Source organism: Pseudomonas sp. Irchel 3H3 (assembly GCF_900187635.1).
In the GTDB taxonomy this organism is placed as follows: Bacteria; Pseudomonadota; Gammaproteobacteria; order Pseudomonadales; family Pseudomonadaceae; genus Aquipseudomonas.
Map to the genome: position 1 here is coordinate 1 of NZ_FYEC01000027.1, position 57,671 is coordinate 57,671.

Here is a 57,671-nt window from a genome sequence, read left to right on the forward strand (position 1 = left end):
GATCCTGGGCGCCCCGTTAACCACGCTGGCCGAACGCAGGCTTGAAGCCGTGGGTAACCCGGCAGGACGCCGGGTTAGCCGCCCCGCGCCATGGATGGCGCGTGGCGGCGGCCCACGGATTCAAGCCTGCGTGAGGGAACACCGAGCCCAAGCGAGGTGCCAAGTGGTGGGGTAAGAGCGTTTTGCTTACTTTTGCGCTGTTCAAAAGTGAGCCGCTGTAAGAGCGGAGCCATAGGTGGCCGTTACCGAAGAAATGGATATGTACTCGGTCTAATCCAACACCCCAGAGGCCGCCACGGTAGCAAACTCCCTCGCCACAGACCGCTACAAAGTTGTGTAGATACCTATGCCCATCGCGGGCAAACCCGCTGCCACCAGTGTTCCCACTCCCCTGTAGGAGCAAGGCTTGCCCGCGATGGCCGCATTCCTGGCACCACAGAACACGGCATGAACATTGACCCGCCCCGACGCGATGCGTAGCCTTGCGCCTTCGAGGTTCTTTGGCGCGTGCGCCGAAGCTAAGAAGGGAACGCGGTTGATGCCGCGGCTGCCCCCGCAACTGTGAACGGTGCTGTTTCTGCCAGGCCACTGCACGCTTGATCTCAAGCGGCGGGAAGGCGCAGGAACCGCCAGTCGAAAGACCGGCCCACCGTCAGCCAGGAGACCTGCCTCGATCCAGATTCTCACTACAACCGGGCGGGGTGATCCGGTGGCGAACGCTTTCCGCACGCCTGCGCGTTGTGGCTTCTCGTCCCGTATGCCCGCCACCTTGCCAAAGGGCATCCGATGAAAACACTGGCCAAACTCCCCGTCACCATCGTCACCGGCTTCCTCGGCTCGGGTAAAACCACCTTGCTGCGGCACATGCTCGACAACGCCCAGGGTCGTCGCATTGCGGTGATCGTCAACGAGTTCGGCGAGCTGGGCATCGACGGCGACATCCTCAAGCAGTGCACCATCGGTTGCACCGAAGAAGAAGCTACAGGCCGGGTGTATGAGCTGGCCAACGGCTGCCTGTGCTGCACCGTCCAGGAAGAGTTTTTCCCGGTGATGCGCGAACTGGTGGCCCGTCGCGGCGACCTCGACCACATCCTCATCGAAACCTCCGGCCTGGCCTTGCCCAAGCCGCTGGTCCAGGCCTTCCAGTGGCCGGAAATCCGCAGCGCCTGCACAGTCGACGCGGTGATCACCGTGGTCGACAGCCCGGCCGTGGCCGCTGGCACCTTCGCCGCCTTCCCGGACCAGGTCGACGCCCAGCGCAAACTCGACCCGAACCTGGACCACGAGTCGCCGCTGCACGAACTGTTCGCTGACCAACTGGCCAGTGCCGACCTGGTAATCCTCAACAAGGCCGACCTGATCAGCCCTGAAGACCTGGCCCGGGTACGCCTGGAAGTTGCCGAGGAGCTGCCGCCAGCGGTCAAGATCATCGAAGCCAGCAGCGGGCGCTTGCCGCTCGACGTGCTGATTGGCCTGGGTGCCGGTTCCGAAGAACACATCGACAGCCGCCACAGCCATCACGATCACCATCACGACGGTGATGATCACGATGACCACGATCACGACGCCTTTGACTCGATCTCCATCGAACTGCCGCAAGCCGACGAAAGCCTGCTGCTCGATGCCTTGACCCAACTGGTGGTCCAGCACGGCATCCTGCGGGTCAAGGGTTTCGCCGCGATCCCGAACAAGCCGATGCGCTTGCTGATCCAGGGCGTGGGCACGCGCTTCGACAAGCATTTCGACCGGCAGTGGGGCGCGGACGAAGCACGTACCACACGCCTGGTGCTGATCGGCCAGGCGCTGGATGCGTCCTTGCTCGAAGCGCAACTGCGCGCCGCGCTCAGCGTCTGACCCATGCACCTGCTCAGGACCCAGCCCGGCGGTTTTGTTGCCGACGACAACATTGCCGACCTCGGGCAAACCCCCGCCGACCTGGTGATCCTGTGCAGCGGCGACTCCAGCCTGGCACTGTTGGCCGAAGTGGCCCAGCAACTGCCGGATGACTACCCGAGTCTGCGCCTGGCCAACCCGATGCAGGTGCAGAACCATGCGTCGGTCGACCTCTACGTCGACCAGGTGCTGCGCCATGCCAAGGTCATCCTGATTTCGCTGCACGGTGGCATCGGCTATTGGCGCTACGGCGTCGAGCGTCTGGTGGAACTGTCCAAGCGCGGGGTGCAACTGATCCTGGTGCCGGGCGATGACCGTCCCGATCCGGAGCTCAGCGACCTGAGTACGGTGCCGGTGCAGGACTGCGAGCGGCTGTGGCACTTCCTGCGCCAGGGCGGTAAAAGCAATGCCCTGGACCTGTACCGCTGCCTGGCCAGTCGCTGGCTCGGGCGCGACTACCCGTGGGCCGAACCGCAAGCCCTGCCGCGTACCGCGATCTATCACCCGCGGCACAGCCAGCCCGACCTGGCCTCATGGCAAGCCGACTGGCAGGCCGGGCAGCCGGTGGCGGCAGTGCTGTTCTACCGTTCCCATTTGCAGGCGGCCAACACCGCCTTCATCGATATTTTCTGCCAGCGCTTGCAGGCGGCGGGGCTCAACCCGTTGCCGATTGCCCTGGCCAGCCTGAAAGAGCCCGGTTGCCTGGCGGTGGTCGAGGACTGGCTGGATCAAGTCCAGGCCTCGGTGATTCTCAATACCACCGGGTTTGCCCAATCCAGCCCGGAAGCGCCGCACCTGCGGCCGTTTCGCCGCAACATCCCGGTGATCCAGGCGATCTGCGCCCAGGACAACGAGCCGGGCTGGCGCGCCAGCGAACAGGGCCTGGGGCCGCGGGACCTGGCGATGCACATTGCCTTGCCGGAACTGGACGGGCGCATCATCAGCCGTCCCATCAGCTTCAAGGACCTGGCCTGGCGCAGCGAGCGCAGCCAGTGCGACGTGGTCTGCTACCGGGCGCAACCGGAGCGCATGGATTTTGTCGCCGAACTGGCGCGCCGCTGGAGCGAACTGGCGCGGGTGGAGAATGGGCAAAAACGCGTGGCGTTGATTCTCGCCAACTACCCGACCCGTGACGGCCGCATCGGCAATGGCGTTGGCCTGGACACCCCGGCCGCGGCCTTGAACATCCTGCGGGCGCTGCAGGCCGAAGGTTATCCGCTGCCTGGCGAGCTGCCGGACAGCGGCACCGAGCTGATCCGCCAACTGCTCGGCGGGGTCAGTAACGACCTGGACAGCATCGACCAGCGTCCCTGCCAGCAAAGCCTGGCTCTGGATGACTATCACGCGCTGTTCGACGCCTTGCCCGCCGCCAATCGCGCGGCGGTGCTGGCGCGTTGGGGCGCGCCGCAGGACGACCCGATGTTCCGCGGCGGGCGGATGATGATCGCCGGGCTGCGCTTTGGCCTGACCTTCGTCGGCATCCAGCCGGCACGGGGTTATCAGGTCGACCCGAGCGCGGTCTATCACGACCCGGACCTGGTGCCGCCCCACGGTTACCTGGCGTTCTATTTCTGGCTGCGCCAGGTCTACGGCGCCCATGCACTGGTTCACGTGGGCAAGCACGGCAACCTTGAATGGCTACCGGGCAAGGGCGTCGGCCTGTCTGAGAGTTGCTGGCCGGATGCGCTGCTGGGGCCGCTGCCGAACATCTATCCGTTTATCGTCAATGACCCGGGAGAGGGCGCCCAGGCCAAGCGCCGGACCCAGGCGGTGATCATCGATCACCTGATGCCACCGCTGACCCGCGCCGAAACCTATGGACCGCTGCGCAACCTCGAGTTGCTGGCGGACGAGTACTACGAAGCCCAGTTGCTCGACCCACGGCGCGCCCGTGAGCTGCAACGGGAGATTCTCGAACTGGTGCGCGAAACCCACATCGATCGGGAATTGCAACTGGACGGCAAACTCGACAGCCAGGCCGACGCGGCGATCTGGCTGCCGCGCCTGGACACCTACCTGTGCGACCTCAAGGAATCGCAGATTCGCGATGGCCTGCATGTGTTCGGCGAATCGCCCAGCGGGCGCCTGCGTATCGACACCTTGCTGGCCCTGTTGCGCATTCCCCGGGGCGACGGGCGGGGCGCGCAGTCGAGCTTGCTGCGGGCCTTGGCCAAGGCGTTCGGCCTGGGCTTTGATCCGCTGGACTGTGAGTTGTCGGCACCGTGGAGCGGCCCCAAGCCGGACGAGTTGCAGGGTCTCGGCGAGGACGCCTGGCGCACCGCCGGCGATACCCGCGAGCGCCTTGAGCTGTTTGCCGCGCAGTTGATCGAGCAGGCAGTCACCCCGCTTGCGCCGCAGCCGTTCCCCCGTGGGAGCGAGCCTGCTCGCGAAGCGATTGGCTCCACGGGCTTGCTCCCTCAGGACCCATGCTGGGCTGAAGTCAACGCGATCATCGGCCACCTGCGCGAAGTCGTTGCACCGCGCCTGGATGCCTGTGGCCCGGCGGAAATGCGCGGTTTGCTCGATGCCCTGGCCGGGCGGTTTGTCCCGGCCGGCCCGAGTGGCGCGCCAAGTCGCGGTCGTCTCGACGTGCTGCCCACCGGCCGTAACTTCTACTCGGTGGACGTGCGCAACCTGCCGACCACCACCGCCTGGCGCATCGGTTTCCAGTCGGCCAATCTGATCCTCGAACGCCACCTGCAGGACCACGGCGATCACTTGCGTCAGCTCGGCCTGTCGGTATGGGGCACGGCCACCATGCGCACCGGCGGCGATGACATCGCCCAGGCCATGGCATTGATGGGCGTGCGTCCGGTCTGGGCCACGGGCAGCCAGCGGGTCGACGATTTCGAAATCCTGCCGCTGAGCCTGCTGGACCGCCCGCGAGTAGACGTGACCCTGCGTGTTTCGGGGTTCTTTCGCGATGCCTTCGCCAACCTGATCCGCCTGTTCGATGCCGCGGTGCAAGCCGTGGCTGCACTGGATGAACCGGATGACATGAACCCGCTGGCGGCCAAGGTCCGTGAGGAGCGTCAAGCCTTGCAGCAGGCGGGGCTCGATAGCGACGCGGCTGCGCGCCAGGCCGGTTGGCGGATCTTCGGTGCCAAGCCGGGCGCCTATGGGGCGGGCGTGCAGGGCGCCATCGATGGCCGCCTGTGGCAAAGCCGCGAAGACCTGGCCGAGGTCTACCTGAACTGGGGTGGCTATGCCTACGGCGGCGCCGACGAGGGTACTGCCGCGCGCAGCCAGTTCGCCCAGCGCCTGAGCCAGGTCCAGGCGGTGTTGCAGAACCAGGACAACCGCGAGCACGACTTGCTCGATTCCAACGACTATTACCAGTTCCAGGGCGGCATGCTGGCCGCCGTGGAAACCCTCAGCGGTGCAGCGGCGGCGAGTTATCACGGCGATCACAGCCAGCCGGACCTGCCGAAGATCCGCACGCTGAAGGAAGAGCTGAACCGGGTCATCCGTTCCCGTGCCGCCAACCCGAAGTGGATCGAAGGGGTCAAGCGCCATGGCTACAAAGGTGCTTTCGAACTGGCGGCGACCGTGGACAACCTGTTTGCCTTCGACGCCACCACGCAGTTGATCGACGATCACCAGTACGCTTTGCTGGCCGACGCCTACCTGCTGGACCCCTCGACCCGCGAGTTCGTGCGCCAGCATAATCCCCATGCACTGCGCGACATGACCGAGCGCCTGCTCGAAGCGCAACAGCGCGGGCTATGGCAAGCGCCTGGTGAGTACCGTGAGGCGCTGGAGCATTTGCTGCTGGATATTGAAGAAGATTCTTGAACCCATGTGCGATCGTTTCGCTGGCAAGCCAGCTCCCACAGGATCTACGCGGACTTGGGGGAGCTGGCTTGCCAGTGAAAGCGCTGTGACAGACAACCGTTGTAGTCGAGACCTGAGATGACCGACACCCCCCATTTCCCGCTGTCCGCCGTGGTCGGCGCCGACGCCCTGAAGCTGGCGCTGTGCCTGAGCGCCATCGACCCGAAAATCGGCGGCGTGCTGATCGAAGGGCCGCGCGGCATGGCCAAGTCGACCCTGGCCCGTGGCCTGGCCGACCTGCTGGCCAGCGGGCAGTTCGTCACCTTGCCCCTGGGCGCAACCGAAGAACGCCTGGTCGGCACCCTGGACCTGGATGCGGCATTGAGCGAGGGTCGCGCGCAGTTTTCCCCTGGGGTCCTGGCCAAGGCCGACGGCGGGGTGCTGTACGTCGATGAAGTCAATCTGCTGCCCGACCACCTGGTGGACCTGCTGCTCGACGTGGCAGCCAGCGGCACCAACCTGATCGAGCGCGACGGCATTTCCCACCGTCATCCGGCGCGGTTTGTGCTGATCGGCACCATGAACCCGGAAGAGGGCGAGCTACGTCCGCAACTGCTCGACCGATTTGGCCTGAATGTCGCACTCAGTGGCCACACTGCGCCGCTGGAGCGCGGGCAGATCATCCGCCGCCGCCTGGATTTCGACAGCGATCCGCAGGCGTTCTGTGCGCAGTGGGAGGCAGCCCAGTTGGCCCTGCGTGAACGTTGTCAGCAAGCGCGCCGGCTGCTGAGTGAGATCGCCCTCGACGATCAGGCGCTGGCACAGATTACCGAACGCTGTTTCGCCGCCGGGGTCGATGGCTTGCGTGCTGACCTGGTGTGGCTGCGTGCTGCCCGCGCCCATGCCGCGTGGCGCGGGGCAACGGCGATCGAGGACGGCGATATCGAGGCAGTCGCTGAGTTTGCCTTGCGCCATCGCCGTCGCCAGGCCCCGCCGCCCGCTTCAGACCCACAACCAGCGCCCCCGGCGTCTGCCCCGCAATCACCTAGCGTCGATTCAGGCCAGGGCCAGTGGGGCGAAATGCCGGCCCAGGCGCTGCCCGCCGGTGCGCGCCGAGAAGTGCCGAGCTGGCCAAAAAAGCCCTAGGCATTCGCCCGCGCTGTGATGCGGGGGCGGATGCCAGGCCCCGGGCGGGGCGCTTGCACAATGGCCGGCAGGGGCCACGGCGGACCGCTGGCAGCGGGTCGGTGGATTGGCCGGGGACGCTGCTCAAGGGCCGGCCGCGCAGCCGCGACGCGCTGTTGTTCCATTTGCGCAGCCGTGCGCCTCACGAACTGTGGCTGGTGATTGTCGATGCTTCGGCCTCGACCCGCCGGCATCAGGCGCTGGGGGATGCCAAGGGGCTGTTGGCGCAGGTGTTCGACGACGCCTACCGGCAACGTGCGCGCCTGGCCTTGCTTACCGTCAGCGGCCTGGCACCGAGTTGGCAGGTCCAGGGTTTAAAGGCTTCCGGCAGTCTGCGCGATTGGCTTGAGGGGTTGGGGGCCGGGGGAGGTACGCCGTTGTTGGCGGCCCTTGGCGAGGCGGGGCAGTGGTTGGTTCGGCGGCAAAAGCGCTTTCCGGCGGAAGTTCAGCGTGTGTTGTTGGTGACTGATGGTCGTCTCAAGGCTTGGCCGAACCTGGTGGCGTTTGGTTGTCCGAGTGTGTTGGTGGATATTGAGCGTGGTCCGATTCGCCTGGGTCGGGCTCGGGATCTGGCTCGGGAGTTGGGGGCTGAGTATCGGCATATTGATGATCTTGGGGTGGGCTGAAGGGGCAGGCGGATCAAGACCAAGAGCAAAAGCACGACGACCTGGCAGTCGGCCTACCGACCGACCTGCTTTTTCCTGGTGTAAGAATTTCCCCCGTGGGAGCGGGCTTGCCCGCGATGACGATCTCCGCCGGCTCCCACAGGTTTCTTGACTGGCATCGTGAACACGCTCGTGATTTCACGCCGCAAAGGTATAACGATCCTTGCCGCTGTGTTTGGCCAGGTACAGTGCTTCGTCGGCTTTTCTCAGTGCCTGGTTCAACGAGTCGCTGTCGGCCACTCGGGTCAGGCCGATGCTGACGGTCACCGGGTATTCGCTCGGGTCTTCGCGCACTTCCCGGCACAGGCGTGCGGCGAGGTGCTCGACGTCGTCGTGGCTGACCTCGGACAGGTAGACCGCAAATTCCTCGCCCCCCAGGCGCGCATATTCGTAATCGGCCATGACCGCCTTGATAGCGGCTGCGATGCGCTTGAGCACCAGATCGCCAATGTCGTGGCCGTAGGTATCGTTGACCTTCTTGAAATTGTCGATATCGATCATCGCCAGGTAATGGGCACGCTTGCGCGGGCGCGCTTGCAGCTGCTTGGTGGCGGTAGTCATGAACGAGCGGCGATTGGGGATTTCGGTCAGCGTGTCGAGGTAGGCCTGGTCCAGCAGCAGCTTCGTCATGATGTAGGCATAGAGCCTGGCCTGGCGCAGTTTGATAAAACTGTAGAGGGTCAGCGCGCTGAGGAACACCGAGTAGCAGGCCGCCATCGCACCCTTGAGGCCCAGCAGTTCTATATCGGTGCCGTAGAAGGGGTTGAGCACCAGCCAGATGATTATCAGTGAACAGTAGAACGAGCCGCGGCTCAGTGGCAGTACCGAAGCGCTGTAGAGGATGCTGGAGGCGCCCAGCATCAGCCAGGCTGGCTGCAAGCTCACGGGCAAACCGTGGGTGACCATGCGCACGCCCAGGGTCATGACCAGCACGAACAATACATTGAGTCGGTGAAAGTGCCGGGCCTTGTGGGTGAACCCCAGAATGATCGCGATGATCGAGAGTGCCCCCAGGAACACTGGCGAGAGGTAGGTAAAACGCTGCCCACCCAGGAAGCTGACGATCAGGTCGAAGACCAGCCAGATCACGATGCTGGCGATGTAGATCAACAGGCAGAAACGCCGTTGCCGCTCGAAGTGATACTGCGCAAATTCCCGTTGCAAGGCTGCCGGGGCAGCTTTTTTCAGCACTTCATCTTCAATGGTCTTGAACATCACTTGCCTTGTTTTCCCTGGAATACCCGGACGCACACGGATGTCGGCTGAAGCTTGAATAAAAGCAGGCCAACGCGGTGTTGTCCAATAGCCCACCGGGTTGGTGGTGCCGCGTTGATCGCACCGGGTGAACAAATACGTTGGGATTTTTCCGGCGGGCTGTGGCACACTTTTGGCCATTTGTTCCGCTATTACATATTAAATTCCGCTATAGCGGAAAAGTAAATTGTTTCTCAAGCAGGAGATCCACCATGAGCATCACTCGTTATGGCACCGGCAGTACCGCCGGAGGCGGTCAGCCGCGTCCTTTCGCCCGCGCCGTTGAAGCCGACGGCTGGCTGCATGTGTCCGGACAGGTGCCGGCGGTGGATGGTGAAATCATTGTTGGCGGGATTGTCGAGCAGACTCACCAGACGCTGCGCAACCTGGTGGCGATCCTCGAAGAAGCCGGGTATGGCCTCGAGGACGTGGTGCGCACTGGTGTCTGGCTGGCGGACCCGCGGGATTTCTGGAGCTTCAACAAGGTCTTCTCCGAGTACTTCAGCCCGGAACACGCGCCGGCCCGGGCCTGTGTGCAAGCGAACATGATGGTCGACTGCAAGGTCGAGATCGATTGCGTCGCGTACAAGAAAAAAGCCTGAAGCCCGGGGAGGCCGCAACCATGAGTGACGACACTATCAAGCGTCGGGCCCGCGGGTTGGACCGGGCGTTCGATATCCTCGACTTCCTCAAGGAAATCGGCGAGCCGCTGCGTCCCAACGATATCGCCAACGGCATCGGCAGCCCGAAGTCCACGGTCTATGAGCTGGTGGCGGCCCTGCTGGAACGGCGGATCCTGCAGCCGGTGGGCAAGGACGGGCATGTGTACCTGGGCCGCCAGCTGTACTTCCTGGGGCAGGCGCACTTGCGTCATTTCGACCTCACCCGCGAGGCCAGGCAGGCCCTGCAGGAGATTGTCAGCCAGACCGGCGAAACCGCGCAGATGTGCCTGCTCAACGGGCGCAAATACACGGTGGCGCTGATGCAGGAAGGCCAGCGGCATTTTCGTATTTCCTCGGATATCGGCGAGAACGCGCCGATCCCCTGGACCGCGTCCGGGCGCCTGCTGCTGGCGCACCTGAGCGACCAGCAGATTGTCGAGCTGATTGCCGCCGAGGACTTCATCCTGCCTGACGGCCAGCCACTGCCGTTGGCGCTTTTCCTGGCGCAGATTCGCCAGGCCGGGGTCGATGGGTTCTTCTCCTTCGACAGCGTGGCCGACACCTTCACCCACTGTTTTGCCGCCCCGGTAAAAGACCCGGATGGGGTGGCCATTGCCACCTTGTGCATCGTCGCCCCAAGGGCCGACGCCATTAACAACTACGACGCCTACCGTCGGGTGCTGATCGACAGCGCCAACCGCATGGCCCGGCGCCTCAACGAATAACCCTGGCCGCTGCCGGCCGTGCAAGGAGTGAAAGCATGTCTTCTACGTTGAATATCGCTGCCGTGGAAAAAGGCGCTGCGCCGGTGGGTGCGCACCTGGTGCGCGACGTCAGCTTGCCGGCGCTGGTGCTGCACCGCGCAGCGCTTGAGCACAACATCACCTGGATGCAGCAGTTCGTTGCTGCCAGCGGTGCGCAGCTGGCGCCCCACGGCAAGACCAGCATGACCCCGGCCCTGTTCCGTCGCCAACTGGCGGCCGGTGCCTGGGGCATTACCCTGGCCACCGCCGTGCAGACCCGAGCCGCCTACGCCCACGGCGTGCGTCGGGTGTTGATGGCCAACCAGTTGGTCGGCGCACCGAACATGGCGCTGATTGCCGAGCTATTGGCCGACCCGGACTTTGATTTCCACTGCATGGTCGACCACCCGGACAACGTCGCCGACCTCGGCGGTTTTTTTGCCGCACGTGGCCAGCGCTTGAACGTAATGATCGAGTACGGCGTGGTCGGCGGCCGTTGTGGTTGCCGCAGCGAAGCCGAAGTGCTGGCGCTGGCGGCGGCAATCGAGGCCCATCCGGGCCTGGCCTTGACCGGCATTGAAGGTTACGAAGGGGTGATCCACGGTGAGCAGGCGGTCAGTGGCATTCGTCAGTTCGCCGCCTCCCTGGTGCGCCTGGCCGTGCAGTTGCAAGGCAGCGGGGCGTTCGCCATCGAGCGACCGATCGTCACGGCATCGGGGTCGGCCTGGTACGACCTGATCGCCGAATCCTTCGCGGCGCAGAACGCGGCGGGGCGTTTCCTCAGTGTGTTGCGCCCAGGCAGTTATGTGGCCCACGACCATGGCATCTACAAAGAGGCGCAATGCTGCGTGCTGGATCGCCGTAGCGACCTGCACGAAGGTCTGCGCCCGGCACTGGAAGTCTGGGCCCACGTGCAGTCGTTGCCGGAACCGGGCTTCGCGGTGATTGCCCTGGGCAAGCGCGACGTGGCCTATGACGCCGGCTTGCCGGTGCCGTTGCGCCGCTACCCAGCCGGTGTGATACCGGCGTTGGGTGATGACGTGGCGGCGTGCAAGGTTACGGCGGTGATGGACCAGCACGCCTTCATGACGGTGGCCCCGGGCATTGAATTGCGGGTCGGCGACATCATTTCGTTCGGCACTTCGCACCCGTGCCTGACGTTCGATAAATGGCGCACTGGGTTGTTGGTGGATGAGCAGTTGCGGGTGATTGAAAGCATGCAAACCTGTTTCTAGACCCGCAAACGAGTTGCTGCCTTCGCGGGCAAGCCCACACCAAAAGCTCAGGATTCCCCAGGATAATGAAAACCTTCAGCGGCCCCAATCCACCACGCATCGCCCTGATCGGCGAGTGCATGATCGAGTTGCAACAGCGCGCCGACGGCAGCCTGCAGCAGAGCTTCGGCGGTGACACCTTGAACACCGCGGTCTACCTGTCGCGCGAACTGGGCGAGCGGGCCCGGGTCGATTACGTCACGGCGCTGGGCGATGACAGCTTCAGCGACGCCATGTGCCAGAGTTGGGTGGACGAGGGCATTGGCCTGGGCATGGTCCAGCGCCTGCCGGGGCGCTTGCCGGGTTTGTATTGCATCCAGACCGACGCGGCGGGGGAGCGCCGATTCCTCTATTGGCGCAATGAAGCGGCGGTGCGCGACTGCTTCACCACCGCGGCAGCGACGCCGATCCTGGCCGCGTTGCCCGACTACGATGTGCTGTATTTCAGTGGCATCACCCTGGCCGTGCTGGGTGAGGAGGGGCGCAAGAAGCTCATCGAAACCCTGGTCGAGGCGCGTCAGCGCGCAGCGCAGATCGTCTTCGACAACAACTACCGTCCACGCCTGTGGAGCAGTGTCGAACAGGCGCGGACGGCGTATCGCGAGGTGCTGCCCTATGTCGACCTGGCGCTGCTGACCCTGGACGACGAGCAGGCGCTGTTCCACTTTTCCGGGGCTGAGGCGGTGTTTGCCGCGTACCAGCAGATCGGTACGCCGCAGGTGGTGCTCAAGCGGGGCGCCGAGTCGTGCCTGATTCGCTGTAACGGCGAGCATTTCGAAGTGGCAGCGCAACGCGTCGACCAGGTGCTGGACACCACGGCCGCCGGTGATTCATTCAGTGCGGCGTACCTGGCCAGCCGGCTGGGTGGCGGCACTCCGGCGCAGGCGGCAGAGGCCGGTCACCGCTTGGCCAGTCGAGTGATCCAGGTCCCGGGGGCGTTGATTCCCAGGGTCTGAAGCCGGGCTCAGTCGCGGTAGAACACCTGCACCAGGTGATAGCCGAACTTGCTCTTGATCGGCCCGTGGACCACGCGCAATGGCTTCTTGAAAATCACCGCATCGATGGCGCCGACCATTTGCCCGGGCCGTACTTCGCCGAGGTCGCCGCCGCGCTTGCCGGACGGGCAGGTAGAGTATTTCTTGGCCAGCACATCGAACGCCTCGCCCTTGGCGATGCGTTGCTTGAGCTGTTCGGCCTCATCGGCGGTTTTCACCAGAATATGGCGGGCTTGAGCTTTCATTCGGACAGTTACCCTGGAACGGTGGTGGCGGCGGGGCGCGATTATGCCTGATATCCGCCTGCGGGGCGGATCATCTGGCGAATCTTGCCGGCCAGTTGCTCGATGGTAAACGGCTTGGCCAGCAGGTCCATGCCCTCGTCGAGGAAGCCCTGGCGTTCGGCGGCCTGTTGCGCATAACCGGTCATGAACAGCACTTTCAGCTCGGGGCGATGCTGGCGGGCAATCTCCGCCAGTTGCCGGCCATTCATCCCGGGCAGGCCGACGTCGGTCACCAGCAGATCGATGCGCAACTCCGATTCCAGCAAGGGCAACGCGCTGTGGGCATCTTCGGCGGCCTGGGTGTTGTAGCCCAGTTCCGTGAGCACGTTGAGCACCAGCAGACGCACCGCCGGATCGTCCTCCACCAGCACCACCGACTCACCGGCGACCGCGAAGGCGCCGCCCAGGTTCGGCGTGGGCACCGCCGCCAGCGCCGGGCTGTGCAGGCGCGGCAGGTACAAGCGCACGCAGGTGCCCTCGCCGGGTTCGCTGCTTAGGGTGGCGTGGCCGCCGGATTGCTGGGCAAAACCGTAGATCATCGACAAGCCCAGGCCGGTGCCCTGGCCAATGGGCTTGGTGGTGAAAAAGGGGTCGAAGGCCTTGGCCAGGACGCGTGGACTCATGCCGGAGCCATTGTCGCGCACGCCGAGCATTACGTAGTCGCCCGCCTTGACCGGTTCCAGGGTGCTGATGTCGCTGCCGTCGAGGTAGCTATTGGCGGTTTCAATCAGTAATTCACCGCCGTCGGGCATGGCATCGCGGGCGTTGATCACCAGGTTGAGCAGGGCATTTTCCAACTGCCCGGCGTCGGTATTGACCGGCCACACGCCGGGGGCCAGATCGAACTTCAATTCGATCTGTTCACCCTTGGTCCGGCGGATCAACTCTTCGAGCGAGCGCACCAGGCTGTTGGGGTCCAGCGGTTGGCGATCCAGCGATTGCCGGCGGGAGAAGGCCAGCAGGCGGTGGGTCAGGGCGGCGGCACGATTGGCCGAGGCCACGGCCGCCTCGGCGAAGCGCCCGATGTCCTCGGTACGGCCATCGTCGATGTAGCGCTGGATCAGGTCCAGGCTGCCGATGATGCCGGTCAGCATGTTGTTGAAGTCATGGGCAATGCCACCGGTGAGCTGTCCCACCGCTTCCATTTTCTGCGCATGGCGCAAGGCATCCTCGGCCCGTTCACGCTCGAACATTTCGTTCTGCAGGCGCTGGTTGACCTCGGCCAGCGCCTGGGTGCGCGCGGCTACCCGTTCCTCGAGGGTTTCATTGAGGTTGCGCAGGGCTTCCTCGGTCTGTTTGCGCTCGGTTTCGTCGATCACGAAAATGTAGAAACCATTCACCGAGCCATCCGGGCCGAAGCGCGGCAGGTACTTCATCAGCGCGTACCGCGGGCGACCGTCGCGGTGCGGGGAGTAGGCCTCGAAGCTGCAGGCCTTGCCGGCCAGCGTCGCCTGGATATGCTCCAGCCGCGTGGCATACATGTCCGCGCCGAGAATCTCGAGGATGGATTTGCCGTACAACTCCTGCGGGGTCATGCCGTACCAGTCGAGGTAGGCGCTGTTGTTCAGGCGAAAGCGTTGCTCGTGGTCGACATAGCCGATCAGCACCGGCATCGCGTTGATGATCAGTTGCAGTTCGGTCTGGCTTTGGCGCAGCGCCTGTTCGGTGTGCTTGCGCTCGGTCAGGTCGAGGGCGGCGCCGAGAAAGCGGATCGGCCGGCCGTGGTGATCCTTGTAGCAGCGCCCCCGGGCAAACACCCAGCGCACCTCGCCATTGGCCTGCAGCAGACGGTATTCCTCGGCGTATTCGCCGGCGTGGCTGATGCAGTGCTTGATGCTGCGCGTGACCATGGCCCGGTCTTCCGGGTGTACGCCGTGCAGGTACTCGCTGATGGGCAACTGGCTGGCGCGGCTCGGGTCGACGCCGTGCAACTGGGCGAAATGGGCATCGGCGAGAAACCGGTCGCTGCCGATATCCCAGTCCCAGGTGCCGACCGACTCGGTGGCGGCCAGGGCCAGTTGCAGGCGCTGCTCGCTGTCTTGCTGGGCCTTGAGGCTGGCGTCCGAGCGTTGCTTGAGCTCCAGGGCGATGCGCCGGCGTTCGTTGGTTTCGATGGCGGTGACCAGGATCCCGGCCACCAGCCCATGTTCGTCGCGTATCGGGCTGTAGGTCAGGTCCAGCCAGAATTCCTGTTCCTGGCCCTCGCGTTGCAGGCTGAACCGTTGCTCGCTGTAGGAGCGCACCTGGCCCTGCAGCACCGCGTGGTAGATCGGGGTGGTGAAATCTTCGAGCTCCGGCCACGTCAGGTGCGTCGGCTGGCCGAACGCCTCGGGGTGTTTGTTACCGGCCAGCAGGGCGAAGCCGTCGTTGTAGATCTGCGCCAGTTGCGGGCCCCAGAGCAGGAGCATGGGCATCGGCGAGTGAATCACGATGTCCACCGCGGTGCGCAGGCTCTGTGGCCACTGGCTGGCAGCCCCCAGCGGGCTTTGTGTCCAGTCGAGGCGGGCAATCAGGGCCTGGGCGTCGCCGCCGTTGGGGGAGTGATTCATCGCGAATTCCTGCGTCCTGTCATCGGGCATGTCGAGGATGTAGACGCCTGGCGGCCGGAAAAGTCTCGCCGCTGCCCGATTTCATTGCGACCAGCGCTACTCCTGCAATTCCGGGCGTTGGCGAAATTGCTCCAGGGCCTCTGGATTGGCCAGGGCGTCGGTGTTTTTCACCGGCCGGCCGTGCACCACATTGCGCACCGCCAGCTCGACCACCTTACCGCTGATGGTGCGCGGGATGTCGCTGACCGCGAGGATTTTTGCCGGCACATGACGCGGTGTGGTGTTGGCGCGGATCACCTGGCGAATCTGCTGCTCCAGGGCCTCGTCCAGTACCACTCCGTCGGCCAGGCGCACGAACAGCACCACGCGCACGTCGTCCTGCCACTGTTGGCCGATGGCGACGCAATCCTGCACCTGCGGGACCTTTTCCACCTGGCGGTAGATTTCCGCGGTACCGATGCGCACGCCGCCGGGGTTAAGCACGGCGTCGGAGCGGCCATGGATCATCCAGCTGCCATGGGGCAGTTCTTCGGCGTAGTCGCCCTGGGCCCAGACGCCGGGGAATTGGCTGAAGTAGGAGTCGTGGAGTTTTTCCTGCTGTGGGTCATTCCACAGGCCAATGGGCATGGCCGGAAAGTGCCGGGTGCAGACCAGTTCGCCTTTCTCGCCAATCACCCGCTGGCCGGCGTCGTTCCACACTTCGATGGCCATGCCCAGGCCCTTGCCCTGCATTTCGCTGCGGCGCACCGGCAGCCACGGGTTGCCGGCAACAAAGCAGGAGATGATGTCGGTGCCGCCGGACATCGAGGCCAGGCACAGGTCAGGCTTGATCTGCCGGTAAACGTAGTCGTAGCTGTGGGGCGACAGCGCCGAGCCGGTCGAGAGCAGGGTCTTGAGGCTGCTCAGGTCGTGGCTCAAGCGCGGCTGCAGGCCGTGGCTTTCCAGGGTGGCCAGGTATTTGGGGCTGGTGCCGAAGACGGTGATGCGCTCGTGCTCGATCAGGTCGAGCAAGCGTTGCGGTCCAGGGTGGAAGGGCGAGCCGTCGTACAACACGATGCTGCTGCCCACGGCGAGTGCCGAGACCAGCCAGTTCCACATCATCCAGCCGCAGGTGGTGTAGTAGAACAACCGGTCGGCGGCCCCGAGGTCGACATGCAGGCCGTGTTCCTTGACGTGTTGCAGGAGCACGCCCCCGGTGCTGTGGATGATGCATTTGGGCACGCCGGTGGTGCCACTGGAATAGAGGATGTACAGCGGATGGGCGAAGGGCACGGCGACAAATTCAGGCTCGCCGCCGGGCCGATAAAAGTCCTGCCACAGGCTGACGCTGGCCTGGCTCAGATAGTCCTCGGTACGCGCCTGGGGACGGGCGTACGGCACGATGATCAGGTGTTCCAGGGACGGCAGGCGCTGGAGTATTTCGTTGAGCTTGGGGGTTTGGTCGATGGTCTTGCCAGAATAGTGATAACCGGCACAGGTAATCAGCACCTTGGGTTCGATCTGGCCGAACCGGTCGATCACCCCCTGGGTGCCGAAGTCCGGCGAAGAACAGGACCAGACCGCCCCCAGGCTGGTGGTGGCAAGCATGCCGACCAGGGTTTGCCAGGTGTTGGGCATGCACGCCGCGACCCGGTCGCCAAGGCCGACGCCGGCCGCTTGCAGGCTCTTCTGCAGGCCGGCCACGTGGCTGGCCAGCTCGGCAAAACTCAGCTGTTCGCGCTGGCCATCTTCGCCGATGGCGATCACCGCCACCGCGTCGTCGCGCCGGCGCAACAGGTGTTCGGCAAAATTCAGGGTGGCCCCGGGAAACCACTCGGCGCTGGGCATCTGCCGGCCTTCACGCAACACCGTTTCAGGGAGCTGGTGGAAGGTGATGCCGAAGTAGTCGACGATGGCCTGCCAGAAGTCTTCGCGCTGGTCGATGCTCCACTGGTGCAGGGCCGGGTAGTCGGCGATTGCCAGGGTGTGGCGCTGGTTGCACAGACGTCGGAAGGCTTCCATGCGGGTCTGGGCGATGCGTTCGGGGCTGGGTTGCCAGAGGATTTCGGACATGACTTGCCTCTTGTTTTTAGGGGGGCAGGTGGCGCTGTGCGTGGGTTACTGCGCCAGCCACCCGCCATCGATATTCCACGCCGCGCCACGCACCTGGCTGCCGGCGTCGCTGCAGAGGAACAGCACCAGTTCGCCCAGTTGCGGCGGGGTGACAAATTCCAGCGACGGTTGTTTCTCGGCCAGCAGGTCATGCTGCGCTTGCTGCGGCTCGACACCGGCGGCGGCGCGGTCATCGATCTGCTTCTGCACCAGCGGTGTCAGCACCCAGCCGGGGCAAATGGCGTTGCAGGTGATGTTGCTGGTGGCGGTTTCCAGGCCGACCACCTTGGTCAGGCCGATCACCCCATGCTTGGCGGCGACGTACGCGGCCTTGCCCACTGACCCGACCTGGCCATGCACCGAGGCGATATTGATGATCCGTCCCCAGCCCTTGGCGCGCATGCCCGGCAGGCTCAGGCGGGTGCTGTGGAACACCGAGGACAGGTTGATCGCGATGATCGAGTCCCAGCGTTCCACGGGGAAGTCCTCCACGGCGGACACGTGCTGGATCCCGGCGTTGTTGACCAGGATGTCGATGCCACCGAACTCGCGCTCGGCGTAGGCGAGCATCTCGGCGATTTGCGCCGGATCGCTGACGTCGGCCGGGTGATGGCCGACCTTGCCGCCGAATTGCCCGACGTCGGCGATGACCTGGGAGGCGTCGCCAAAACCATTGAGGACCAGGTTGGCGCCGGCCTTGGCCAGGCTCAGCGCGATGCCCAGGCCGATGCCGCTGGTGGAGCCGGTGACCAGTGCGGTCTTGCCCGATAGAGATGTCATGAATGCCTCACACAATGCCGGTGGCGTAGAAGGTAGCGATAACGACGAAGACCGCCAGGGTCTTGATCAGCGTAATACAGAAAATGTCTTTGTAGGCTTCGCGGTGGGTCAGGCCCGTGACCGCCAGCAGGGTAATCACCGCGCCGTTGTGGGGCAGGGTGTCCATGCCGCCACTGGCCATGGCCGCCACCCGGTGCAGCACTTCCAGGGGGATGTTGGCGGCATGGGCGGCGGCGATGAAGTCGTTGGCCATGGCGGCCAGCGCGATGCTCATGCCGCCCGAGGCGGAACCGGTGATGCCGGCCAGCAGGGTCACGGTAATTGCTTCATTGACCAGCGGGTTGGGGATGCTTTTGAGCCAGTCGGCCAGCACCAGGAAGCCCGGCAGGGAGGCGATGACCGCACCGAAGCCGTATTCCGAGGCGGTGTTCATGGCCGCCAGCAGGGCGCCGCTGACCGCACTCTTGCTGCCTTCGGCGAGCTTGCTGCGAATCGCCTGGAAGCCGAACACCAGCACCATCAGGATGCCTACCAGCAAGGCTGCCTGCACGGCCCAGATGGCGGTGAGCTTGGCGATTTCGGTGGTCACCGGCGCGGTCATGCCGGGCAGGCTGAGGCTGTGGGTCTTGCCGTACCACTGGGGAATCCAGTGGGTGAACAGCAGGTTCATGATGCCCACCGCCAGCAGCGGCGACAGGGCCAGCCAGGGGTTGGGCAGCTTGATATCCTCGGCGGTTTCCGGTTCGTTGCGCAGCACGCTGCCATAACCTTCACCGCTGCGCTGGGCCTTGTTGCGCTGGCGCTGGAGAAACAGCATGCCGGCGCAGAACACGAAAATCGTGCCAATTACTCCCAGCCACGGCGCAGCCCAGGCGGTGGTGTTGAAGAAGGTACTGGGGATGATGTTCTGGATTTGCGGGGTGCCCGGCAGGGCATCCATGGTGAACGAGAAAGCGCCGAGGGCGATGGTGGCCGGGATCAGCCGCTTGGGAATGTTGCTCTGCTTGAACATCTCGGCCGCGAAGGGGTACACCGCGAACACCACGACGAACAGCGAGACGCCGCCGTAGGTGAGCAAGGCGCAGACCAGCACGATCACCAGCATCGCCTGGCGGGTGCCCAACAGGCGGATGGCGGCGGCCACGATCGAGCGCGAGAAGCCCGACAGCTCGATCAGCTTGCCGAACACTGCACCGAGCAGGAAGACCGGGAAATACAGTTTGATGAAGCCGACCATTTTCTCCATGAACACCCCGGTAAAGGCGGGCGCAACGGCGGAGGGGTCGGTCAGCAGGACGGCGCCAAGGGCGGCAATCGGGGCAAAGAGGATAACGCTATAGCCACGGTAGGCTGCGAGCATCAGCAGCGCGAGGGCTGCCAAGGCAATGATCACACTCATGGTGTGTCTCCTTCGATTGTTATTTTTTTAGGGGGTAAAGCAGGTGTGGAAGGGGCTATAGCGGGTTTTGTGCCAGGTCTTTAAGTTGTTGATTTATAAGGTTTATTTTCTTTGTTGGTAATATTTTTTAATAATTTGTCTCAGTATTGAGATATTTGTCGACGGGGATAACGTCATCGCGGGCAAGCCTCGCTCCTACAGGGGAGGGTAAACGCCTGTAGGGGCAGGGCTTACTCGTGATAGCGCAGTACTTGTCTCTCTATAAAGACTAAAGTCTCAATAGGGAGACTCGACAATCCCCAGCGCCACCATCTTCTTGTACAAGGTCGACCGCCCCAGCCCCAGCCGAACCGCAGCTTGCGGCACCTTGCCCGCGCATTGGGCCAGGGTGTTCTGGATCAACTGCCGGTCGAAACGTTCGCGGGCGGCGCTGAAGGTTTCGTTCAGTTGGGGCTCGATCAGCACGGCTGCCGCGCGTTGCACGGGCACCAGGCTGCCGATTGCCGCGCGAATTTCGCTGGCGTCGAGGATCAGGTCGTCGCTGAGCAGTGCCGCCCGCTCCAGCACGTTGCGCAGTTCGCGGATGTTGCCCGGCCAGGCGTGTTGGCCCAGCAATTCCAGGGCCGGTTGGTCGAGTTCGTGCTGGCTGCGCAGTTCTTCGAGAATCGCTTCGCTCAAGGCGGGCAGGTCGTCGAGGCGCTCGCGCAGGGGCGGCACCTGGATCGGCAGGACGTTGAGGCGGTAATACAGGTCGGCGCGAAACTCGCCGCGTTTGATCGCCGCTTCAAGGTCGGTGGAGGTCGCGGCGATCACTCGCACGTCACTCTGGATCATTTCATTGGAGCCCACCGGCTCGAATTCCTTCTCCTGCAGCACCCGCAGCAATTTGCTTTGCAGGGGCAGGGGCATGTCGCCGATCTCATCGAGAAACAGCGTGCCGCCCTGGGCGATTTGCAGCTTGCCGGCGCGTCCCTTGCGATCGGCGCCGGTGAAGGCGCCGGGGGCCGTGCCGAAAAACTCGGCTTCCAGCAACGCTTCGGGAATCGCCGCGCTGTTGATGCTGACAAAAGCTTTATGTGCCCGGGGCGAGGCGCTGTGAATTGCCTGGGCCAGCAGTTCCTTGCCGGTACCGGTTTCCCCCAGCAGCAACACCGGCGAGTCGGTGCTGGCGCTGCGTCGGGCACGGCGCTTGACCTCCAGGCTGGCGGCGCTGGTGCCGATGAAATGGGCAAAGGTGTACTTGGCCTGGCGGGCCCGCAGCAAGGAGCGGGTGGAGGCCAATTCTTCCTGCATGCTCAGGTAGCGCTTGAGCATCGGCGACAGGCTGCGCAGCTCATCGAACAGGGCAAAGCCGATGGCACCGATCACGGTCCCGGCATCGTCGTGGATCGGCAGGCGCATCACCACCAGTGGTTCCTTGGAGGTGTCCTGCATGTCCAGCAGGATCGGCCGGCCGCTGCGCACCACCTCACGCAGCAAACTGCCGGGGATCACGCTTTCGCAGGCCTTGCCGATGGCCACGGCGGCGGATTCCAGGCCAAAGCGCCGGGCATAGCGCTCGTTCATCCAGACGATGTTGGCGTCGCGGTCGACTATCACCGTGCCTTCGCTGGATTGCTCGATGATCTCGAACAGTGAGCGGATCGCCAGCGAGCGTACGCGTTGGTAGTCCTTGAGGTTTTCGCCGGTGTTCATCGGTTCATTTCCCAGAGGTGTGTGGGGTGTGGTGGCCTCATCGCGAGCAAGCTCGCTCCTACATTTTTCAACCACAGATCCAATGTGGGAGCGAGCTTGCTCGCGATGGGGGCAACACGGGCCGGCGGCAGACGCGCAATCATGACCACCCCGGATGCGCTGCAGCCAACAGCTCCTTGGTATAGGGATGCTGCGGCGCATCGAACACATCATGACTGGCGCCGCGTTCAACCACCTTGCCGTCCTTGATCACGATCATGTCGTGGGCCAGGGCGCGGACCACCGACAGGTCGTGGCTGATGAACAGGTAGGTCAGGCCATGTTTTTCCTGGAGTTGGCGGAGCAGGGCGACCACCTGTTTTTGCACGGTGCGGTCCAGCGCCGAGGTCGGTTCGTCGAGCAGGATCAGCGCCGGCTTGAGCACCAGGGCGCGAGCGATGGCGATGCGTTGGCGCTGGCCACCGGAAAACTCATGGGGGTAACGATGGCGGCTCTGTGGGTCCAGGCCGACTTCCTTGAGCACCTGGATCACCTGGGCTTCACACTCTTGGGCGGTGCATTGGCTGTGGACCTCCAGGCCTTCGCTGATGATCTGCGCCACCGACATCCGCGGGCTGAGGCTGCCGAAGGGGTCCTGGAACACCACCTGCATCTGTTTGCGCCAGGGCCGCAGTTGCTTCTGGTTGAGGCCGTCCAGTGCCTCGCCCTGGAAGCGGATGCTGCCCTCGGAGTCGAGCAGGCGCAGGATCGCCTGGCCGAGAGTCGACTTGCCTGAGCCGGATTCGCCGACGATGCCCAGGGTCTTGCCCCGTTGAATGCTCAGGCTGATACCGTCCACGGCATGCAGCCAGGTTTTGCGCTGGAACAGCCCGCCGCCGAGGGGGAAACGCACGTTCAGGTCGGCAACTTCCAGCACCGCCTCGCGTTCATCCCGGGGCAGCGCTTCACCTTCCGGCTCGGCGTTGAGCAGCACGCAACTGTAAGGGTGCTGGGGTGCGGTGAACAGGGTTTCACAGGCGGCCTGTTCGACGATCTCGCCGCCGCGCATCACGCAGACACGCTGGGCGATGCTGCGCACCAGGTTGAGGTCATGGCTGATCAGCAGCAGCGACATGCCCAGGCGTTGCTGCAGCGACTTGAGCAACAGCAGGATCTTGCGCTGCACCGTCACGTCCAGCGCGGTGGTGGGCTCGTCGGCGATCAGCAATTCCGGTTCGCAGGCCAGCGCCATGGCGATCATCACCCGTTGCCGCTGGCCGCCGGAGAGCTGGTGCGGGTAGGCCTTGAGGCGTTCCTTGGGTTTGGCGATGCCCACCAGGTCGAGTAATTCGAGGATCCGCCGTTGCGCCGCCTTGCCGCCCAGGCCCTTGTGCACCAGCAGGGTTTCGCCGATCTGCTTCTCGATGCTGTGCAGGGGATTGAGGGAGGTCATCGGCTCCTGGAAGATCATCGCGATCCGATTGCCGCGCAGGCTGCGCAAGGTGCCGGCCTCGGCGCCGAGCAATTGTTGGCCACGGTAGCGAATGCTGCCCGAGGACTGGGTGCCACACTCTGGCAGCAGTTGCAGGATCGAGTGGGCGGTCACTGACTTGCCCGAACCGGATTCACCGACCAGCGCCAGGCACTCGCCGGCACGGATGTCCAGGCACAGGTCGCGCACTGCCACCTGGCCGTTGAAGGCCACGTTGAGGTCACGGATTTCGATCAGGTTGTCACTCATGGCAATAGTCCGTTTCAGCATCGTGGATCAAGATCGTGGATCAAGATCGTGGATCAAGATCGTGGATCAAGATCGTGGATCAAACGCGTCGCGCAAGGCTTCGCCGATAAATACCAGCAGAGACAGAATCAGTGCCAGGGTGAAAAACGCCGTCAGCCCGAGCCACGGCGCTTGCAGGTTCTGTTTGCCCTGGCCGATCAGTTCACCCAGCGATGCACTGCCGGCCGGCATGCCAAAACCGAGGAAGTCCAGGGCGGTCAGGGTCGAGATGGCTCCGGTAAGAATGAACGGCAGGTAACTCAGGGTCGCGTTCATGGCGTTGGGCAGGATGTGCCGCACGATCACCTTGCGGTCGTTCAGGCCCAGGGCACGGGCGGCCTTGACGTACTCCAGGTTGCGCCCGCGCAGGAACTCGGCGCGCACCACGTCCACCAGGGCCAGCCAGGAAAACAGCGCCATGATCCCCAGCAGCCACCAGAAATTCGGTTCGACGAAACCAGATAGGATGATCAGCAGGTACAGCACCGGCAGCCCCGACCAGACTTCCAGCAAGCGCTGCCCCAGCAGGTCGACCCAGCCACCGTAGTAACCCTGCAGCGCCCCGGCGGCGATGCCGATCAGCGCGCTGATGACGGTCAGCGCCAGGGCGAACAGGATCGACACCCGGGCGCCGAAGATCACCCGCGCCAGCACATCCCGCGCCTGGTCATCGGTGCCCAGCCAGTTGACCTTGGATGGCGGGCTCGGAGCGGGCTGGTTGAGGTCGTAGTTGGGCGTGTCGTCGCTGAACGGGATCGGCGGGAACAGCATCCAGCCGCCGCCCTGGTGGATCAGTTTCTGCACATAATCGCTGCGGTAGTCGGCCTGGAACGGCAGTTGACCGCCGAACTCCTGCTCGGTGTAGCGCTTGAATGCCGGGAAGTACAGGCTGTCCTGGTAGCTGAGGACCAGCGGTTTGTCGTTGGCGATCAGCTCGCCGCCCAGGGTCAGCAGGAACAGGCCGATGAACAGCCACAGCGACCACCAGCCACGACGGTTTTTCTTGAAACGCTCGAAGCGTCGGCGCGCCAGGGGCGACAGATTGAGCATCAGGCGTTCCTCGCGGCAAAATCGATGCGCGGGTCGACCAGGGTGTAGCACAGGTCTCCGAGCAGTTTTATCAGCAGGCCGAACAGGGTGAAGATGAACAACGAGCCGAACACCACCGGGTAGTCCCGGGATACCGCAGCTTCATAGCTCATGCGCCCCAGGCCATCGAGGGAGAAGATCACCTCGATCAGCAGCGAGCCGGCGAAGAACACACTGATGAACGCCTGGGGAATCCCCGACACCACCAGCAGCATGGCGTTGCGGAACACGTGGCCGTACAGCACCCGGCGCTCGCTCAGGCCCTTGGCGCGGGCGGTGACCACGTACTGGCGGGTGATTTCGTTGAGGAAGGAGTTTTTGGTGAGGATGGTCAGGGTCGCGAAACCGCCGACCACCAGCGCCGTCACAGGCAGCACCAGGTGCCAGAAGTAGTCGGCGATTTTACCCAGGGTCGACAACTGCTCGAAGTTTTCCGAGACCAGTCCCCGCACCGGGAACCAGTTGAGCGAGGTGCCGCCGGCAAAAATCACGATCAGGAACATGGCAAACAGAAAGGCCGGCATGGCGTAGCCGATGATGATCGCGGTGCTGCTCCAGATGTCGAACTGGCTGCCGTGATGCACGGCCTTGCGGATGCCCAGCGGAATCGACACCAGGTAGGTGATCAGGGTCGCCCAGAGCCCGAGGGAAATGGTCACCGGCATTTTTTCCAGGATCAGTTCGGTGACCGTGGCCCCGCGAAAGAAGCTCTTGCCGAAGTCCAGTTGGGCGTAGCTCTTGAGCATCAGCCACAGGCGCTCATGGGCCGGCTTGTCGAAACCGTACTGTTTCTCGATGTCCTTGATCAGTTGTGGATCGAGGCCGCGACTGGCCCGCGAGCCATGGCTCAGGGCATCGCCAGACGCCCCGAGGCTGCCACCCCCGCCAATCCCCTGCAGATGCGCGATGGCCTGTTCCACCGGGCCGCCGGGCGCGGCCTGGACGATGACGAAATTGACTAGCAGGATGATCACCAGGGTCGGGATGATCAGCAGCAAGCGGCGCAATACATAGGCCAGCATCAGCGCGGTCCTCCGGGCTGGCCACGCTTGATGCGTTCGGCGGCCATTTGTTCATTGGTCAGCGGCGTGGTGCTCACTTGCCACCAACTCTCGATGGCTTCGTCATTGCTGGCCGGTACCGCCGGCATGCCAAAGCGGTTCCACCACACCGTGGAGCTGCCCGGCGGGTAGTAGTTGGGAATCCAGTAGTAGTTCCATTGCAGCACCCGGTCCAGGGCGTGGGCATGGCGCAGCATGTCGGCCTGGGTGGTGGCCTTGACCAGGCCGTCGAGCAGGCGGTCGACGGCGGGGTTCTGCAAGGCCATGTAGTTGTTGGCGCCGGGGTCGTTGGCCGCGGCCGAGCCGAAATAGTTGAACAGCTCACCACCCGGCGAGGTGCTGACTGGGTAGCCGGTGACGATCATGTCGTAGTCGCGGCTCATCAGGCGATTGACGTACTGCGAGGAGTCGATCAGGCGGATATTGAGGTGAATGCCGATCTGCGCCAGAGTGCGTTTGTAGGGCAACAACAGGCGATCCATGCCGTTCTGGCTGATCAGGAAGGTGAACGCCAACGGCTCGCCCTGGGCATTCACCAGCCGATCGCCGTCGGGTTTCCAGCCGGCCTGTTCCAGCAAGTCCAGGGCTTGCAGTTGCTTGTCGCGAATCAGCCCGCTGCCATCGGTTTTCGGCGCTTCGAAGACCTGCGTGAAGACCTCGTCGGGAATCTGTCCGCGCAGTGGTTCGAGAATCGCCAGTTCGTCGGCATCCGGCAGTTGGCGTGCGGCCAACTCGGTGTTGGAGAAGAAGCTCTGCTGGCGGATGTACAGGTCCCGCATCATCTGCCGGTTGCTCCACTCGAAATCCCAGAGCATGGCCAGGGCCTGGCGCACGCGGCGGTCCTTGAACATCGGGTTCTGCAGGTTGAACACAAAACCCTGGGACGTTTGTGGAGCCTGCTTGGCCAGGTGGGCTTTCTGCAGGCGGCCGTCGTTCAGGGCCGGACTGTCGTAGCCGATGGAATAACCGGTGGCGGAGAACTCGCGGTTATAGTCGTAGGCGCCGCCGCGCAAGACCTGGCGCGCCACGTCGGTGTCGCCAAAGTACTCGATGCTGAAGCGGTCGAAATTGTACAGGCCGCGGCTGACGGGCAGGTCCTTGGCCCACCAGTCGGGGTTGCGCTCGAAGGTGATGCTGCGCCCGGAGTCGATCTTGCTGACTCGGTACGGGCCGCTGCCCAGGGGCGCTTCGTAGCCGCCACCATTGGCGAAGTCGCGGCTTTTCCACCAGTGTTCGGGGAACACCGGCAAGGTCGCGATATCCAGTGCCAGGGTGCGATTCTGGTTGTTCTTGAAGTCGAAGCGAATGGTCCGTGGCGACTCGACCTCGACGCCTTTGACGTCGGCAAACTGCGTGCGATAGCGCAGGCTGCCCTGGGTCATCAGCAGGTCGAAGGTGTAGCGCACGTCCTCAGCGGTGATGGCGCGGCCGTCGGCAAAGCGGGCTTTGGGGTTGAGGTAGAAGCGCAGCCACATACCGTCCTCGGCGCGTTCCATTTTTTCCGCAACCAGTCCGTAGACAGTGTAGGGCTCGTCCAGCGAGCGTTGGGCCAGGGGCGAATACACCATGCCATCGAGCTGGCTGACGCCGATGCCTTTGTCGATGTAGGGCGAGACGTGGTCAAAGCGCCCGATCTCAATGGCCGAACGGCGCATGCTGCCGCCCTTGGGGGCTTGTGGATTGGCATAGGCAAAATGGCTGAAACCGGCAGGGTACTTGGCCGGTTCGCCGTAGACGGTGAGGGCGTGCTGGGGAGCTGCGTTCACGGTGGTCGCGCTCAGCAGCAAGGCCAGGACCGTGGAGATCAATGAGGAGAAAGCCAGTCGCATTGTCAGCCTTAAGAGCCGGGTGATCGATGGTTCGATTTGTACGCTAGCGGCGCAGGCCTGGCCAGCCAAAAACGTTCGGCACAAACACAACGGCCCACCAGAAGGCGGGCCGTTGTTCAAGCAGTCGGCTGTGGATCAGTCCTGGCGGCTGGTCACTTCCAGCAGGTGGTAACCGAACTGGGTCTTGACTGGGCCTTGTACGGTGTTGACCGGGGCGCTGAAGACCACGGTGTCGAATTCCTTGACCATCTGGCCTGGACCGAACGAACCCAGGTCGCCGCCTTGACGGCTGGACGGGCAGGTGGAGTTGGCTTTGGCAACTTCGGCGAAATCAGCGCCGCCTTCGATCTGGGCTTTCAGTTCGTTGCACTTGGCTTCGCTGGCAACCAGGATGTGACGGGCAGTGGCTTTGGCCATGGGAAGAATCTCCATTCAATGTTCAATAAAGTGCTGAGCCTACCGGATTCAGAGGGCTATTTCTCGTCAATCTGCTGCCTGATCCTGAGCCAAGGGGCCGCCGGTCGAAAATATTGCACCACCCATGATTCAGACGCCGGCCTGCTTCAGGCGCTCGGCGTGCTCCAGGTACAGGGCCACGGGATTGATGCCCAGGCGCACCAGGCCAGTGGTCTGGTTGATGCTGTCCATGTGATCCAGCGGGTAGTCTGAGCGCAGGACCGTGCCCAGGTGCGAGCTGAAGCGCCCGACCATGCCGTCGTTCTGCTCGGCCTCGCGGATGAAAAAGCGCGAAAAGTTGCGGCAGAACAGGTGCAGCGGATCGAGGGCGTTAGGGCCCTCATCCCGCAGGCGCCCCTGCACAGTGCCACTCCAGGAGTAATAGCGAACGCCGTTGACCTGCTCTTCGCCGTTGCCGCCCCAGGTGTCGGGCAAGCCTTGTGGGTATTTGCCATTGAAGGCGGTGACGCCCTCGGTGGTCAGGGCGTTGAGGGCGGCGATGGCGTTCTGCGGGATTTTCGGACTGCCGCTGATAAATCTGAGGAACTCGACAAACAGCGTCGAGACCGCCGCCGCGACCTGCTCGGGCAGATGCCCGGGGGTCAGCGCCTGGCGCAGGCGGTCGGCCAGTTCCGAGCCATGGTTCGGCCCGCTGACCGAAGTAATCGAGGCCACATGCCCGGGTGCCAGCGCCGCCGCATAACGCGCCGCGAGGGCGCCTTGGCTATGGCCGATCAGGTTGACCTTGGCGGCACCGGTTCCGGCCCGCACCAGCTCGATCTGTGTCAGTAATTGCTGGCCGCGCAGTTCGTTGCTGTGGGTGGCGGAGAGATAGGGGATGAACACGTGGGCGCCGGCGTTGCGCAAGGCCTGTTTGACGCCGTGGAAGAGATCGAGATTGCCGATACTGTCGAACCCGAAGAGGCCGTGAACCAGCATGATCGGGTAATGGGTGCTTGCATTCCGTTGCATAAGCGTGCCTGTATTCCGTGGGGTCGGGAATTGTTTCGCGTTCTCACTCTAATCCAGGCCACACCGGGGCGATGTGCGAAAAAGCCGCTGTCGGTTGTTGAAGGCGGAATAGAAGTGGCAGGAGGAGTCGGTGGTGAACCTTGCCGTTGCGCGCCAAATCGGCGCAACGGCGTATTCAGTCAAGAGCCTGTGGGCTTCAGGTATTGCGCAGCTTGCGGCTGGCCTCGCGCAGGAGCTGCTCAGTCGCCTCCCAACCCAGGCAACCGTCCGTCACCGACACCCCGTAGCGCAGGGACGGCCCCAGCGCCTGGCACCCTTCGAACAGGTGGCTCTCTAGCATCATGCCGATCAGTGCGCGATTGCCGTTCAGGCGTTGCTCCAGCACGTCGTTGAACACCGCTGGCTGGCGCAGGGGATCCTTGCCGCTGTTGGCATGGCTGCAATCGACCATGATCCGCGACGCGATGTTCAGCCGCTGCAGGTCGTCCTCGATCCGGGCCACGTGGTGCTGGTCGTAGTTGGGGCCGCGATGGCCGCCGCGCAACACCAGGTGGGTGTCCGGGTTGCCCTGGGTCTGGATGATCGCCGGATGGCCCTGGCTGTCGACGCCGAAGTGGCGGTGCGGGTGGGCGGCCGAGCGCATGGCATCGGTGGCGACGCCCACGCCGCCGTCGGTGCCGTTCTTGAAGCCGACCGGCATGCCCAGGCCGCTGGCCATTTCCCGGTGGATCTGCGATTCGGTGGTACGTGCACCGATAGCCACCCAACTGAGCAGGTCATCGAAGTAGCTGGCGGCCATCGGTTGCAGCAACTCGGTGGCAACCGGCAGGCCGAGGCGCAGCATCTCGCGCATCAATTCCCGGGACAGGTTCAGGCCGCCGACCATGTCGTCACTGCCGTCCAGGTGCGGGTCGTAGGCCAGGCCTTTCCAGCCCACCGTGGTACGCGGTTTTTCGACATAGGCACGCATCACCAGGAGCATCTCGGCGCTGACTTCGTGGGCGAGTCGGGCGAGTTTGCCGGCGTATTCGAGGGCCGATTGCGGATCGTGGATCGAGCAGGGGCCGACGACGACCAGCAGGCGCGAGTCTTCACCTTCAAGGATGGCGCGGATGGCTTGGCGATGGGTGGCGACCTGTTGGCTCAGGGCGAGGCTCAGGGGCAGTTGTTGCTTGAGCTGCAATGAGCTGGGCAGACGCTGGGTCAGTGCTTCGTTGGCAGGGTTGTGGGTGGACAGCGGCAGAGCGGATACGCGGGAGTTCATATTCAGGCTTCCTGGGCTGGCGGCGGGTTCGTGCCCGCGCGCTCGGCCCTACTGGGGTGTTCGACAATTGGCCGTGTTGGCTGGGTGTGTGCGCTTGCCACCTGTGGGTGACCGATCGGAGGCGGCAGGCTGTCCCGAGCGGAGGCTGGTAAATCGCCAGGCGGTAAAACTGTCGTGACGGTAATAAGTGGTGTAGTTCATGGGGTAATTCCTTGAAGTCAGTGATGTTGCTAAAAAGTTAGGGCCTTGAAAAAACAAAACCCCCGGTCGGGGAGCCGACCGGGGGTTGAGAATTCTCTGGCAGGCGACCCCTTGAGTAGTGGCCGCCGTGTAGGTATCAGGCGCGCCAGTGGCTAAACCAATACCCAAAATAAAAGTTTGCTGGAGCACCGGTGGCATTCGCCCGCGCAGCCGCAGCCGAGCGCAGGGCGCTAGGGGTGCAAAGCTGGGAAGGGGTATGCGACATGCAGGTACGTCTCCGTTGAATGCCCCGAGCTTACTAGAGGCCGGGACGCAGTTTCAATCAGAAAATGCTATCGGGGTGAAGGTTGCTCGCTATGGCTTAAGTCGTGACGCGCTTTATGCCAGACTCGGCGATTGCCTCCGAACCCTCATCAAGGAAAGCTGGGATGACCACACTGACTGTTGCAGCGGCTCAATCGATCTCGATTGCCGGCGATGTCCACGCCAATATTGCCCATCACCAGCGTTTCATCATGGCCGCGGCGAAGCAGGGAGTGCAGGTGCTGGTGTTTCCCGAGCTTTCCCTGAGCGGTTATGAGCGTGGCCTGGCGGCGCAATTGGCGATCGTCCCGGATGCGGCGTTGTTGCAACCCTTGCGGGACCTGGCGCGAGAAGTAGGCGTGACGGCTGTCGTCGGTATGCCGATTCGCCTGTCTGACGATTCCCCGGTGTTGATCGGCGCGCTGGTGCTGGCGGCCGACGGCTCGTTGGCCGTGTACAGCAAGCAGCACCTGCACCCCGGCGAAGAAGTGGCGTTCGCACCGGGGGCGGGCGGCGCACCCTTGATCGTGGGTGATGACACCATTGCGCTGGCGGTCTGTGCCGACTTTTCCCACGCCAGCCATGCGGCAGCGGCCGCTGAAGTAGGGGCGAACATCTATGGTGCCGGGGTGTTGATCACCGAAGGCGGATACGCCGCCGACAGCGCCTTGCTGCAAGGTTATGCGCGCGAACACGGGATGCTGGTCCTGATGGCCAACCATGGTGGCGCGACCGGCGGCTGGGAGTCGGCGGGGCGCAGTGCTATCTGGGCAGCGGACGGCAGGTTGCTCGCCGCCGTTCCCGGGACGGGCGATGCGCTGGTGATCGCCCGTCGCCAGGCGGCGTTATGGCGCGGTGAAGTGGTGCCGGTGCAGCATGCCTGAGCCCGGATTGGCGCTGCGTCTGGCCACCACCGAGGATTTGCCGTTCGCCCGGGCACTGGCCCGGCGCGGCATGCTCAGTTATTACGTGCGCCATGACCTGTTGTGGCTCGACGAGGCGTTCGACGTGGCCTGGGCCGGGCGGCAGAACTGGTTGATTTGCCAGGACGCGGCGGTGCTCGGCTTTACCAGCCTGAGTCGCGACGCTAATGCCCTGTACATTCGTGAGTTGCACGTGGTCGAGGCCGCGCGGGGGCGGGGCATCGGCAGTTGGGCGATCGATCAGGTTTTTGCCCTGGCCTGCCAGGAGCGGCGTCCGGCCCTGCGTCTGACGGTGTTCACCGACAACCCGGCGCAAGCCCTTTACCTGCGCATGGGATTGCAGATTGTCGGGCAGGATGATTGCTTCTTGCGAATGCAACGCCAGTGTCCGCGTTGAAAGGTCTGTAAGGCGCGTAGTACAAGCGCTGCAAGATCTATTGAAACCATTTTAAATCTTGGGTTCTGCTAGGTCTGCCGGATGCTTTTTGCTAAGGTGGCGGGCAACCAACAAGACCATATCGCGGGGTGTCTGCTTGATTAGGGTGCTAGTAGTCGATGACCATGATCTCGTTCGTACAGGTATTACACGAATGCTGGCTGACATCGATGGCCTGCAAGTAGTCGGCCAGGCCGAGTCGGGAGAGGAATCCCTGCTCAAGGCGCGCGAACTGAAACCCGATGTGGTGCTGATGGACGTCAAGATGCCCGGCATCGGCGGCCTGGAAGCTACGCGCAAGTTGTTGCGCAGCCATCCGGACATCAAGGTCGTGGCGGTCACCGTGTGCGAGGAAGACCCGTTCCCGACGCGGCTACTGCAAGCGGGCGCGGCAGGCTACCTGACCAAGGGCGCCGGCCTCAACGAAATGGTCCAGGCGATTCGCCTGGTGTTTGCCGGCCAGCGCTACATCAGCCCGCAAATTGCCCAGCAATTGGCAATCAAGTCATTCCAGCCGAGCAACGATTCGCCGTTCGATGCCCTTTCGGAACGCGAGATCCAGATCGCCCTGATGATTGTCGGCTGCCAGAAGGTGCAGATCATCTCCGACAAGCTCTGCCTGTCACCCAAGACCGTGAACACCTATCGCTATCGGATTTTCGAGAAGCTTTCGATCAGCAGTGACGTCGAGTTGACCCTGTTGGCGGTGCGTCACGGCATGGTCGATGCCAGCCTCTGAAATGACTCAAGCCTTTGATCCAAGCGCCTTTCTCGCCACCTGCAGTGGGCGCCCCGGGGTGTATCGCATGTTTGACAGCGATGCGCGCCTGCTCTACGTGGGCAAAGCCAAGAACCTGAAAAAACGCCTGGCGAGCTACTTTCGCAAGACCGGCCTGGCGCCCAAGACGGCGGCGCTGGTGGGCCGTATCGCACAGGTCGAGACCACCATCACCGCCAACGAGACCGAAGCGCTGCTGCTGGAGCAGACGCTGATCAAGGAATGGCGGCCGCCTTACAACATCCTGTTACGCGACGATAAGTCCTACCCCTATGTGTTTCTTTCCGACGGCCAGTTTCCACGCCTGAGCATTCATCGCGGGGCAAAAAAGGCCAAGGGCAAGTATTTCGGTCCTTATCCCAGTGCCGGGGCGATTCGCGAAAGCCTCAGCCTGCTGCAAAAGACCTTTTTCGTCCGCCAGTGTGAAGACAGCTACTACAAGAACCGCACCCGGCCGTGCCTGCAATATCAGATCAAGCGCTGCAAGGCGCCCTGTGTCGGCCTGGTGGAGCCAGAGGTGTACGCCGAGGATGTGCGGCACTCGGTGATGTTTCTCGAGGGCCGCAGCAATGCCCTGACCGACGAACTGTCGGCAGGCATGGAGCAGGCAGCCAGCACCCTGGATTTCGAGCGCGCGGCCGAGTTGCGCGATCAGATTTCCCTGCTGCGCCGGGTCCAGGACCAACAGAGCATGGAAGGCGGCACGGGCGACGTCGATGTGGTCGCGGCATTCATCAACCCGGGTGGCGCCTGTGTGCACTTGATCAGTGTGCGTGGCGGGCGAGTGCTGGGCAGCAAGAACTTTTTCCCGCAGGTGGGTATTGAAGAGGACGTTGCCGAGGTCATGGCGGCGTTTCTCGGACAATATTTCATCAGCAGTCCTGAGCGCGACCTGCCGAGTGAGCTGATCGTCAATGTGGTCCATGAGGACTTTCCCGCGCTCATCGAAGCCATTCACGAGCTGCGCGGTCGCGAGTTGACCATCAGTCACAGGGTCCGTGGCACCCGGGCGCGCTGGCAACAATTGGCAGTGACCAACGCCGAGCAGGCGCTGGGCGCGCGCCTGGCCAATCGTCAGCACGTTGCCGCGCGTTTTGACGCCCTGGCTGAAGTGCTGAATCTGGATGAACCGCCACAGCGCCTGGAGTGTTACGACATCAGCCACTCCAGCGGCGAAGCGACCGTGGCGTCCTGCGTGGTGTTCGGCCCGGAAGGGCCGTTGAAATCCGACTACCGCCGCTACAACATCGAAGGGGTGACCCCGGGGGATGACTACGCGGCGATGCATCAGGCGCTGACCCGGCGCTTCAGCAAACTCAAGGACGGCGAGGGCAAGCTGCCGGACATCCTGCTGGTGGACGGCGGCAAGGGCCAGTTGTCGATGGCGCGTGACGTGCTCAATGAACTGGCGGTGCCCGACCTGATTCTGCTGGGCGTGGCCAAGGGCGCGACCCGCAAGGCCGGCTTCGAAACCCTCTACCTGAATGATGCGGCCCATGAGTTCACCCTGCGCGGCGACTCCCCGGCGTTGCACCTGATCCAGCAGATCCGTGACGAGGCCCACCGTTTTGCGATTACCGGGCACCGCGCGCGACGTGGCAAAACCCGCCGCACCTCAACCCTGGAAGGGGTTGCCGGGGTAGGGCCGACCCGGCGTCGGGACCTGTTGAAACATTTTGGTGGATTGCAGGAGCTGTCTCGTGCAAGCATCGACGAAATCGCCAAAGCACCGGGGATCAGTAAAAAGCTCGCAGAGTTGATTTATGCAAACCTGCACAGCGAGTAGAATGCCCCCTCACCTCGTAGCCAGTTGTGCCGATGAATATCCCTAATCTGATCACCGTACTACGCGTTCTGCTTATCCCGATCTTTATTCTGCTGTTCTACATGCCGTATCACTGGAGCTACATGGCCGCCAGTTCGGTCTTTGCGTTCGCTGCGGCGACGGACTGGCTGGACGGTTACCTGGCCCGCCGGCTGGAGCAGAGCACCCCGTTCGGGGCGTTTCTCGATCCGGTGGCAGACAAGCTGATGGTCGCCGTGGCCCTGGTGCTGTTGGTCCAGGAGCACGCCAACCTGTGGCTGACCTTGCCGGCAGCCGTGATCATTGGTCGCGAGATCGTCATTTCCGCCCTCAGGGAGTGGATGGCCGAACTGGGCGCACGGGCCCAGGTGGCCGTGTCGAACCTGGGCAAATGGAAAACCGCCGCGCAAATGCTCGCGCTGGTGATCCTGCTGGCCAACCCGTCGGACTTCAGCTTCTGGGTACTGGTGGGCTATGCCTTGCTGCTGGTCTCGGCCGGCCTGACCTTGTGGTCCATGGTGCAATACCTGCGCGCCGCCTGGCCGCACCTGAAAACCGACGTGCAGAAAAAATAAAACTTTTTTGAATCAAAGGGTTGACGCGTATTCGAATTGCTATAGAATACGCCACACCAAGACGCGGGAATAGCTCAGTTGGTAGAGCACGACCTTGCCAAGGTCGGGGTCGCGAGTTCGAGTCTCGTTTCCCGCTCCAAATATAGACCTGCAAAAGTCACTGGCTTATGCAGGTCAACAAAAAAGACGCTTCGGCGTCTTTTTTCGTTCCAGTACTATCCGCCGACATCGATTATCCAACAAATTTGACATACACCAGTTCAGGGTCGTGTTCGTCAAGATTATCGATTCGCCCGCTCGGTACAAAACCCGCTTTCTTGAACAGTAACTGCGAAGCCGTGTTGGATGCATTGGTTGAAGCAAACAGCTTGGCTGTCTTGCACGCGGCTTCGGCTGCCGCTAGTAAATCGAGCGCTATGCCTTGCCGTTGCTGTGTCGGTGACACGACCACCAGCTCAACGAAGCCATGGCTGAAAAAATCATCGGTAAGTACCAGGTAACCTGCGCACTGATCGGCAGCGACGGCTACCAGGCATTGCTGGCGAACGACGGCATCATGGATAAAGTCGCGACGACTGGCGTGCTGCGTCGCATAGGTATCCAGTGCGATCAGTGCGGGCACGTCCTCGGTCGTCCCGTGGCGGATGAGCCAGTTCAAGCTGATGGGGAACAGGGGGCTGCCGTGGGGCATTGAGAGCATCCTCCCGCCGGTGCTGGTATCGAACGTGTGTTCATCGATTGAGGGTATAGACCTTGCCCGTATTGCCATTCAAGGGCTGTGAGCTGCCCCGCACCCTGCTGCGTGAACTCCTGGGGCAGCAGGTGCGGCGGCGTTAGGTCAAAGCTTCGGCAACTGCCCGATACGCCCCATCATTTCCGTGACGATCTGCAGGTCCAGCATGAACTGTTCGACGGTCTTGAACTCGTTGTCGTTGTGCCCGGTGTACTTGACGTCGGGCATGGCCAGGCCGAATTGCACGCCGTTGGGCAGTTCATGCACCGAGGTGGCACCGGCGGAGGTGCCGAACTGGTGTTTCATGCCCAGGTTTTCGCTGGCCACGGCCAGCAGGGCCTTGACCCATTCACCTTCGGGGTTGCGGAACATCGGTTCGGCGATCGAGTAGTCGAAGGCTGGCGCGATCCCGGTCTTGTTGCTCCAGGCACTGAGTTTGTCGGCGATTTCGCTCTTCAGTACCTCGGGAGACTTGCCCTTCGGCACCCGCAGGTTGACTGCCAGCTTGAAGGTTTTGTCGTCCATGCCGACGTAGGTCAGGGAAGCGGTCAGCGGTCCCATGAAAGCATCGGCAAAGCCAACCCCCAGTTTGCTACCCAGGTAGTCCAGGCCCCAGTTGTCGGCGGCGTAGCGGGCTGCGTCGGTGATCTGGTTGTGCTTGAGCGCGACCTTGCCGTCGAGGCCGTTGATGAAGTCGAGCATCCGGGCCACCGGGTTGACCCCGGACTCAGGCTCGGAGGAGTGGGCGGAAACGCCAGTGACGATCAGTTGCACGTCTTTGCCGACGACCTTGGCGGTCACAGTGAAATTGCCACCGTTGCGCTTGGCGTAGTCGGCGCCGGCTTGTTGCAGGCTGGCGGCCAGTTCGGCGGGTTGCTCGGTGAGCAGGGTGGCGACCGAGGTCGACGGAATCTGGTTGGTCGCCAGCCCGCCGGTCATGGTGCTGATTTCGGCGCCTTTGCCCTCGGCGGCGCGCCGGGTAAAACTGGCCATGACCGTGCCGTAGCCTTTCTCGGCGATCACCACCGGGTAGCCGCCATCCAGGGCCAGGTTGTAGTTGGGCGTCGGATTGCGCTCGAAGTAATAGGGGATGGCATCGCCGCTGGTTTCCTCGGTGGTGTCCACCAACAGCTTGAAATTGCGTGCCAGTGGCAGCTTCTCGTCCTTGATGATCTTCATCGCGTAGAGGGTCACCACGATGCCGTTTTTGTCATCCTCGGTGCCGCGGCCGTACATGCGGTCGCCAATCAGGGTGACCTTGAACGGGTCCAGCCGGGTGCCGTCTTCCAGTACCCAGTTCTCTGGCGTCACGGGCACCACATCGGCGTGGGCGTGGATGCCGACGACTTCATCGCCAGCGCCGTCGAGGGATATTTCATAGACCCGGTTGTCGATGTTGCGAAATTTCAGGTGAAAGGCCTCGGCCAGGCCCTTGATCTTGTCGGCGATCTTGAGGAACTGCGGATTCTCGTGCTGCGGTACGCCTTCGATCTCGAAGGTCGGGATGGCCACTAGTTCGCGCAGGGTCTCGGTGGCAGCGCTGCCATATTTGACTCGTGCGTAGAGGCCCAGCAGGCGATGGATTTCATTCTGCTGCTCGGCGTTCAGGCTCTGGTTGGCGAGGAAGGCATTGATGGCCGGGGCGAGGTCGTCGTTTTTCGCCAGCTCGCTTTTGCTCAGGCGCGTGAGGAACTGCCTGAAGTCCGTGACTGAGCTGTTGTTGAAGGTCTTGAGGATGGCCGCGCTCTGTTGCGGGGTGATATTGGCGTGGGCCGGCGTGGTGAACGACGCCAGGCTGGCCAGCATCAGGGTGGTTGCGGCCAGGTGCTTGAGGGAAAAATCCATGGTGGTGGGCATTCCTTTGCAGGGGTGTAGGGGAGATGAAACAAATCATTTCCAAATTAACACCACAAGGCTGCGAAAGGGCAGCCCCTGAAGTGGGATCTGTCCCACAGAAATGTAAGTGCGCCCCACATGCCCAATCCTGAGCAAGGCGCCTGTACTTGCCAGCGCAGCCTTACTGTCCAGCGGATTGTGGACGTTGATCGACAGGTGGCCAGATTTTTTCCATCTCGAGTACTTCAACCGATCCGCCGGGGGACTGGACCGTTGCCGACAGCGCTGGGAGTATTTTTTTGTCCTGAGTGCGGGGCTGGCGGTCAAAGTTGACGGTTACGCGAGTGCCGTCGGCGAATTGTGAGCGCTGTACCAGGCGGTCGCGGGACAGGGTTTCAAAGTGAGTCATGGCCTGGGTGAACAAGCGCTGATGCAGGGGCGAAAAGACCCGGTCATAGGCTTGAATCAACGGCAGGTCGCGACGCAGCACCGGGTCGCTCAGGTGATACAGCGGTGGCACCATGTACAACAGTTGCAGCAATGCCGTCTGGTCGCGTTCGGTGGTGAACTTCAGCGAGCCATATTCCCAATGATGGGTGCTGACGATGCTGTCGTGCAGGGCGATTTCATACAGTGGCAGGCGAAACTGTGGACGCGTCACATAACGCGCTACCGAATCCGCCAGCGGTACGGGTTGAAAGTACAGCGAGGGTGCTTCCGGCGGCCAGTATCGGCCTCGGTAGTAAGGTGAGCGGGGATCCTGGATGGCGGGGTCCATCCAGGCAAAAGGCGGTGTCAGCACACCGTGGGCAAACGCCACCTGTGCGGCAAACATGGAAAGCACGCCCTCACTTCCGGTGACCAGGCCATGGGTCAGGGCAGGGTACTCCAGGCGCCGACGGTGGGCCTGGGCGTCGTCAGCCTGATTCATTTCCCGCCCAGGCGTGTAGTCCTCCAACATGGGGCCGGCGCCGTCGACGTCGAGAAAATAGCTGTTCAACTGCCCGGCCCCAGCGACGGCACTGATGCGCCGCTGGGCATAGGGCTCGACGACCTGAGGGTTGGCATACACCCCACGACCTGCAAAACCGACCGCAAGTTTACCGTCCTGGTCACGATAACCCGCGCCAGCCAGCGCATTGCCCATTTGCGCGGTTGGCCAGGTATTGGCCAGGTCCTCCCGATGGGCGCTGCCATAGCTGTCATATACCCCCACCAGATACCCTGCGGCTTTGGCAGCGGCCACGGCCTCGGGGCGCCAGAAACTCGATAGCCAGTTATCGGCGCCCAACCAGGCGCGCTGTAGTCCGGCTGTGCGCAAGGCATCGATGGTGCTGGTGGACAGTCCATCGCCCCATTGTGCCGGCGGCTGCAGGGTTTCACCGAAGGTCTCCAGCAGTTGTTCGCGAACCGTGCGCCCCCAGGCTACTTCGGCCATGGGGTCGTGCTTGCCCGGCAGCGGCGCTACTGGCATGCGGGGCACTGTCTGTCGCAGGCCGCTGTTGAGGGCGTGGATCAATGGCTGTCGCCGCCAGGTGCTGAGACTGCCGTTGAGCGACTCGTTGAACGCCGCTTCGTATAGGTCCCGGGTCTGCGTGTCAAACAGCTGCCACACGCGAGCGGCCAGGCTCCCCGATACCTGCCGGCCCGCCTGCAGGCGCTGGAGAAAGCCAGGCCAGTCGGCGATGTCGGCGGCTTTCAACAACCCGCTGTCCCAGAGATAGATGTGGGCGGCACCGCCGAGTCTGGCGGTGGCAGGCAGGGTCTTGATCTTTTCGTCCAGCGAGACGAACTGGCCGGTTTGTTGCAACCAGTCTCGGTAACGCCGCGCCCCGGCCATGAGGTCCGGGCCGGCAATGTGCAGGCGTACGATGTAGGGTGCGTCCGGGGCCAGCCGGGTGAATGCATGGCGCAGTCGCATTTGCGGGCGCCCTCCGGTATCGACAATCGAAAATTCCGTGTTCAGCGGCGTCTCGACCATCCAGGTGAGCGAGTGCTTCTTGCGCAGTTCGGTCCAGAATGGCATCGACAATGCGCCGGCGGTACTTTCGTTTTGATAGCGGCGCACCAGCCAGTCCAGCCAGCCCGGATCGGTACTGGGTACGTAGTTGCCCTCGCCAAAGGGAAAGGCATAAGCGTCGATCGCAGAAGGTTGGGCCGAGATCGGCCAATCCAGCGTGGCGGGTTGTGCGGCGCGGATGCTGACCTGGAGGTCATTCTGGTCGCGCGTGACGGCGATATCGAAACGCTGTCGCCCCTGCTGGATCTGCCATCCTTCAGCAGTCAGGGGGGTGGTGTTTGCACCGCTGAAAGCGGGAGCCGCGAGGGGCAATGTGGGACCTGTAGGTGGCATGAGTTCGATGGCCAGGGTAGCCCTATCGATTCGCCAGGTACCGGCTGCCGTTGGCACTTCGTGCCAGTCCGTGACTGCGGCGAGGGCATTTACACTCAGGCTGCAGAGCAGCAACAGCAATATCCCGCGAAGTACCTGCAAGGCCATGCCTCGACTCCTTGTCGTCGTCAATCACGCTAGCGCATGGGTTCGAGCAGTAAACAGCGGTCTTGCGCCGGTGACTGAGTACCGTACTCATCGCCGTCGCCACTGCCAACGGGTTGTTGCGTGAAATGCATTCAACATGTAAGCGCCGGGATGGAACTAACCTTCACGTCAGCCTCTATATTTCAACGGCCCCCAAAAAAACAAGGAACGCTCCATGTCCAGATCTCGTGCGTTGATTGCAGCTGTTACGTCTCTTGCATTGGTTTGCGGCTCGGCGCTGGCATGGGCCGATCCAGGGAATGGCAAGGGCCAGGGGAACGGCAAGGGAAACCCGCCCAATAGCCAGGCGCATGGCAATCAAGGTGGGCATGGCAACCAGGGCAAAAACCCCGCAGGCGGTGATTGGGGTAACGGTCCGAGCATCAACCGCAGCAGTGTGCTGGGAATTGTCGGCGGCTACCGGGACTACTGGAGCCCCGGACCGGCCTTGCCGCCTGGGATTCAGAAGAACCTCGCACGGGGCAAGCCCCTGCCGCCCGGCATCGCCAAGAAGCTCGATGGCCGGCTGGTTGGCCACTTGCCCCATTACGATGGCTACGAGTGGCAGCAGGCGGGTACGGACTTGATTTTGGTGGCCTTGGCTACCGGGCTGATTTATGAAGTGCTCACGGGAGCCTTTGATTAACGCACCCGGCTGTGGGCCCCCATCCGTCGTGTGGCTTGAACTGGATGGGGTTTTTCGCGTCTGACCCTATGCGGTATCCACCCTTATCGGAAGCACATCATGCTTTTAAAGAACAAAAGTCTGTTTGCTGTTATGTCCTGCGCCCTGATGCTTGCAGCAGCGCCTTTACTCCCTGCTGACCTGTCCATCATGAACTCCGCCTATGCGAAGGAAGGTGGTGGTGGTGGTGGTGGTGGTGGTGGTGGTGGCGGCGGTCACGGTGGCGGTGGCGCAGGTGCTGGCCATGGTGGCGGCACCGGTGGCGGTCACGCCGGCTCGGGTCACTCGGGCAGCAATGGCCAGGGCAAGGGGTTGAGCAGCGATCACGCCGGCAAGGCCGTTCGCGATCATGGTATCAGCGGCAATCAATACGGCAGTGAGCGTAATGATGATCGTGGGCATGGCACCACGACCTCGGGCATTGCCCAGTCCAAAGATACCCGTGGCGTGACTAAAGCTACCGCGATTTCGACTTCGACACCTGGCGATCACAACACCAAAGGCTTGAGCAAGGCCGGGCCATCGGCAACCAAAAAATCCTATTGATCGACCTTCGCTGCACCCACACGACACCTGTGCGCGTTGCGCGCAAGGGTGTCGTGGCACTTCAGCCGGGTCAGTGCGTCTTTGGCCGGTGAATCAGCAAGTGCTCAGTCGCCGTTGTACTTGTGCGCTGGCCGGCTACCTGGAACCGGACGAGCGCTGTGCCGGCCGAATGGCTCGGAGGCGCTGAGAATCGACAGTTCGATGCGTCCGCAGTGTGGGCACAGGGCCTTGATCTTGGCCTTGGCCGCGCTGTCGGTGTCGGCCATCACTTCGCCGTAGACCGCGTGCTGGGCGTGATCTTTCGGGTAAGCGGTGTAATCGTAGAGCCGCATGGTTCAAACCTGAGGTGGAGAGTCTGCCGCCGAACTCAAAGGTATAGGTCGCCAAGGCCGGTTCGTCCAGTGTCAGGTTTGAAAGGTGACTGGCGGTTCACCTTGCTACATCGGCTTTACGCTGAGTCACCCCGGCAGGGCAGGCTGCGAGTCCTTGAACTGGGCGAGCTCCAGGGTGATTTCCTTGGCCACCTGATTGATTTCGCCGCGCAGCCATCTGTGCGCGGGCGATGCGTGCAGGCGTTCGTGCCAGACCTGGGAGACGGTGAAGCCCGCTACCGCTACTGGCGGTTCGAACAGTTGCAGGGGGACTTCCCTGGCGATGCGCAGGGCCGTCAGCTCGGCGATCATGCCGATCATGTCGGTTTGCGAAATCAGGATGTGCGCCAGCAGGAAGTGCGGCACCGTCAGGGAGGTCTTGCAGCGGATGTCATGTTGTTCGTAGAGGCTGTCGATGGCCTCCTTGACCGCCCCATGGTTGCTGCTGATACGCAGGTGCTTGCCGTTGCGAAATTGCTCCAGGGAGAGGCTGCCGTTGATCTCTGGGTGGCCGACGCGCACCACGGACTTGAGCCGGTCGGAGAACAGTTTGCGCACGTGGAAGTTGGCCGGGGCAGTTTTCTCGTTCCAGATGATCAGGTCGAGCTTGCCATCCTTTAGCAGCGGCAGATCCTCTTTGGGGCGCAGCGGCTGGATATTCAGCTCGACCCCGGGCGCGACCTCGGCGAGGCGCACCATCAGGCGCGGCAAGAGGATAAAACCGATGTAGTCGGTGGTGGCGATTTCGAAGCTGCCCTGGAATTGCCCGGGGTCGAAAGCCTTGACCGGCTCGATCAGCTTGTTCAGCGCCGCCAGGCTTTGCTGCAACGGCTCCACCAGCTCCAGGGCGCGGCTGGTCGGCAGCATGCCACGGCCCATGGAGACGAACAGTGGATCGTTGAACAGCACGCGCAGGCGAGCCAGGGTATGGCTCACCGCCGACTGGGTCATGTTCAGTTGCTCGGCGGTGCGGGTGACGTTGCACTCGTTGAGCAGGCAAAAGAACACGTGCAAGGATTTCATATCGACGTTTTGCATGTGCCGGGCGCTGGCCTCGCGGTGAAGGATGGACAATACCGGCCGCCACTTTACCGAGGTTTGCGCCCGAAAGCTGGTCAACGCTTCAGACCATCGGCACCAGCGTATGGGCGAAGTCCTTGCGCCGCTCCATCAGTTGCAGGGTCTGGGCCTGCGCCGCCTGGAGCAAGGCCGTCTCGTCGACCAGGGTACTGCGGCCGTTTTCCAGGATCACCTTGCCGTCCACCAGCACGGTTTTCACGTTCGAGCCACGGGCCGAGTACACCAGGTTCCACAGCACGTTGGTCTGTGTCCCTTCCCAGACGATCGGGCACATGTTCGGCTGAGCCAGGTCGAGCAGCAGCAGGTCGGCACGCTTGCCGACTTCGATCGAGCCGATCTCCCGGTCCATACCCAGTACCCGGGCACCCTCGATGGTTGCCATGCGCAAGGCGACATTCGCCGGCAGGGCGGCGGCATCCAGGCGGTGGGCCTTTTGCAGCAGTGAGGCGAATTTCATTTCTTCGAACAGGTCGAGGCTGTTGTTGCAGACGTTGCCGTCGGTGCCCAGGCCGACGCGGATGCCGGCGGCGAGCATTTCCGGAACCCGGGCGATCCCGCTGGCCAGCTTGGCGTTGCTGCTGGGGCAGTGGGCGACCGCGGTGCCGGTGTCGGCCAGGCGCTTGATCTCTTCATCGTTGAGCCAGACGCAGTGGGCGATTAGGGTCTTTTCGCCGAGGATGCCCATCTGGTCCAGCATTGGGATCGAGCGTTTGCCGAAGTGCTGGAGCACCGCCTGTTCTTCCTCCTTCTGCTCGCAGGCGTGGGTGTGGATGCCGATCCCGTAGTCGCGCGCGCAGTCGCGGGCATGGGCGTAGGCCTTGGGTGAGCAATAGAACAGGTGCTCCAGCCCCATCCACACTCGCACGCGGCCGTCGTGGGCCATGTGATGGGTTTCGATCAGCTTGCGGTTGGCCTCCGGGCTTTCGAAGAAGTCTTTGCCGGGCAGGTCGGCGGCATAGGGCGCCAGGTGTACTCGAATGCCGATTTCGCCGGCGGCGTCGGCGCAGCGGTGCATGAAGCGGTACATGTCCATGACGCAGGTGGTGCCGCTCTTCAGGGCTTCCAGGTAGCACAGGCGCGCGGCGTGGTAGGCGTCCTCGGCGTTCATGGCGCGGTGTTCGAGCTGGTAGTAGGGCAGCCATTGCATCAGCGGCATGTTTTCGGTGATGCCGCGCATCAGGCTGGAGTGCGAGTGGGCATCGACCAGGCCTGGCAACAGGGCCATCTGGCCTTGGCAATCGATGACTTTGGCGTCGGCGGGCAGGGGCATGTGTTCGCCCTGGCCGATGGCTTCGATGATCCCGTCGCGGATGACCACGTGGCCGTTGGCGAGGACCTGGTCCTGGGGGTTGACGGTGAAGATGATGGCGTTGCGGATCACGGTGTAGGTCATGGGTGGGTCCTTGTTTTTTTATGGTTGGAGGGGGGGGCGCACGAGGCGACCTGCTGGGTTCTTACTGTAGGAGCGAGCACCCGCTTGCGGCGCCCGCTTGCGGCTTGCTCGCGATGGCGACTTGCGCCACACCATAGATCTCGGCAATGCCCCCAATCCCCCCACCTAATACTGCACCCGCATCACCAGGAACACCGACAACGCCGCCACCCACCACATGATGGGCTTGACCGTGTGTGCCTTGCCGATCAGCAGCTTGAGCAGGACAAAGACAATGAAGCCCAGGGCGATGCCCAGGGTGATGGAGTAGGTCAGGGGAATCAGCAGGATCACCAGGAATGCCGGGATCGCTTCTTCATAGGACTTCCAGTCGATTTTGCTGATGGTGTCCATCATGAACACGCCGATCATGATCAGCACCGGCGCCGTGGCGATTGCCGGGACCAGGGACAGCAGAGGGGAGAGGAACAGGAATGGCAGGAACAGCACGGCGGCGACCAGGGCGACCATGCCGGTGCGACCGCCCTGGGAAATGCCGGCGGCCGATTCGATGTAGGCCGTTGCCGGGCTGGTGCCCAGGGGCGCGGAGGCCAGGGCCGCGAGGGCGTCGACGTGCATTGACTGCTTGATGTTGCGCGGGTTGCCGTCGGCGTCCTTGAGGTCGCCCGCTTCGGAGATGCCGAGAAAGGTCGACAGCGACTCGAAGAAGTTGGTGAACACCAGCACGAAGATGTACGGCAGGTACTCGATGTGCAGCGAGCCCAGCAAGTCGACCTGGCCGAGGAAGCTGAAGTCCGGCGCGGCGAACAGGCCGCTCCAGTTGACCAGCGTGACCGTGCTGGCGCCCTCGGGCCAATAGGCTGTGGCATCGCCCCACAGGCGGCCGATCGGGATCGCCAGCAAGGTGGTGCAGATGATCCCCAGGATCAGCGCCCCCGGCACCTTGCGCGCCACCAGGGCAATGGTGATCACCAGGCCTGCGAGGAAGGTCAGGATGATCGGATTGAACGGTGCCGCGTGCACCACGGTGAACGGGTCGGCGCTGATGAACTTGGCGTTCACCAGGCCGATCAGTGCGATGAACAGCCCCATGCCACAGGAAATAGCATTGCGCAGGCTCGCCGGGATACCGTCGATCACTGCTTGGCGCACGTTGAAGAACGCCAGCACAGTGAAGATCACACTGGCCCAGAGCACGCAGCCCAGGGCGATTTGCAGCGGGATCTTGGCCCCGACCACCATGGTGTAGGCGAACAGGATATTGATCCCCATGCCGGGGGCGATGAGGATTGGGTTGCGCGCGTACAGGGCCATCGCCAGGGTGCCGAGAAAACTCACCAGCACAGTGGCAGTGACCCCGGCGGAGAAGGGGATGCCGGCCGCCGCGTTGATGTCCGGGTTGACCACGATCACGTAGGCCGCCGCGAGGAAGGTGGTGGCGCCGGCGATGATCTCGCGCCGCAGGGTCGAACCTTCACGATGGATGCCGAAGTAGTTTTCCAGCCATAACCTGAGTCTTGCGATTAACCCGATGGGCGCATCGCGCAAACTGACCGGTTGGTTCATGTTGATCTCCTCAAAGCGGCAAGGCTCGGTTGTTTGTTGTTGTTATATTTTTTTGGTTTGATTCGAGTCGAACATGGGTCAGGCGGTTGCAGTGGCGAAAATCCCCGACATCACAGTGAAACCGGGCAAGCGTTTGATCCGGTCGGTCCAGCGCCGGATCGCGGGGTAGTCGATCAGGCTGATGCCAGCCTCGTCGGACAACATCACATAGGGAAAGCAGGCGATGTCGGCCACGGTCGGCAAAGGTCCGCTGCAGACCCATCCCTGGTGTTGCCGCTCGCTGAACCACAGTTGTTCGTCGAGGATGCGGAACAGGGCGTGGGCGCCGTCGCGGGCTTTTTCGGCGTCAAGATCATAGTTGAAAACAGCCGCCAGGCGCGCGGCCGAGGCAGTGGCTGTGATGCTGTCGGCAAACGCCAGCCACATGTTGACCTCGCCCAGGCGGCGCGCGTCCTGCACCGGGTACCAGGCGCCGCTGGCATCGTAGCGGGCGGCCAGGTAGGTGAGGATCGCCTGGGCGTCGCGCAGGACATATCCGTCGTCGTCGAGCACCGGCAACTGGCCGAGGGGGTTGATGGCCAGGAAGGCCTCGCCCTTGTGCTCCTTGCCCGGGTAGAACTCCAGGTCCACCGTGCTGAAACTCACGCCCAGCAGGTTCATGAACAGGCGCAGCTTGTAGCAGTTTCCGGACAGCTCGTAGTTGTAGAGTGTGATCACCTGCCTGCTCCCTTAAAGATCGAGCACCAACAGCTCGGATTTGCTGCGCGATACACAAGGCATCAGGCAGCGGTTGGCTTGCCGCTCTTCGCGGGTCAGGTAGACGTCGCGGTGCTCCGGTTCGCCATCCACCACCGCAGTGCGGCAGGTCCCGCACACACCTTGTTCGCACGAGGTGTCCAGCGTTATCCCGCGGGCCTTGAGGCTGTCCGCCAGGCTGACGCCGGCCGCTACGGTAAATTCCTCGCCGCTGCGTTGCAGGCGTACACGGAAGGGGTGGTCGTGGTCGTGGCTGACCTCGTTGGCGAACAGTTCGAAGTGCACCTGGCTCTCGCTCCAGCCGGCTTCGCTGGCCAGGGTGCTGACCAGGTCGATCAGGGCCTTGGGGCCGCAGACATACAGGTGGGTGCCGGCACTCGCCTGTTGCAGCACGATGCGCAGGCGTTCGCGGGTCTGCTGCGGGTCCAGGCCGGTGTGGATGCAGTTGTGCCGCAGCTGATGCAGGCGCTCGGGGAACGCCACGTGGAACTCGCTGCGCACGAAATAATGCAACTCGTAGGGCCGCTCGGCGGCCTGCAGGGCCGCGCCCATGGCCAGCAGCGGGGTGATGCCGATCCCGCCGGCAATCAGAATCCCGGCGGTGCCTGGGACCAGGCGAAAATTATTCTTCGGCGCCGAGATGCGCAGGCGCTCACCGGCTTTGAGGTCGTGGTGCATCGAACGAGAACCACCACGCGACTGCGCCTCCAGCTTGACCCCGATCACCAGGTGCTCACGCTCGTCGGGGGCGTTGACCAGCGAGTACTGGCGCACCAGCCCGCCGGGTGTATGTACATCGATGTGGGCACCTGCTTCGAAGCTGAAACCGCCATCGGCGGGCAGGGCCAGCTTGAGGGCGACGATCTCGCTGGCGGTGGTCCAGTGCTGCAGCACTTCGACTTCCAGGGTTTGCGCCGGACGGCGTACCACTGGGGTGGGCGCGATGCGCAGGCTGTCAGGGGGCCGGCTGGTCGCGATCAGTCCGGCCTGGTTTTCCAGGCGCTGGCGCAGCACGTTGAGGATCCGGTTATGCCAGCGCAGTGGGTCGATGCCGGGGCGCCCAGGGAGAGTGCTGCTGTGCACGATGGTGCGCTCGGCACTCGCCGGCTGTAGCCAGAATTGCACCTGGCAGGGCTGCTCGGCGCTGCGCCAGGACAGTTGCAATGTGTTGTCGGTCTGTTGCAGTTGCACCGAGTCGAGCTGGCAGTCCGGATCCAGTTGGGCGTAACCGGCCAAGGCCTGGCGCACGTCGTCGAGGGCGGCCTGGAAGGGCAGGCTGCGCAGGTGCAAAGCCAGGGGTGGCAAAGCCGCTGCTGGCAGTTCTTGAGCCTGTTGCGCCTGCAGGTTGACCCAAATCATCCCGTGCGCTTCGCTCACCGCAAAGGTCCGCGCGCACACGCTGGCCGGCGGGGTGCTTTGCGAGGCCGCCGGAATCAGCGTGCAGCGGCCATCACCGCCCTGGTACTGCCAGCCGTGGTATTGGCAGCGCAGCCGGGAGCCGAGGTTGACGCCCAGGGTGAAACGCACGCTGCGGTGCGGGCAGCGGTTTTCCCAGGCGTTGACCCGCTGCTCGTCATCGCGCCAGAGCGCCAGTTCCACCCCGAGCAACTGACCGTGAAACACATGGTGCGGGGCCAGGTCGCTGCTCTGCGCCACCGGGTGCCAACGATTATCGGTCTGCTTCATGGCTGGCCTCCTGCAGCCTGTGTCGGCTGGTAAGTGCCGTAGCGAATGCCCTTGTCGCGCAACCAGCGGCGATAGGCACTGGACATCGCGTCGGCCCGGGTCGGGATCTCGAATTTCGGGTCCAGGGGCAGGGTCCGGGGCAGGTGGTTGGAGAGGATCATCAGGTCCTGGCTGAAAATGGTCTGCTGGAACAGGCGCAGATCGCGGTCGCTGCTGGTGGCGTCGACATAGGCCAGGACCACGTGGGCGATGCACCACTCTTCATCCAGCGGCTGGACAAACAGGCAGATGGCGTCGCGTCGCTCTGGCTGCTCGGGGCTGGTCTTGTACAGAATGGCGACGAAGGGGCGGGTCACGCGGTACACGTAGTGCGCCTCGATCGCTTGTTTCGACCCGGCGGCTGCCATGGGCTGGAATATGCGGCAGTCGGTGGCCAGGATCTCGTCCCGCTCCTGGTCGACCTCTACCTTATAAGTGCTGATATCGGTGTAGGGTTCGGCCCCGAGAAAGCCGGTATGGACGTAGGGGAAGTGCGCCATGTCGAGAAAGTTTTCCACCACGCGCAGGCCTGAGGCATGTACCTTCATCGAACCGGCCCCCAGCACCCGGCGGTCTGGTTCATCGAACTCCGCTATCTGGAAAAATTCCGCGTCGGGTTCGCCCAGGCAGACCCAATGGGTGTGATACAGGGTCGTGGTGCGACAAGGCGCGCCGCTGTCGTCGGCACGGATGGCGCTGAAGTGGCCCGCGCCGTCGCGACCAAAGCGGATCTCGTGGCCCAACAGCTGCGTACGGTAAATCCTGCCATCGACCAGGTCTTCCACGACGGCCAGTGGATACCACTGGTTCCAGATGCTCGATTCGATGCTCATAGGTTCCTCACCGGCGGATTTTTGTTTTTCCCCGACAGTAGAGAAATCCACGGCATGAAACTAACGAGTAATGCTAATGGCTGGTATGAAAAAAAATACTACCTGGAAAAATGACCGGGTAGGCACCGCCAACATCGCCGATACCTGACCCACCGCCATCGCGAGCAAGCCGCAAGCGGGCGCCCGGTCCTACAAAGGTTTGCGGGGTGTATGCGAAATCTGCAGGCAGCCCAACCACTGTAGGAGCGAGCCTGCTCGCGATGGGGCCGGAATTTTCAACATTGATAGTGCCTGACCCACCGCCATCGCGAGCAGGCTCGCTCCTACAGTGGTTTTGGGTGTTCGCAGGTTTTGCGTACAGCCGCCAAACCTGTGGGACCGGGCGCCCGCTTGCGGCTTGCTCGCGATGAGGCCGGTCCAGTCTTCCCCTTAGTGAGAATGCCGTGGCTCGCCGCTGCGGGCGATGATGCGCAGGTGCAGGGTGGCCGGTTCCAGGCAGCCGCCGGTGGACAGTTGCCCGACCAGTTGCCGGTAGAGTTCCTGCCACGGGGTTTGCGAGGCCGGGATGTTTGGCTCCCAGGCTGCTCGGCGACGGGCCATTTCGGCTTCGTCGACCAGCAGGTTGACCGTCCGCGCATTGAGGTCGACGCTCAGCCGGTCATTGGTTTTCAGCAGGGCCAGGCCACCGCCCACGGCGGCTTCCGGGGACATGTTGAGGATCGACGGGCTGGCCGAAGTACCGCTCTGGCGGCCGTCGCCCAGGCACGGCAGGGAGTCGATGCCTTGCTTGATCAGCGCCGCGGGTGGGGCCATGTTCACCACCTCGGCACTGCCGGGGTAACCCACGGTGCCGACGCCACGGATCACCAGGATGCAGCGCTCGTCGATTTCCAACGCTGGGTCGTTGATCCGCGCGTGATAGTCCTCCGGCCCCTCGAACACGATGGCCCGGGCTTCGAAGCTGTTCTCCGCGCCGGGTTCCGACAGGTAGGTCTTGCGGAACGCTTCGCCCACCACCGACATCTTCATGATCGCGCTGTCGAAGAAGTTGCCGCTGAGCACGATGAAGCCGGCGCGGTGCTTGAGCGGAGTGTCGAAGGGGTGGATCACGTCGGTGTTGCTGGTCAGGGTGCTGCGTACGATCTCGCCGATGGTCTGGCCGCTGACGGAGGCGCAGTCCTCGTGCAGGCGACCGGCCTTTTGCAGTTCGTGCATCACCGCCGGTACGCCGCCGGCGCGGTGGAAACCTTCGCCCAGGTACTTGCCGGCCGGCATGCAGTTGACCAGCAGCGGCACGTCTTCGCCAATCCGTTGCCAGTCATCCAGGCTCAGCTCGACGCCCATGTGCCGGGCGATGGCGATCAGGTGCGGTGGGCAATTGCTCGAGGCGCCCAGGGCCGAGGCCACGGCAATGGCGTTCTCGAAGGCTTCGCGGGTCATGATCTGCGACGGTCGCACATCCTGGCGCACCAGCTCGCAGATGCGCTTGCCGGTGGCATAGGCCATCTGGCCGCGCTCGCGATAGGGCGCCGGAATGCTCGCGCAGCCGGGCAGGGACATACCCAGTGCCTCGGCCAGGGCGTTCATCGACAAGGCCGTGCCCATGGTGTTGCAGTGACCCACCGAAGGCGACGCCGCGGTGGTCATTTCCATGAAGCCTTCGTAGTCGATATCGCCGGCGGCGAGCAGGTTGCGCGCATGCCAGAGCACGGTGCCGGAGCCAATCAGTTCACCCTTGTGGTGACCGTCGAGCATCGGCCCGCCCGACAGCACAATCGCCGGCAGGTCGGTGGTCGCGGCCGCCATCAGGCAGGCCGGCGTGGTCTTGTCGCACCCGGTGGTCAGTACTACGCCATCGAGTGGATAGCCGTGGAGGATTTCCACCAGCCCCAGGTAGGCCAGGTTGCGGTCCAGCGCTGCGGTGGGACGGCGAGTCTGCTCGGCAATCGGGTGCACCGGGAATTCCATGGGAATGCCGCCGGCATCACGGATCCCGGCCTTGACCCGTTGCGCCAGCTCCAGGTGGTGCCGGTTGCAGGGCGTCAGGTCGCTGCCGGTCTGGGCGATGCCGATGATCGGGCGACCCGATTGCAGCTCTTCACGGGTCATGCCGTAGTTCATGTAGCGCTCGACATACAGCGCCGTCATGTCGGCGTGGGCCGGGTCGTTGAACCATTGCTCGCTACGCAGCGGGCGTTTCGGGGTGTCACTCATGATTCATAGCTCTCTTATAATTGGATGAATCGACAACCGGCGTCGGGCTTTAGCGGGCGAGCAGGCCTCGGGACGCCAGGTTGCGCAACAAGGCGCCGACGCCAAAGGTCCAGGGCGTGGCGGCAGAACTGTGGGTCACGCGGTTGTGCAGGCTGCCGAGCAACGGGCTGCTGATGCGTACCTGGTCGCCCAGTTTGTGGGTAAAGCCGCTGCCGACGTGATCACGGTCCTCGGTCGGGGCGAACAGGGTACCGAGAAACAGCAGGAAACCGTCGGGATATTGGTGATTGGCGTTGAGGGTCTGCCCGGCCAGGTCCTCGGGATCACGGCTGATCTGGCTCATGGAACTGGAACCGTGCATCCGGTAGCCGTCCGTGCCCTCGACCTGCAGGTCGACCACACAGGCGCGCACATCGTCCAGGCTGAACTGCTCGTCGAACAGGCGAATGAACGGGCCGATGGCGCAGGACGCATTGTTGTCCTTGGCCTTGCTCAGCAACAGCGCGCTGCGACCCTCGAAATCCCGCAGGTTGACGTCGTTGCCCAGGGTTGCGCCGTGGATCTGCCCGCGGCTGTTGACCGCCAGCACCACTTCCGGCTCCGGGTTGTTCCAGATCGAGCCGGGATGTATGCCGATCTGGCTGCCGCTGCCGACGGCGGCGAGCACCGGCGCCTTGGTGAAGATTTCCGCGTCCGGGCCGATGCCCACTTCCAGGTACTGCGACCACATGCCTTGCTCGATCAACAGTGCCTTCAACTGCGCCGCTTGTGCGGAGCCGGGCACGATCGAGCGCAGGTTGTCGCCAATTACCCCATGGACGATAGCCCGCACCTGCTCGGCCTTGCCAGCATCGCCACCGGCCTGCTCTTCGATGACGCGCTCGATCATGCTCGCGGCGAAGGTCACGCCAGCGGCCTTGATCACTTGCAGGTCCAGCGGTGGCAGCAGGTAGGGTTGGCTCGGGTCGGCATCAGGGCCGGTATTGGCCAACAGGCTTTCGACGCTGGTCAGGAACGTGCCAGGGGTTTGGCGTACTTCGGCCAGGGGCGCGTCCGACTCCAGCAAGTCACTCAGGGTCGCGAAGCGCTGCGACAGATCGAACACGCCATCGGCCCGCAGGACAATCAGCGAAGGGCCGGCAATCGGCCCTGGAACCCAGGCGCGACCAATCAAGGTACCGGCCACGCCATCGACCGGCAGGGTGTTCTCGGGAGTAAGCAGTAACGACATGGCAAATCTTCCTGGTCCGTAAAGGCTTCACGCTATGACTGGCACTCGATAAACTCCAATGAGATATTTTCAGTAATCGATAACTCCTGGTTATTGTTTGACGAGGCACACCCATGTCCGAACTGTCATTCTCCAGCTTCTGCGGCTGGCTCAAATTCCGCCATCTGCTGCTGATCGACACCCTGGGCCGCACCCGCAACATGCACCTGGCGGCGCAGCAGATGAACCTCAGCCAGCCGGCTATCAGCAAGATGCTCAAGGAAATCGAAAGCCTGCTGGGGTTTGCCTTGTTCGAGCGCCAGCCGCGCAGTATGCCGCCCACGGCGCTGGGCGAGCATGTCTTGCGGTATGCGCAGATCGCTCTGAATGACGCACGTTCGTTCGTCGAGCAGATCGGCAGCCTGCGTGAGGGCGGCCATGGTCATCTCAAGGTCGGCGGGATTTTTGCCGCCACCGCCATCGCCCTGCCCGAGGCGATTCTGCAGATCAAGCAGCGCTGGCCGCTGTTGTCGATCGAAGTGGTGGAGCAGACCAGCAACCACCTGATGGAGATGCTCGAAGAGAAAAAACTCGACCTGGCGGTGGCCCGGTTCACCGAGCACAGCCAGGAGCAACGCTACGACTTCCAGCCGCTAGCCCCGGAACCGTTCTGCATCGTGGTCAACAGCCGCCACCCGCTGGCAGACGCCGGGCCAATCTCCTTGCAGCAGTTGGTGGACCTGCCGTGGATTCTGTACCCGGTGGGCACGCCGATTCGTGCGCGCATGGAACTGGCCTTCGCCGAGGCTGGGGTGGCGCTGCCGCGCAATACCGTCGACACCATCTCGATGCAGACCTTTCTCCAGGTCCTGCAGCGCGGGCCGATGATCGGCATGCTGCCGGATGCCATGGTCTATCCACTCCTGGAAAACGGCCAGTTGAAAGCCCTCGACACGCCGCTGCACCTGGCGCCACAGGACTACGGCATCCTCACCCGCAAGGGCGAGCAACTGGTGGGGGCGGCCCTGGAGTTCGCGCAGATCCTCACGGACAACGCCCGCCTGGCCAGGGACCAGGTGGCTGAAAATGCGGCAGTCGCAGGTGAAACTCGATAACGCTTGGTTATCGGTTAATCCAAAAATGCCATTGGGAAAGAATCGATTCGCGGCAGTAGAGTACCGACCAGATTTCACTCTGGGTCAGGAGACTGTCATGCCCGAACTGTCTGGTCACAACTTCATCGCCGGTGGCCGTAGCGCCGCCGGCTCCGTGGTCCTGCACAGCGTTGATGCGACTACCGGGCAGCCGCTGCCCATCGCCTTTATCCAGGCCTCGGCCGAGGAAGTGCACGCTGCTGCCACGGCGGCCCATCAGGCCAGCGCGATCTACAGCAATTTGCCGGCCGAGCGCCGGGCCGAATTCCTCGACACCATCGCCAGCGAGCTGGATGCCCTGGACGAGCAATTCGTCGCCCTGGTCTGCAGCGAAACCGCCTTGCCAGCGGCGCGCATCCAAGGCGAACGGGCCCGCACCAGCGGGCAGATGCGCCTGTTCGCCCAGACCTTGCGCCGTGGTGACTTCCTCGGTGCGCGGATCGATTTGCCGCTGCCCCAGCGCCAGCCTCTGCCACGGGTCGATCTGCGTCAGTGCCGCCTGGGCGTCGGCCCGGTCGCGGTGTTTGGTGCCAGCAACTTTCCCCTGGCCTTTTCCACCGCCGGTGGCGACACCGCTGCGGCCCTGGCCGCTGGCTGCCCGGTGGTGTTCAAGGCCCACAGCGGGCACATGGCGACGGCCGAGCAGGTGGCCTTGGCAATCATTCGCGCCGCCGAGAAGACCGGCATGCCGGCCGGGGTGTTCAACATGATCTTCGGTGCCGGCGTCGGTGAGGCGCTGGTCAAGCATCCGCTGATCCAGGCGGTCGGCTTCACCGGCTCGCTCAAGGGCGGCCGGGCGCTGTGCGACATGGCTGCTGCCCGGGCGCAACCGATCCCGGTGTTCGCCGAGATGAGCAGCATCAATCCGGTGCTGGTGCTGCCGCAGGCGCTGCAGGTGCGCGGCGAGCAGATCGCCCGCGAACTGGCCGCCTCGGTGGTGATGGGCGCCGGGCAGTTCTGTACCAATCCGGGCCTGGTGATCGGCATTCGTTCGCCAGCGTTCAGCGCCTTCCTGCAATCGCTCAGCGTGCTGATCGCCGAACAGCCTGGGCAAACCATGCTCAACGCGGGCGGCCTGCGCAGTTACGTCGAAGGCTGCGCCACCTTGCGCGCCCATCCCCAGGTCACGCACCTGGCCGGGCAGGCGCAGGAGGGCAATCAAGCCCGGGCGCAACTGTTCCTGGCCGACGTCCAATTGCTGCTCAGTGGTGATGAACTGCTGCAGGAAGAAATCTTCGGGCCGGCCACCGTGGTGGTGGAAGTGGCTGATCGCGCTGAATTGCTGGCGGCCTTGCAGGGCCTGCGCGGGCAACTGACCGCCACCCTGCTGGGTGAGCCGGACGAGCTGGCACACGCTGCCGACCTGGTGGCGTTGCTGGCGCAGAAAGTCGGCCGGGTGCTGGTCAACGGTTACCCGACCGGCGTCGAAGTGTGTGACGCCATGGTCCACGGCGGCCCTTGGCCGGCAACTTCCGACGCCCGTGGCACCTCGGTGGGCACCCTGGCCATCGACCGTTTCCTGCGTCCGGTGTGCTACCAGAACTTCCCGGATGCCTTGCTTCCCGAAGCGCTGCGCAACAGCAATCCATTGGGGCTGACGCGCCTGGTCAACGGAGAAAAAACCACCCAGGCACTCTAGTCCACGCTGCATCGCCGGGTGAATTGCTCGCCCGGCGTGACCCATTCGATAAAAACAATCAGGCATGTCCACATGCCCAGGGGTTATCTCCATGCAAACGATATCCGAGCATCTGCCCGCGCAGGCGCAAGCCAGCGAACTCGACTTTGAAGACCGCACCTACCGCAAAGTGATCTGGCGCATCCTGCCGGTGCTGCTGCTGTGCTACATGGCCGCCTACCTGGACCGGGTCAACATCGGCTTCGCCAAGCTCGACATGCTCAACGAGCTGCAATTCAGCAACACCGTCTACGCCCTTGGCGCCAGCATGTTCTTCTGGGGCTACTTCCTCTTTGAAGTGCCCAGCAACCTGTTGCTGCATCGCTTCGGCGCGCGCTTCTGGATCGCGCGGATCATGCTCAGCTGGGCGGTGATCTCCATGGCGGTGGCCTATACGGTGCCGCTGGCGGGGTTCTTCGGGCTTGAGTCGAGCACCATGTTCTATGTGCTGCGATTCCTGCTGGGGATCTGTGAAGCGGGCTTCTTTCCCGGGGTGATCCTGTACCTCAACTACTGGTTCCCGACCCATCGCCAGAGCCGGGTGATGTCCGGGTTCCTGATGGCCATGCCGATCAGCCTGACCCTCGGCGGAATCCTCTCCGGCTGGCTGATGAACAGCATGCAAGGGGTGCATGGGCTGTCGGGCTGGCAGTGGATGCTGATCATCGAGGGCATTCCTTCGATCATCATGGCCTTTGTGGTCATCGTTTGCCTGGCCGACAACATCGACAAGGCCAAGTGGCTGTCAGCCGCCGAGAAAGCCATGCTCAAGGCCAACCTGCAGACCGACAGCCAGGGCAAGGTGTCGCGCCTGGGCGAGGTGTTCTTCAACCCGCGCGTGTGGTTGCTGGTGCTGATCCTGCTGACCTTCAACACCGGCTTCTATGGCCTGGCGTTCTGGATGCCATCGATCATCAAGAGCACCGGCATCACCAACAGCCTGCACATTGGCCTGCTGACCGCGATTCCCTATGCGGTGGCCACGGTGGCGATGCTGCTCAACGCACGCCACTCCAACCGAACCGGCGAGCGCCGGCTGCATGCGGCGATTCCGGCCTTCATCGGCGGCGCCGGGCTGATCCTCAGTGCCTTTTTTGCCGATAACCTGATGCTCTCCGTGCTGTTCCTCAGCGTCGCCGCCTCGGGGATTCTCAGCCTGATGCCGATTTTCTGGACCTTGCCAGGTACCGTGCTGTCGGGTGTGGCGGCAGCAGCCGGGATCGGCATGATCAACGCCATCGGCAACCTGTCCGGCTTCACCGGCTCGATGATCACCGCCGTGGCCGAGAACCTCACGGGCAACATCAACAACGGTACTTACGTGCTGGCGGTGTGTCTGTTCATCAGCGGCGCGTTGATCCTGGCGATCCCTGCGGCGATGCTCGGCCGGACGGCGAAAACCGCGGCTAGCAGCGCTAACGTGGAGCGAGTATGAAGATGCACAACAAGCGGGTGCTGGTGACGGCGGCCGGGCAGGGCATCGGGCTGGCCAGTGCCATCGCCTTTGCCGAGGCGGGTGCGCAGGTGTTCGCCAGTGATATCGAGGTGCGCGGGCTGCAAGGGATTCCGGGTATCGAAGCCCTGACCCTGGACGTCACTTCGGCCGGCGCCATCAGCGAGGCCTGCCAGCGGATCGGTGGCCTGGATGTGCTGTTCAATTGCGCCGGGTATGTGCACAGCGGCAACATCCTGGAGTGCGATGAAGCGGCCTGGGCCCGGTCCATGGACATCAACGTGACCGCCATGTACCGGATGATCCGCGCGGTGCTGCCGGGCATGCTCGAGCGTGGCGGCGGTTCGATCATCAACATGTCGTCGGTGGTCTCCAGCGTCAAGGGTGTGCCCAAGCGTTTTGCCTATGCCGCGAGCAAGGCAGCGGTGGTGGGCCTGACCAAGGCGGTCGCCGCCGACTTTATCGGCCAGGGCATTCGCTGCAACGCAATATGCCCGGGCACCGTGGAGTCGCCGTCGCTGCGCCAGCGGATCGCCGAGCAGGCGACGCAGCAGGGGGTGGCCGAGGCGCAGGTGTACCAACAGTTCCTCGACCGCCAGCCCATGGGCCGCATCGGCAGCGCCACGGAGATCGCCCAGTTGGCCTTGTACCTGGGCAGCGACGCCTCGGCCTACACCACCGGTGGCGTGCATGTCATCGATGGCGGCATGAGTATCTGAGCGCCACCCGGCACCTTTAATTAGAAGCAGGAGCGACACATGAAATTAGTGCGTTATGGCGACAAGGGTTCGGAAAAACCGGGCCTGCTGGATGCCAATCAACAGCTTCGCGACCTCTCTGGCCACGTTGCCGACATCGCCGGGCAGACCCTGACTCCACAGGGTCTGGCGGCCCTGGCGGCGATCGACCCCGCCAGCCTGCCGCGGGTGCCAGGCCAGCCACGGATCGGCGCCTGCGTCGGCCAGGTGGGCAAGTTCATCTGCATCGGCCTGAACTACGCCGACCATGCCGCCGAGTCGAACATGGAAGTGCCCAAGGAGCCGATCATCTTCAGCAAATGGACCAGCGCCATCTGCGGCCCCAACGACAACATCGAGATCCCTCGTGGTTCGCTCAAGACCGACTGGGAAGTCGAACTGGGGGTGGTCATCGGCAAGGGCGGGCGTTACATCGATGAGGCTAATGCGATGGATCACGTCGCCGGTT

Annotated in this window: 46 protein-coding genes, 1 tRNA gene and 1 riboswitch (1 of these 48 running past the window's edge); of the genes, 21 read left to right on the forward strand and 26 right to left on the reverse strand. The window is 63.3% G+C overall.

What is annotated here, in order from left to right; translation table 11 throughout:
• Positions 1-476 precede the first annotated feature (476 nt).
• Positions 477-688: riboswitch (cobalamin riboswitch) on the forward strand.
• A gap of 98 nt (positions 689-786) precedes the next feature.
• The 4 genes from cobW to CKW24_RS22500 all read left to right on the forward strand — a co-directional run bounded on the left by cobW (position 787) and on the right by CKW24_RS22500 (position 7,478).
• Complete coding sequence (gene cobW / locus CKW24_RS22485) at positions 787-1,854, forward strand: cobalamin biosynthesis protein CobW (protein WP_095170367.1); 1,068 nt, start codon at positions 787-789, stop codon at positions 1,852-1,854.
• A gap of 3 nt (positions 1,855-1,857) precedes the next feature.
• Positions 1,858-5,688, forward strand: a complete 3,831-nt coding sequence (gene cobN, locus CKW24_RS22490) for a cobaltochelatase subunit CobN (protein ID WP_095170368.1) — start codon at positions 1,858-1,860, stop codon at positions 5,686-5,688.
• 117 nt (positions 5,689-5,805) lie between these two features.
• Positions 5,806-6,813 (forward strand): ATP-binding protein, encoded by a 1,008-nt coding sequence (locus tag CKW24_RS22495; protein ID WP_095170369.1) that lies wholly within the window; start codon positions 5,806-5,808, stop codon positions 6,811-6,813.
• A 53-nt stretch (positions 6,814-6,866) separates the two neighbouring features.
• Positions 6,867-7,478, forward strand: coding sequence for a VWA domain-containing protein (locus CKW24_RS22500; protein ID WP_256585529.1), 612 nt, complete (start codon positions 6,867-6,869; stop codon positions 7,476-7,478).
• A gap of 177 nt (positions 7,479-7,655) precedes the next feature.
• On the opposite strand, the gene CKW24_RS22505 is transcribed toward CKW24_RS22500, so the two are convergent.
• Positions 7,656-8,732 carry a diguanylate cyclase gene (locus CKW24_RS22505; RefSeq protein WP_095170371.1) on the reverse strand — a complete coding sequence of 359 codons (1,077 nt, stop codon included), beginning with the start codon at positions 8,730-8,732 and terminating at the stop codon, positions 7,656-7,658.
• 251 nt (positions 8,733-8,983) lie between these two features.
• Between CKW24_RS22505 and CKW24_RS22510 the strand changes: the two genes are divergently transcribed.
• The 4 genes from CKW24_RS22510 (at position 8,984) to CKW24_RS22525 (ending at position 12,406) form a co-directional block, all read left to right on the forward strand.
• Positions 8,984-9,373, forward strand: coding sequence for a RidA family protein (locus CKW24_RS22510; RefSeq protein WP_095170372.1), 390 nt, complete (start codon positions 8,984-8,986; stop codon positions 9,371-9,373).
• A gap of 20 nt (positions 9,374-9,393) precedes the next feature.
• Positions 9,394-10,158 (forward strand): IclR family transcriptional regulator, encoded by a 765-nt coding sequence (locus tag CKW24_RS22515; RefSeq protein WP_095170373.1) that lies wholly within the window; start codon positions 9,394-9,396, stop codon positions 10,156-10,158.
• A 35-nt stretch (positions 10,159-10,193) separates the two neighbouring features.
• Positions 10,194-11,411: an amino acid deaminase gene (locus tag CKW24_RS22520; RefSeq protein ID WP_095170374.1), complete on the forward strand. Its 1,218-nt coding sequence runs from the start codon at positions 10,194-10,196 to the stop codon at positions 11,409-11,411.
• 65 nt (positions 11,412-11,476) lie between these two features.
• On the forward strand, positions 11,477-12,406 hold the full coding sequence (locus CKW24_RS22525) for a sugar kinase (RefSeq protein ID WP_095170375.1): 930 nt from the start codon (positions 11,477-11,479) through the stop codon (positions 12,404-12,406).
• Between the two features lie 8 nt (positions 12,407-12,414).
• Here the strand turns inward: CKW24_RS22525 and CKW24_RS22530 are convergent, their stop codons facing one another.
• The 13 genes from CKW24_RS22530 to CKW24_RS22590 form a co-directional block, all read right to left on the reverse strand.
• Positions 12,415-12,690, reverse strand: a complete 276-nt coding sequence (locus CKW24_RS22530; RefSeq protein ID WP_095170376.1) for a peptidylprolyl isomerase — start codon at positions 12,688-12,690, stop codon at positions 12,415-12,417.
• Positions 12,691-12,731: 41 nt separating this feature from the next.
• Positions 12,732-15,278, reverse strand: a complete 2,547-nt coding sequence (locus tag CKW24_RS22535) for a PAS domain-containing sensor histidine kinase (protein ID WP_095170377.1) — start codon at positions 15,276-15,278, stop codon at positions 12,732-12,734.
• 96 nt (positions 15,279-15,374) lie between these two features.
• Positions 15,375-17,330 (reverse strand): acetoacetate--CoA ligase, encoded by a 1,956-nt coding sequence (locus CKW24_RS22540; protein WP_095170378.1) that lies wholly within the window; start codon positions 17,328-17,330, stop codon positions 15,375-15,377.
• A 45-nt stretch (positions 17,331-17,375) separates the two neighbouring features.
• Entirely contained in the window at positions 17,376-18,149 is a 774-nt protein-coding gene (locus CKW24_RS22545; protein ID WP_095170379.1) for a 3-hydroxybutyrate dehydrogenase, read from the reverse strand.
• A gap of 7 nt (positions 18,150-18,156) precedes the next feature.
• Positions 18,157-19,548: a GntP family permease gene (locus CKW24_RS22550; RefSeq protein WP_095170380.1), complete on the reverse strand. Its 1,392-nt coding sequence runs from the start codon at positions 19,546-19,548 to the stop codon at positions 18,157-18,159.
• Positions 19,549-19,824: 276 nt separating this feature from the next.
• Entirely contained in the window at positions 19,825-21,243 is a 1,419-nt protein-coding gene (locus CKW24_RS22555) for a sigma-54-dependent Fis family transcriptional regulator (protein ID WP_095170381.1), read from the reverse strand.
• Between the two features lie 139 nt (positions 21,244-21,382).
• On the reverse strand, positions 21,383-22,963 hold the full coding sequence (locus CKW24_RS22560) for an ABC transporter ATP-binding protein (protein WP_095170422.1): 1,581 nt from the start codon (positions 22,961-22,963) through the stop codon (positions 21,383-21,385).
• Between the two features lie 66 nt (positions 22,964-23,029).
• Complete coding sequence (locus tag CKW24_RS22565) at positions 23,030-24,052, reverse strand: ABC transporter permease (RefSeq protein WP_095170382.1); 1,023 nt, start codon at positions 24,050-24,052, stop codon at positions 23,030-23,032.
• A complete protein-coding gene (locus CKW24_RS22570; protein WP_095170383.1) occupies positions 24,052-25,113 on the reverse strand; it encodes a microcin C ABC transporter permease YejB in 1,062 nt (353 codons plus the stop codon). Before CKW24_RS22570 ends, CKW24_RS22565 begins: the two co-directional genes overlap by 1 nt.
• The gene (locus tag CKW24_RS22575; protein ID WP_095170384.1) at positions 25,113-26,981 is read right to left on the reverse strand and encodes an extracellular solute-binding protein; all 1,869 of its coding nucleotides are present in this window, start codon (positions 26,979-26,981) and stop codon (positions 25,113-25,115) included. Before CKW24_RS22575 ends, CKW24_RS22570 begins: the two co-directional genes overlap by 1 nt.
• A gap of 135 nt (positions 26,982-27,116) precedes the next feature.
• Positions 27,117-27,398: a peptidylprolyl isomerase gene (locus CKW24_RS22580; protein ID WP_008369704.1), complete on the reverse strand. Its 282-nt coding sequence runs from the start codon at positions 27,396-27,398 to the stop codon at positions 27,117-27,119.
• 129 nt (positions 27,399-27,527) lie between these two features.
• Positions 27,528-28,409 (reverse strand): triacylglycerol lipase, encoded by an 882-nt coding sequence (locus CKW24_RS22585; protein ID WP_095170385.1) that lies wholly within the window; start codon positions 28,407-28,409, stop codon positions 27,528-27,530.
• Between the two features lie 196 nt (positions 28,410-28,605).
• On the reverse strand, positions 28,606-29,673 hold the full coding sequence (locus CKW24_RS22590) for a 3-deoxy-7-phosphoheptulonate synthase (protein ID WP_095170386.1): 1,068 nt from the start codon (positions 29,671-29,673) through the stop codon (positions 28,606-28,608).
• 629 nt (positions 29,674-30,302) lie between these two features.
• On the opposite strand from CKW24_RS22590, the gene CKW24_RS22595 reads away from it, so the two are divergent.
• From CKW24_RS22595 to CKW24_RS22620, 6 genes are all read left to right on the forward strand, one after another.
• Positions 30,303-31,061 carry a carbon-nitrogen hydrolase family protein gene (locus tag CKW24_RS22595; protein ID WP_095170387.1) on the forward strand — a complete coding sequence of 253 codons (759 nt, stop codon included), beginning with the start codon at positions 30,303-30,305 and terminating at the stop codon, positions 31,059-31,061.
• Positions 31,054-31,497 carry an N-acetyltransferase gene (locus CKW24_RS22600; RefSeq protein WP_095170388.1) on the forward strand — a complete coding sequence of 148 codons (444 nt, stop codon included), beginning with the start codon at positions 31,054-31,056 and terminating at the stop codon, positions 31,495-31,497. The genes CKW24_RS22595 and CKW24_RS22600 overlap by 8 nt, the downstream gene beginning before the upstream one ends.
• 136 nt (positions 31,498-31,633) lie before the next feature.
• The gene (gene uvrY / locus CKW24_RS22605; RefSeq protein WP_071555134.1) at positions 31,634-32,275 is read left to right on the forward strand and encodes a UvrY/SirA/GacA family response regulator transcription factor; all 642 of its coding nucleotides are present in this window, start codon (positions 31,634-31,636) and stop codon (positions 32,273-32,275) included.
• Between the two features lies 1 nt (position 32,276).
• A complete protein-coding gene (uvrC, locus tag CKW24_RS22610) occupies positions 32,277-34,100 on the forward strand; it encodes an excinuclease ABC subunit UvrC (protein WP_095170423.1) in 1,824 nt (607 codons plus the stop codon).
• 32 nt (positions 34,101-34,132) lie between these two features.
• Positions 34,133-34,693: a CDP-diacylglycerol--glycerol-3-phosphate 3-phosphatidyltransferase gene (pgsA, locus tag CKW24_RS22615; protein ID WP_095170389.1), complete on the forward strand. Its 561-nt coding sequence runs from the start codon at positions 34,133-34,135 to the stop codon at positions 34,691-34,693.
• Between the two features lie 63 nt (positions 34,694-34,756).
• A tRNA-Gly gene (locus CKW24_RS22620) sits at positions 34,757-34,832 on the forward strand.
• Between the two features lie 93 nt (positions 34,833-34,925).
• On the opposite strand, the gene CKW24_RS22625 is transcribed toward CKW24_RS22620, so the two are convergent.
• The 3 genes from CKW24_RS22625 to CKW24_RS22635 all read right to left on the reverse strand — a co-directional run bounded on the left by CKW24_RS22625 (position 34,926) and on the right by CKW24_RS22635 (position 39,762).
• Positions 34,926-35,384: a GNAT family N-acetyltransferase gene (locus CKW24_RS22625; RefSeq protein WP_095170390.1), complete on the reverse strand. Its 459-nt coding sequence runs from the start codon at positions 35,382-35,384 to the stop codon at positions 34,926-34,928.
• Between the two features lie 147 nt (positions 35,385-35,531).
• Positions 35,532-37,271, reverse strand: coding sequence for a dipeptidase (locus CKW24_RS22630; RefSeq protein WP_095170391.1), 1,740 nt, complete (start codon positions 37,269-37,271; stop codon positions 35,532-35,534).
• A gap of 172 nt (positions 37,272-37,443) precedes the next feature.
• Entirely contained in the window at positions 37,444-39,762 is a 2,319-nt protein-coding gene (locus CKW24_RS22635) for a glycoside hydrolase (RefSeq protein WP_095170392.1), read from the reverse strand.
• 214 nt (positions 39,763-39,976) lie between these two features.
• Between CKW24_RS22635 and CKW24_RS22640 the strand changes: the two genes are divergently transcribed.
• Both CKW24_RS22640 and CKW24_RS28275 read left to right on the forward strand, forming a co-directional pair.
• On the forward strand, positions 39,977-40,447 hold the full coding sequence (locus tag CKW24_RS22640) for an anti-virulence regulator CigR family protein (RefSeq protein WP_095170393.1): 471 nt from the start codon (positions 39,977-39,979) through the stop codon (positions 40,445-40,447).
• 99 nt (positions 40,448-40,546) lie between these two features.
• Positions 40,547-41,032, forward strand: a complete 486-nt coding sequence (locus CKW24_RS28275) for a hypothetical protein (protein WP_256585530.1) — start codon at positions 40,547-40,549, stop codon at positions 41,030-41,032.
• A gap of 104 nt (positions 41,033-41,136) precedes the next feature.
• Here the strand turns inward: CKW24_RS28275 and CKW24_RS22650 are convergent, their stop codons facing one another.
• The 9 genes from CKW24_RS22650 to CKW24_RS22690 form a co-directional block, all read right to left on the reverse strand.
• On the reverse strand, positions 41,137-41,364 hold the full coding sequence (locus CKW24_RS22650; RefSeq protein WP_095170395.1) for a hypothetical protein: 228 nt from the start codon (positions 41,362-41,364) through the stop codon (positions 41,137-41,139).
• A gap of 126 nt (positions 41,365-41,490) precedes the next feature.
• Positions 41,491-42,477, reverse strand: a complete 987-nt coding sequence (locus CKW24_RS22655) for a LysR family transcriptional regulator (protein WP_143501273.1) — start codon at positions 42,475-42,477, stop codon at positions 41,491-41,493.
• 49 nt (positions 42,478-42,526) lie between these two features.
• On the reverse strand, positions 42,527-43,876 hold the full coding sequence (locus tag CKW24_RS22660; RefSeq protein ID WP_095170397.1) for an amidohydrolase family protein: 1,350 nt from the start codon (positions 43,874-43,876) through the stop codon (positions 42,527-42,529).
• A gap of 165 nt (positions 43,877-44,041) precedes the next feature.
• Positions 44,042-45,442, reverse strand: coding sequence for an NCS2 family permease (locus tag CKW24_RS22665; RefSeq protein ID WP_095170398.1), 1,401 nt, complete (start codon positions 45,440-45,442; stop codon positions 44,042-44,044).
• Positions 45,443-45,520: 78 nt separating this feature from the next.
• A complete protein-coding gene (locus tag CKW24_RS22670) occupies positions 45,521-46,159 on the reverse strand; it encodes a glutathione S-transferase family protein (RefSeq protein ID WP_095170399.1) in 639 nt (212 codons plus the stop codon).
• Positions 46,160-46,171: 12 nt separating this feature from the next.
• Positions 46,172-47,884 (reverse strand): Rieske 2Fe-2S domain-containing protein, encoded by a 1,713-nt coding sequence (locus CKW24_RS22675; RefSeq protein WP_095170400.1) that lies wholly within the window; start codon positions 47,882-47,884, stop codon positions 46,172-46,174.
• Positions 47,881-48,756: an aromatic ring-hydroxylating dioxygenase subunit alpha gene (locus CKW24_RS22680; protein WP_095170401.1), complete on the reverse strand. Its 876-nt coding sequence runs from the start codon at positions 48,754-48,756 to the stop codon at positions 47,881-47,883. The genes CKW24_RS22675 and CKW24_RS22680 overlap by 4 nt, the downstream gene beginning before the upstream one ends.
• Before the next feature lie 429 nt (positions 48,757-49,185).
• Complete coding sequence (locus CKW24_RS22685) at positions 49,186-50,970, reverse strand: IlvD/Edd family dehydratase (RefSeq protein WP_095170402.1); 1,785 nt, start codon at positions 50,968-50,970, stop codon at positions 49,186-49,188.
• Between the two features lie 49 nt (positions 50,971-51,019).
• Positions 51,020-52,201 carry a fumarylacetoacetate hydrolase family protein gene (locus CKW24_RS22690; protein WP_095170403.1) on the reverse strand — a complete coding sequence of 394 codons (1,182 nt, stop codon included), beginning with the start codon at positions 52,199-52,201 and terminating at the stop codon, positions 51,020-51,022.
• Between the two features lie 113 nt (positions 52,202-52,314).
• On the opposite strand from CKW24_RS22690, the gene CKW24_RS22695 reads away from it, so the two are divergent.
• The 5 genes from CKW24_RS22695 to CKW24_RS22715 form a co-directional block, all read left to right on the forward strand.
• Complete coding sequence (locus CKW24_RS22695; protein WP_095170404.1) at positions 52,315-53,295, forward strand: LysR family transcriptional regulator; 981 nt, start codon at positions 52,315-52,317, stop codon at positions 53,293-53,295.
• Between the two features lie 97 nt (positions 53,296-53,392).
• On the forward strand, positions 53,393-54,973 hold the full coding sequence (locus tag CKW24_RS22700; protein ID WP_095170405.1) for an aldehyde dehydrogenase (NADP(+)): 1,581 nt from the start codon (positions 53,393-53,395) through the stop codon (positions 54,971-54,973).
• Positions 54,974-55,064: 91 nt separating this feature from the next.
• Positions 55,065-56,447, forward strand: coding sequence for an MFS transporter (locus CKW24_RS22705; protein WP_095170406.1), 1,383 nt, complete (start codon positions 55,065-55,067; stop codon positions 56,445-56,447).
• Positions 56,444-57,184: an SDR family oxidoreductase gene (locus CKW24_RS22710; protein WP_095170407.1), complete on the forward strand. Its 741-nt coding sequence runs from the start codon at positions 56,444-56,446 to the stop codon at positions 57,182-57,184. Before CKW24_RS22705 ends, CKW24_RS22710 begins: the two co-directional genes overlap by 4 nt.
• A gap of 39 nt (positions 57,185-57,223) precedes the next feature.
• A protein-coding gene (locus CKW24_RS22715; RefSeq protein ID WP_095170408.1) for an ureidoglycolate lyase crosses the window boundary here: on the forward strand, positions 57,224-57,671 show its 5' portion. The gene runs 401 nt beyond the window's last position; 448 of the gene's 849 nt are visible here — the first part of the coding sequence; its start codon is at positions 57,224-57,226; the stop codon falls past the right edge of the window.

Bases quoted from the DNA above. Each gene is read 5' to 3' on its own strand.
- CKW24_RS22585 (WP_095170385.1), bottom strand. From the start codon at position 28,409: ATGCAACGGAATGCAAGCACCCATTACCCGATCATGCTGGTTCACGGC.
- CKW24_RS22540 (WP_095170378.1), bottom strand. From the start codon at position 17,330: ATGTCCGAAATCCTCTGGCAACCCAGCCCCGAACGCATCGCCCAGACC.
- CKW24_RS22660 (WP_095170397.1), bottom strand. From the start codon at position 43,876: ATGACCTACACCGTGATCCGCAACGCCATCATCTTCACCGTCAACCCC.
- CKW24_RS22710 (WP_095170407.1), top strand. From the start codon at position 56,444: ATGAAGATGCACAACAAGCGGGTGCTGGTGACGGCGGCCGGGCAGGGC.
- CKW24_RS22695 (WP_095170404.1), top strand. From the start codon at position 52,315: ATGTCCGAACTGTCATTCTCCAGCTTCTGCGGCTGGCTCAAATTCCGC.
- CKW24_RS22545 (WP_095170379.1), bottom strand. From the start codon at position 18,149: ATGACATCTCTATCGGGCAAGACCGCACTGGTCACCGGCTCCACCAGC.
- CKW24_RS22515 (WP_095170373.1), top strand. From the start codon at position 9,394: ATGAGTGACGACACTATCAAGCGTCGGGCCCGCGGGTTGGACCGGGCG.
- CKW24_RS22640 (WP_095170393.1), top strand. From the start codon at position 39,977: ATGTCCAGATCTCGTGCGTTGATTGCAGCTGTTACGTCTCTTGCATTG.
- CKW24_RS22705 (WP_095170406.1), top strand. From the start codon at position 55,065: ATGCAAACGATATCCGAGCATCTGCCCGCGCAGGCGCAAGCCAGCGAA.
- CKW24_RS22700 (WP_095170405.1), top strand. From the start codon at position 53,393: ATGCCCGAACTGTCTGGTCACAACTTCATCGCCGGTGGCCGTAGCGCC.
- CKW24_RS22665 (WP_095170398.1), bottom strand. From the start codon at position 45,442: ATGAACCAACCGGTCAGTTTGCGCGATGCGCCCATCGGGTTAATCGCA.
- CKW24_RS22630 (WP_095170391.1), bottom strand. From the start codon at position 37,271: ATGGATTTTTCCCTCAAGCACCTGGCCGCAACCACCCTGATGCTGGCC.
- CKW24_RS22530 (WP_095170376.1), bottom strand. From the start codon at position 12,690: ATGAAAGCTCAAGCCCGCCATATTCTGGTGAAAACCGCCGATGAGGCC.
- CKW24_RS22570 (WP_095170383.1), bottom strand. From the start codon at position 25,113: ATGCTGGCCTATGTATTGCGCCGCTTGCTGCTGATCATCCCGACCCTG.
- CKW24_RS22555 (WP_095170381.1), bottom strand. From the start codon at position 21,243: ATGAACACCGGCGAAAACCTCAAGGACTACCAACGCGTACGCTCGCTG.
- CKW24_RS22535 (WP_095170377.1), bottom strand. From the start codon at position 15,278: ATGAATCACTCCCCCAACGGCGGCGACGCCCAGGCCCTGATTGCCCGC.
- CKW24_RS22560 (WP_095170422.1), bottom strand. From the start codon at position 22,963: ATGAGTGACAACCTGATCGAAATCCGTGACCTCAACGTGGCCTTCAAC.
- CKW24_RS22650 (WP_095170395.1), bottom strand. From the start codon at position 41,364: ATGCGGCTCTACGATTACACCGCTTACCCGAAAGATCACGCCCAGCAC.
- CKW24_RS22600 (WP_095170388.1), top strand. From the start codon at position 31,054: ATGCCTGAGCCCGGATTGGCGCTGCGTCTGGCCACCACCGAGGATTTG.
- CKW24_RS22525 (WP_095170375.1), top strand. From the start codon at position 11,477: ATGAAAACCTTCAGCGGCCCCAATCCACCACGCATCGCCCTGATCGGC.
- cobW (WP_095170367.1), top strand. From the start codon at position 787: ATGAAAACACTGGCCAAACTCCCCGTCACCATCGTCACCGGCTTCCTC.
- CKW24_RS22635 (WP_095170392.1), bottom strand. From the start codon at position 39,762: ATGGCCTTGCAGGTACTTCGCGGGATATTGCTGTTGCTGCTCTGCAGC.
- CKW24_RS22495 (WP_095170369.1), top strand. From the start codon at position 5,806: ATGACCGACACCCCCCATTTCCCGCTGTCCGCCGTGGTCGGCGCCGAC.
- CKW24_RS22690 (WP_095170403.1), bottom strand. From the start codon at position 52,201: ATGTCGTTACTGCTTACTCCCGAGAACACCCTGCCGGTCGATGGCGTG.
- pgsA (WP_095170389.1), top strand. From the start codon at position 34,133: ATGAATATCCCTAATCTGATCACCGTACTACGCGTTCTGCTTATCCCG.
- CKW24_RS28275 (WP_256585530.1), top strand. From the start codon at position 40,547: ATGCTTTTAAAGAACAAAAGTCTGTTTGCTGTTATGTCCTGCGCCCTG.
- CKW24_RS22590 (WP_095170386.1), bottom strand. From the start codon at position 29,673: ATGAACTCCCGCGTATCCGCTCTGCCGCTGTCCACCCACAACCCTGCC.
- CKW24_RS22565 (WP_095170382.1), bottom strand. From the start codon at position 24,052: ATGCTCAATCTGTCGCCCCTGGCGCGCCGACGCTTCGAGCGTTTCAAG.
- CKW24_RS22685 (WP_095170402.1), bottom strand. From the start codon at position 50,970: ATGAGTGACACCCCGAAACGCCCGCTGCGTAGCGAGCAATGGTTCAAC.
- CKW24_RS22625 (WP_095170390.1), bottom strand. From the start codon at position 35,384: ATGCCCCACGGCAGCCCCCTGTTCCCCATCAGCTTGAACTGGCTCATC.
- CKW24_RS22510 (WP_095170372.1), top strand. From the start codon at position 8,984: ATGAGCATCACTCGTTATGGCACCGGCAGTACCGCCGGAGGCGGTCAG.
- uvrC (WP_095170423.1), top strand. From the start codon at position 32,277: ATGACTCAAGCCTTTGATCCAAGCGCCTTTCTCGCCACCTGCAGTGGG.
- CKW24_RS22550 (WP_095170380.1), bottom strand. From the start codon at position 19,548: ATGAGTGTGATCATTGCCTTGGCAGCCCTCGCGCTGCTGATGCTCGCA.
- cobN (WP_095170368.1), top strand. From the start codon at position 1,858: ATGCACCTGCTCAGGACCCAGCCCGGCGGTTTTGTTGCCGACGACAAC.
- CKW24_RS22575 (WP_095170384.1), bottom strand. From the start codon at position 26,981: ATGCGACTGGCTTTCTCCTCATTGATCTCCACGGTCCTGGCCTTGCTG.
- CKW24_RS22595 (WP_095170387.1), top strand. From the start codon at position 30,303: ATGACCACACTGACTGTTGCAGCGGCTCAATCGATCTCGATTGCCGGC.
- CKW24_RS22680 (WP_095170401.1), bottom strand. From the start codon at position 48,756: ATGAGCATCGAATCGAGCATCTGGAACCAGTGGTATCCACTGGCCGTC.
- CKW24_RS22580 (WP_008369704.1), bottom strand. From the start codon at position 27,398: ATGGCCAAAGCCACTGCCCGTCACATCCTGGTTGCCAGCGAAGCCAAG.
- CKW24_RS22520 (WP_095170374.1), top strand. From the start codon at position 10,194: ATGTCTTCTACGTTGAATATCGCTGCCGTGGAAAAAGGCGCTGCGCCG.
- CKW24_RS22675 (WP_095170400.1), bottom strand. From the start codon at position 47,884: ATGAAGCAGACCGATAATCGTTGGCACCCGGTGGCGCAGAGCAGCGAC.
- CKW24_RS22505 (WP_095170371.1), bottom strand. From the start codon at position 8,732: ATGTTCAAGACCATTGAAGATGAAGTGCTGAAAAAAGCTGCCCCGGCA.